The organism is Streptococcus porcorum (assembly GCF_053203725.1).
Map to the genome: position 1 here is coordinate 1 of NZ_JBRUDG010000009.1, position 57,671 is coordinate 57,671.

General features: G+C 38.8%; 55 protein-coding genes, 1 tRNA gene, 4 pseudogenes and 1 other annotated feature (1 of these 61 running past the window's edge). Of the genes and pseudogenes, 52 read left to right on the forward strand and 8 right to left on the reverse strand.

What is annotated here, in order from left to right; translation table 11 throughout:
• The first annotated feature begins 252 nt into the window (after window positions 1-252).
• The 3 genes from ACVRWY_RS03610 to lacD are packed head-to-tail and all read left to right on the forward strand — an operon-like array spanning window position 253 to window position 3,183.
• A complete protein-coding gene (locus ACVRWY_RS03610) occupies window positions 253-990 on the forward strand; it encodes a GntR family transcriptional regulator (protein WP_354368195.1) in 738 nt (245 codons plus the stop codon).
• Between the two features lie 26 nt (window positions 991-1,016).
• Entirely contained in the window at window positions 1,017-2,192 is a 1,176-nt protein-coding gene (locus ACVRWY_RS03615) for an SIS domain-containing protein (RefSeq protein WP_354368194.1), read from the forward strand.
• Between the two features lie 10 nt (window positions 2,193-2,202).
• The gene (lacD, locus tag ACVRWY_RS03620) at window positions 2,203-3,183 is read left to right on the forward strand and encodes a tagatose-bisphosphate aldolase (RefSeq protein WP_354368193.1); all 981 of its coding nucleotides are present in this window, start codon (window positions 2,203-2,205) and stop codon (window positions 3,181-3,183) included.
• A 306-nt stretch (window positions 3,184-3,489) separates the two neighbouring features.
• Here the strand turns inward: lacD and agaR are convergent, their stop codons facing one another.
• On the reverse strand, window positions 3,490-4,197 hold the full coding sequence (agaR, locus tag ACVRWY_RS03625; RefSeq protein ID WP_354368191.1) for a transcriptional regulator AgaR: 708 nt from the start codon (window positions 4,195-4,197) through the stop codon (window positions 3,490-3,492).
• Between the two features lie 161 nt (window positions 4,198-4,358).
• Between agaR and ACVRWY_RS03630 the strand changes: the two genes are divergently transcribed.
• The 14 genes and pseudogenes from ACVRWY_RS03630 (at window position 4,359) to ACVRWY_RS03695 (ending at window position 19,837) form a co-directional block, all read left to right on the forward strand.
• Window positions 4,359-6,131: a glycoside hydrolase family 35 protein gene (locus tag ACVRWY_RS03630; RefSeq protein ID WP_354368189.1), complete on the forward strand. Its 1,773-nt coding sequence runs from the start codon at window positions 4,359-4,361 to the stop codon at window positions 6,129-6,131.
• 10 nt (window positions 6,132-6,141) lie between these two features.
• Complete coding sequence (locus ACVRWY_RS03635; RefSeq protein WP_354368187.1) at window positions 6,142-6,621, forward strand: PTS sugar transporter subunit IIB; 480 nt, start codon at window positions 6,142-6,144, stop codon at window positions 6,619-6,621.
• A gap of 33 nt (window positions 6,622-6,654) precedes the next feature.
• Window positions 6,655-7,548, forward strand: a pseudogene (locus ACVRWY_RS03640) (PTS mannose/fructose/sorbose/N-acetylgalactosamine transporter subunit IIC).
• On the forward strand, window positions 7,529-8,359 hold the full coding sequence (locus tag ACVRWY_RS03645) for a PTS system mannose/fructose/sorbose family transporter subunit IID (RefSeq protein ID WP_354368185.1): 831 nt from the start codon (window positions 7,529-7,531) through the stop codon (window positions 8,357-8,359). The pseudogene ACVRWY_RS03640 and the gene ACVRWY_RS03645 overlap by 20 nt, the downstream one beginning before the upstream one ends.
• 11 nt (window positions 8,360-8,370) lie before the next feature.
• Window positions 8,371-8,772: a PTS sugar transporter subunit IIA gene (locus tag ACVRWY_RS03650; RefSeq protein WP_354368183.1), complete on the forward strand. Its 402-nt coding sequence runs from the start codon at window positions 8,371-8,373 to the stop codon at window positions 8,770-8,772.
• Between the two features lie 190 nt (window positions 8,773-8,962).
• Window positions 8,963-9,964, forward strand: coding sequence for an aldose epimerase family protein (locus ACVRWY_RS03655; RefSeq protein WP_354368181.1), 1,002 nt, complete (start codon window positions 8,963-8,965; stop codon window positions 9,962-9,964).
• A 139-nt stretch (window positions 9,965-10,103) separates the two neighbouring features.
• A tRNA-Thr gene (locus tag ACVRWY_RS03660) sits at window positions 10,104-10,174 on the forward strand.
• Between the two features lie 144 nt (window positions 10,175-10,318).
• A complete protein-coding gene (locus tag ACVRWY_RS03665) occupies window positions 10,319-10,573 on the forward strand; it encodes a DUF1912 family protein (RefSeq protein WP_354368179.1) in 255 nt (84 codons plus the stop codon).
• Between the two features lie 29 nt (window positions 10,574-10,602).
• Window positions 10,603-10,938, forward strand: coding sequence for a helix-hairpin-helix domain-containing protein (locus ACVRWY_RS03670; RefSeq protein ID WP_354368177.1), 336 nt, complete (start codon window positions 10,603-10,605; stop codon window positions 10,936-10,938).
• Between the two features lie 56 nt (window positions 10,939-10,994).
• A complete protein-coding gene (locus tag ACVRWY_RS03675; protein WP_354368175.1) occupies window positions 10,995-12,101 on the forward strand; it encodes a DUF6287 domain-containing protein in 1,107 nt (368 codons plus the stop codon).
• Between the two features lie 310 nt (window positions 12,102-12,411).
• Window positions 12,412-12,999: a GNAT family N-acetyltransferase gene (locus ACVRWY_RS03680; RefSeq protein WP_354368173.1), complete on the forward strand. Its 588-nt coding sequence runs from the start codon at window positions 12,412-12,414 to the stop codon at window positions 12,997-12,999.
• Between the two features lie 89 nt (window positions 13,000-13,088).
• Window positions 13,089-14,132, forward strand: coding sequence for an EcsC family protein (locus tag ACVRWY_RS03685; protein WP_354368171.1), 1,044 nt, complete (start codon window positions 13,089-13,091; stop codon window positions 14,130-14,132).
• A complete protein-coding gene (locus ACVRWY_RS03690; protein ID WP_354368169.1) occupies window positions 14,133-16,784 on the forward strand; it encodes a valine--tRNA ligase in 2,652 nt (883 codons plus the stop codon).
• A 179-nt stretch (window positions 16,785-16,963) separates the two neighbouring features.
• Window positions 16,964-19,837 carry a DEAD/DEAH box helicase gene (locus ACVRWY_RS03695; protein ID WP_354368167.1) on the forward strand — a complete coding sequence of 958 codons (2,874 nt, stop codon included), beginning with the start codon at window positions 16,964-16,966 and terminating at the stop codon, window positions 19,835-19,837.
• Window positions 19,838-19,860: 23 nt separating this feature from the next.
• On the opposite strand, the gene ACVRWY_RS03700 is transcribed toward ACVRWY_RS03695, so the two are convergent.
• Window positions 19,861-20,253, reverse strand: a complete 393-nt coding sequence (locus tag ACVRWY_RS03700; protein WP_354368165.1) for a (deoxy)nucleoside triphosphate pyrophosphohydrolase — start codon at window positions 20,251-20,253, stop codon at window positions 19,861-19,863.
• Between the two features lie 75 nt (window positions 20,254-20,328).
• Between ACVRWY_RS03700 and ACVRWY_RS03705 the strand changes: the two genes are divergently transcribed.
• From ACVRWY_RS03705 to ACVRWY_RS03730, 6 genes are all read left to right on the forward strand, one after another.
• Entirely contained in the window at window positions 20,329-21,378 is a 1,050-nt protein-coding gene (locus ACVRWY_RS03705; RefSeq protein WP_354368163.1) for an MmcQ/YjbR family DNA-binding protein, read from the forward strand.
• Between the two features lie 133 nt (window positions 21,379-21,511).
• The gene (locus ACVRWY_RS03710; protein WP_354368161.1) at window positions 21,512-22,639 is read left to right on the forward strand and encodes an aminotransferase; all 1,128 of its coding nucleotides are present in this window, start codon (window positions 21,512-21,514) and stop codon (window positions 22,637-22,639) included.
• Between the two features lie 171 nt (window positions 22,640-22,810).
• Complete coding sequence (asnA, locus tag ACVRWY_RS03715; protein ID WP_354368159.1) at window positions 22,811-23,803, forward strand: aspartate--ammonia ligase; 993 nt, start codon at window positions 22,811-22,813, stop codon at window positions 23,801-23,803.
• A gap of 178 nt (window positions 23,804-23,981) precedes the next feature.
• Window positions 23,982-24,521, forward strand: a complete 540-nt coding sequence (rsmD, locus tag ACVRWY_RS03720) for a 16S rRNA (guanine(966)-N(2))-methyltransferase RsmD (RefSeq protein WP_354368199.1) — start codon at window positions 23,982-23,984, stop codon at window positions 24,519-24,521.
• Window positions 24,511-25,011, forward strand: a complete 501-nt coding sequence (coaD, locus tag ACVRWY_RS03725; protein WP_354368157.1) for a pantetheine-phosphate adenylyltransferase — start codon at window positions 24,511-24,513, stop codon at window positions 25,009-25,011. The genes rsmD and coaD overlap by 11 nt, the downstream gene beginning before the upstream one ends.
• Window positions 24,989-26,026: a SepM family pheromone-processing serine protease gene (locus tag ACVRWY_RS03730; protein WP_354368155.1), complete on the forward strand. Its 1,038-nt coding sequence runs from the start codon at window positions 24,989-24,991 to the stop codon at window positions 26,024-26,026. The genes coaD and ACVRWY_RS03730 overlap by 23 nt, the downstream gene beginning before the upstream one ends.
• A gap of 34 nt (window positions 26,027-26,060) precedes the next feature.
• On the opposite strand, the gene ACVRWY_RS03735 is transcribed toward ACVRWY_RS03730, so the two are convergent.
• Complete coding sequence (locus ACVRWY_RS03735) at window positions 26,061-27,269, reverse strand: mechanosensitive ion channel (RefSeq protein WP_354368153.1); 1,209 nt, start codon at window positions 27,267-27,269, stop codon at window positions 26,061-26,063.
• A gap of 223 nt (window positions 27,270-27,492) precedes the next feature.
• Here ACVRWY_RS03735 and ACVRWY_RS03740 point away from each other — a divergent pair, with 223 nt between their 5' ends.
• The 6 genes from ACVRWY_RS03740 to ACVRWY_RS03765 all read left to right on the forward strand — a co-directional run bounded on the left by ACVRWY_RS03740 (window position 27,493) and on the right by ACVRWY_RS03765 (window position 33,881).
• Window positions 27,493-28,038: a YutD family protein gene (locus tag ACVRWY_RS03740; protein ID WP_354368151.1), complete on the forward strand. Its 546-nt coding sequence runs from the start codon at window positions 27,493-27,495 to the stop codon at window positions 28,036-28,038.
• A gap of 1 nt (window position 28,039) precedes the next feature.
• Window positions 28,040-29,122 (forward strand): dual-specificity RNA methyltransferase RlmN, encoded by a 1,083-nt coding sequence (gene rlmN / locus ACVRWY_RS03745; protein ID WP_354368149.1) that lies wholly within the window; start codon window positions 28,040-28,042, stop codon window positions 29,120-29,122.
• A complete protein-coding gene (locus ACVRWY_RS03750) occupies window positions 29,122-29,649 on the forward strand; it encodes a VanZ family protein (RefSeq protein ID WP_354368147.1) in 528 nt (175 codons plus the stop codon). The genes rlmN and ACVRWY_RS03750 overlap by 1 nt, the downstream gene beginning before the upstream one ends.
• Window positions 29,650-29,688: 39 nt before the next feature.
• A complete protein-coding gene (locus ACVRWY_RS03755) occupies window positions 29,689-31,431 on the forward strand; it encodes an ABC transporter ATP-binding protein (protein ID WP_354368145.1) in 1,743 nt (580 codons plus the stop codon).
• Entirely contained in the window at window positions 31,421-33,169 is a 1,749-nt protein-coding gene (locus tag ACVRWY_RS03760; RefSeq protein WP_354368143.1) for an ABC transporter ATP-binding protein, read from the forward strand. Before ACVRWY_RS03755 ends, ACVRWY_RS03760 begins: the two co-directional genes overlap by 11 nt.
• 64 nt (window positions 33,170-33,233) lie before the next feature.
• Complete coding sequence (locus tag ACVRWY_RS03765) at window positions 33,234-33,881, forward strand: C39 family peptidase (RefSeq protein WP_354368141.1); 648 nt, start codon at window positions 33,234-33,236, stop codon at window positions 33,879-33,881.
• A gap of 632 nt (window positions 33,882-34,513) precedes the next feature.
• Here the strand turns inward: ACVRWY_RS03765 and ACVRWY_RS03770 are convergent.
• Together ACVRWY_RS03770 and ACVRWY_RS03775 are read right to left on the reverse strand one after the other, a co-directional pair.
• Window positions 34,514-34,774, reverse strand: a complete 261-nt coding sequence (locus ACVRWY_RS03770; protein WP_354368139.1) for a hypothetical protein — start codon at window positions 34,772-34,774, stop codon at window positions 34,514-34,516.
• 94 nt (window positions 34,775-34,868) lie between these two features.
• Window positions 34,869-35,726 (reverse strand): Rgg/GadR/MutR family transcriptional regulator, encoded by an 858-nt coding sequence (locus ACVRWY_RS03775; RefSeq protein ID WP_354368137.1) that lies wholly within the window; start codon window positions 35,724-35,726, stop codon window positions 34,869-34,871.
• A gap of 96 nt (window positions 35,727-35,822) precedes the next feature.
• Here ACVRWY_RS03775 and ACVRWY_RS03780 point away from each other — a divergent pair, with 96 nt between their 5' ends.
• Both ACVRWY_RS03780 and ACVRWY_RS03785 read left to right on the forward strand, forming a co-directional pair.
• Complete coding sequence (locus ACVRWY_RS03780; protein ID WP_354368135.1) at window positions 35,823-36,719, forward strand: ATP-binding cassette domain-containing protein; 897 nt, start codon at window positions 35,823-35,825, stop codon at window positions 36,717-36,719.
• The gene (locus ACVRWY_RS03785) at window positions 36,703-37,395 is read left to right on the forward strand and encodes an ABC transporter permease (protein ID WP_354368133.1); all 693 of its coding nucleotides are present in this window, start codon (window positions 36,703-36,705) and stop codon (window positions 37,393-37,395) included. The genes ACVRWY_RS03780 and ACVRWY_RS03785 overlap by 17 nt, the downstream gene beginning before the upstream one ends.
• 148 nt (window positions 37,396-37,543) lie before the next feature.
• Here the strand turns inward: ACVRWY_RS03785 and ACVRWY_RS03790 are convergent, their stop codons facing one another.
• On the reverse strand, window positions 37,544-38,020 hold the full coding sequence (locus ACVRWY_RS03790) for a MarR family winged helix-turn-helix transcriptional regulator (protein WP_354368131.1): 477 nt from the start codon (window positions 38,018-38,020) through the stop codon (window positions 37,544-37,546).
• A gap of 220 nt (window positions 38,021-38,240) precedes the next feature.
• Here ACVRWY_RS03790 and ACVRWY_RS03795 point away from each other — a divergent pair, with 220 nt between their 5' ends.
• From ACVRWY_RS03795 to trpX, 12 genes are all read left to right on the forward strand, one after another.
• Window positions 38,241-39,584: a dihydrolipoyl dehydrogenase family protein gene (locus tag ACVRWY_RS03795; protein WP_354368129.1), complete on the forward strand. Its 1,344-nt coding sequence runs from the start codon at window positions 38,241-38,243 to the stop codon at window positions 39,582-39,584.
• 11 nt (window positions 39,585-39,595) lie between these two features.
• Entirely contained in the window at window positions 39,596-40,246 is a 651-nt protein-coding gene (locus tag ACVRWY_RS03800; protein ID WP_354368127.1) for a DUF998 domain-containing protein, read from the forward strand.
• Between the two features lie 117 nt (window positions 40,247-40,363).
• On the forward strand, window positions 40,364-40,807 hold the full coding sequence (locus ACVRWY_RS03805) for a LytTR family DNA-binding domain-containing protein (protein ID WP_354368125.1): 444 nt from the start codon (window positions 40,364-40,366) through the stop codon (window positions 40,805-40,807).
• Window positions 40,804-41,244, forward strand: coding sequence for a DUF3021 domain-containing protein (locus tag ACVRWY_RS03810; protein ID WP_354368123.1), 441 nt, complete (start codon window positions 40,804-40,806; stop codon window positions 41,242-41,244). Before ACVRWY_RS03805 ends, ACVRWY_RS03810 begins: the two co-directional genes overlap by 4 nt.
• A 67-nt stretch (window positions 41,245-41,311) precedes the next feature.
• Window positions 41,312-41,551 (forward strand) — a binding site (T-box leader).
• Between the two features lie 93 nt (window positions 41,552-41,644).
• Complete coding sequence (gene trpE, locus ACVRWY_RS03815; protein ID WP_354368121.1) at window positions 41,645-43,003, forward strand: anthranilate synthase component I; 1,359 nt, start codon at window positions 41,645-41,647, stop codon at window positions 43,001-43,003.
• On the forward strand, window positions 43,000-43,572 hold the full coding sequence (locus ACVRWY_RS03820) for an aminodeoxychorismate/anthranilate synthase component II (RefSeq protein ID WP_354368119.1): 573 nt from the start codon (window positions 43,000-43,002) through the stop codon (window positions 43,570-43,572). The genes trpE and ACVRWY_RS03820 overlap by 4 nt, the downstream gene beginning before the upstream one ends.
• Window positions 43,569-44,576, forward strand: a complete 1,008-nt coding sequence (gene trpD / locus ACVRWY_RS03825) for an anthranilate phosphoribosyltransferase (RefSeq protein ID WP_354368117.1) — start codon at window positions 43,569-43,571, stop codon at window positions 44,574-44,576. The genes ACVRWY_RS03820 and trpD overlap by 4 nt, the downstream gene beginning before the upstream one ends.
• Window positions 44,569-45,339: an indole-3-glycerol phosphate synthase TrpC gene (trpC, locus tag ACVRWY_RS03830; RefSeq protein ID WP_435533033.1), complete on the forward strand. Its 771-nt coding sequence runs from the start codon at window positions 44,569-44,571 to the stop codon at window positions 45,337-45,339. The genes trpD and trpC overlap by 8 nt, the downstream gene beginning before the upstream one ends.
• Window positions 45,326-45,913: a phosphoribosylanthranilate isomerase gene (locus tag ACVRWY_RS03835; protein WP_354368115.1), complete on the forward strand. Its 588-nt coding sequence runs from the start codon at window positions 45,326-45,328 to the stop codon at window positions 45,911-45,913. The genes trpC and ACVRWY_RS03835 overlap by 14 nt, the downstream gene beginning before the upstream one ends.
• Entirely contained in the window at window positions 45,903-47,105 is a 1,203-nt protein-coding gene (gene trpB / locus ACVRWY_RS03840) for a tryptophan synthase subunit beta (RefSeq protein WP_354368113.1), read from the forward strand. The genes ACVRWY_RS03835 and trpB overlap by 11 nt, the downstream gene beginning before the upstream one ends.
• A complete protein-coding gene (trpA, locus tag ACVRWY_RS03845; RefSeq protein ID WP_354368112.1) occupies window positions 47,106-47,900 on the forward strand; it encodes a tryptophan synthase subunit alpha in 795 nt (264 codons plus the stop codon).
• 24 nt (window positions 47,901-47,924) lie between these two features.
• Window positions 47,925-48,893, forward strand: coding sequence for a tryptophan ABC transporter substrate-binding protein (trpX, locus tag ACVRWY_RS03850; protein ID WP_354368111.1), 969 nt, complete (start codon window positions 47,925-47,927; stop codon window positions 48,891-48,893).
• Window positions 48,894-48,956: 63 nt separating this feature from the next.
• On the opposite strand, the gene ACVRWY_RS03855 is transcribed toward trpX, so the two are convergent.
• Window positions 48,957-49,367, reverse strand: a complete 411-nt coding sequence (locus ACVRWY_RS03855) for an A24 family peptidase (RefSeq protein WP_354368109.1) — start codon at window positions 49,365-49,367, stop codon at window positions 48,957-48,959.
• 90 nt (window positions 49,368-49,457) lie between these two features.
• On the opposite strand from ACVRWY_RS03855, the gene ACVRWY_RS03860 reads away from it, so the two are divergent.
• From ACVRWY_RS03860 to ACVRWY_RS03885, 6 genes are all read left to right on the forward strand, one after another.
• Window positions 49,458-49,994 (forward strand): Dps family protein, encoded by a 537-nt coding sequence (locus tag ACVRWY_RS03860; RefSeq protein WP_354368107.1) that lies wholly within the window; start codon window positions 49,458-49,460, stop codon window positions 49,992-49,994.
• Window positions 49,995-50,135: 141 nt separating this feature from the next.
• Window positions 50,136-50,360: a YqgQ family protein gene (locus ACVRWY_RS03865; RefSeq protein ID WP_354368105.1), complete on the forward strand. Its 225-nt coding sequence runs from the start codon at window positions 50,136-50,138 to the stop codon at window positions 50,358-50,360.
• A complete protein-coding gene (locus ACVRWY_RS03870) occupies window positions 50,335-51,303 on the forward strand; it encodes an ROK family glucokinase (protein ID WP_354368103.1) in 969 nt (322 codons plus the stop codon). The genes ACVRWY_RS03865 and ACVRWY_RS03870 overlap by 26 nt, the downstream gene beginning before the upstream one ends.
• A 10-nt stretch (window positions 51,304-51,313) precedes the next feature.
• A complete protein-coding gene (locus ACVRWY_RS03875) occupies window positions 51,314-51,694 on the forward strand; it encodes a rhodanese-like domain-containing protein (RefSeq protein WP_354368101.1) in 381 nt (126 codons plus the stop codon).
• Window positions 51,695-51,885: 191 nt separating this feature from the next.
• Window positions 51,886-53,727, forward strand: a complete 1,842-nt coding sequence (gene typA, locus ACVRWY_RS03880; RefSeq protein ID WP_354368099.1) for a translational GTPase TypA — start codon at window positions 51,886-51,888, stop codon at window positions 53,725-53,727.
• A gap of 18 nt (window positions 53,728-53,745) precedes the next feature.
• Entirely contained in the window at window positions 53,746-54,003 is a 258-nt protein-coding gene (locus ACVRWY_RS03885; protein WP_354368097.1) for a DUF3165 family protein, read from the forward strand.
• A 135-nt stretch (window positions 54,004-54,138) separates the two neighbouring features.
• Here ACVRWY_RS03885 and ACVRWY_RS03890 read toward each other — a convergent pair.
• Window positions 54,139-54,300: pseudogene (locus tag ACVRWY_RS03890) on the reverse strand (transposase); the annotation flags it as partial.
• A 276-nt stretch (window positions 54,301-54,576) separates the two neighbouring features.
• Between ACVRWY_RS03890 and ACVRWY_RS03895 the strand changes: the two are divergent.
• From ACVRWY_RS03895 to tnpA, 3 genes and pseudogenes are all read left to right on the forward strand, one after another.
• Complete coding sequence (locus ACVRWY_RS03895) at window positions 54,577-55,857, forward strand: O-acetylhomoserine aminocarboxypropyltransferase/cysteine synthase family protein (RefSeq protein ID WP_354368095.1); 1,281 nt, start codon at window positions 54,577-54,579, stop codon at window positions 55,855-55,857.
• Window positions 55,858-56,000: 143 nt separating this feature from the next.
• Window positions 56,001-57,471 (forward strand): annotated as a pseudogene (locus ACVRWY_RS03900) (IS1182 family transposase).
• Window positions 57,472-57,582: 111 nt separating this feature from the next.
• Window positions 57,583-57,671: pseudogene (tnpA, locus tag ACVRWY_RS03905) on the forward strand (IS200/IS605 family transposase); it runs 383 nt beyond the window's last position.

The window sequence follows — 57,671 nt, forward strand, 5'->3', positions numbered from 1 at the left end:
CCATATGAACCCTTTCTAATGTGAGTTTCGTCGCTTTTCATTATAGGTCATATGGGACCTTTTTCTATATTCAAAAAGGCTCCATAATTTCCACGGTGTTCTTACCCACTACAGAAATTATAGAGCCGATTTTTGAAGTTTATCCTTTGGGATAAGCTTTTTTAGTTGGAGTGGAAACGGTTATTTTCTTGACTAAAATTCAATATTATAATATACTATATGTGGTTATAACCAGTTGAAAGAAGTGATAGGATGGAAAAAGTAAAAAAAATACCGCTTTATCTCCAATTGGTCAAAGCGTTAGAGACAAAAATTAGAGAGACCATGTCCCCTAATCAGAAATTGCAAAGTGAACGGGAATTGATCCAAGCATATGATGTGAGTCGAATGACAGTTCGCTTAGCTTTGCAAGACTTAGAGAAGCGAGGTGTGATTTATAAAAAACAAGGAAAGGGAACATTTGTATCAGAGATTGTAGAACCTGCATGTGATTTATCCACAGCCTATAGTTTTACGGAGCAAATGAAACGAATCGGTAAAGACCCTCAAACGAAGATTTTATCTTTTCGAAAAATACCGCTAGATACGTATTTAGCTAAGGATATGGGCATGGAAGTTGGAGAAGAAGCTTGGGAGTTGGAAAGACTACGCTTGGCAGATGGTCTTGAGATGATGCTAGAGCGCTCTTACCTTCCTTACAAGGAATTTTCAACTTTAACGAAAAGCATGTTGGAGAAAAAGCCCTTATATGATATTTTTGCAGAAGATTTTAAGCAAACGATTAGAGTGGCTGAGGAGGAGTTTTATGCCAGTGTAGCGATGGAGATGGAATCTGATTTGCTTAAGATTTCGTTAGGATCAGCTGTTCTTCATCTTCAACGAAAGACCTATACGGATAAAAATCAACTAATAGAATACACTTTTAGTATTGCGCGTGCAGATCAGTTTCGTTATCGTATTAGTCATTTAAGGCAAGGGGATAAGACTTAGCTTTTTATCCTATTAGGAGGTAGCTTATGTTACAGATGTCAAAAGAAGAGCTAGTTAGCTTAGGAGCTGAGGTGACCACCCGTGAAATTAGTCAGCAGCCAGAATTGTGGTTGGAGACTTTAACTATTTTTCAACAGAAAAAACAAATGATTGAGCAGTTTTTAGAAAAAGTTATCTGTCAATCAGATGGTAAGAAAGTTCGTGTACTGTTTACAGGAGCGGGAACATCTCAGTATGTTGGAGATAGTATTTTTGCTTATCTTAGAAAATTTGGAGACCGAAAACATTTTGACTTTGAGAGTATTGGAACAACGGAGCTTGTTTCTGCGCCAGATTATCATTTATTTTCGGATGAAGTTTTGCTCCTGGTTTCTTTTGCTCGAAGTGGAAATAGCCCAGAAAGCTTAGCAGCAGTGGACTTAGCTCGAACAATTGTTCCTAATTTGTATCAGCTAACGATTACTTGTGCTCAAGATGGAGAGTTGGCTAAGCAATCGGTGGATGATGAAAAAAATCTGTTACTTTTAATGCCAGAAAAATCAAATGATGCTGGCTTTGCAATGACAGGGTCGTTTACCTGTATGATGTTAATGGCTTTGTTGATTTTTGATCAAAGTTATCATTTATCTGAAAAAGAATCTCTCGTGTCGGTTTTGTCTGCTATGGGACGAGGTGTTTTGGATAAGGTTAGACAGATAAATGATTTATTAGATGGAACATTTGACCGACTGGTTTATCTTGGATCAGGAAGTTTTTCTCTTTTAACCAGAGAAGCACAATTAAAAATTTTAGAGTTGACAGCTGGTCAGGTCGCAACTATTTTTGACTCTTCAATGGGCTTTCGTCATGGTCCCAAGTCCTTTATTACGGATAAAACCTTGGTGTTTGGTTTTTTAAATAATAACACTTATACTAGAGATTATGATTTAGATATTTTAGAAGAAATTGCTGCAGATCATATCGCGAAATCGGTGATAGCGATTGGTCAACAAGGGAGGGAAAATTTTTCTGGGCAAATGATTAACTTAGGAAGTGAGCCTCTATTAAGAGATGCCTATCTAGCCTTTCCTAGTATTATGGTTGCACAGATTATTGCTCTGTTAAGTGCTATTAAGGTAAAAAATAAACCAGATACGCCGTCTGTAAGCGGTACGGTTAATCGTGTGGTTAAAGGTGTTCGAATTCATCCCTATGGAAGATAAGGAGTAGCTTATGTGGACATTAAGTGAAGAAAAACGTCAACGTTTAGAGGCAGTATCACGACAAGATGGTATTATTTCAGCCCTGGCTATTGATCAAAGAGGCGCTTTGAAAAAAATGTTTGAACAATTTGGGTATCAACCGAGTAAGGAAGTCATATCAGAGTTTAAAGGATTGGTGTCAGAAGAATTAACACCGTATGCGTCCTCTATTTTGTTAGATCCTGAGTATGGGTTAGAGGCAGCAAACATCAGAGATAAAGAAGCTGGGCTTTTGCTAGCTTATGAAAAAACAGGGTATGATACTAGCCGCCCAGGCCGTTTACCAGATTTGTTACCAGAGTGGTCCGTTCTTCATCTGAAGGAACAAGGTGCAGATGCTATCAAATTTTTGCTCTACTATGATATTGATGATGATCCTTATGTGAATAATGTGAAACATATCTTTGTTGAGCGATTAGGGAGCGAATGTGCGGCAGAAAATATGCCATTTTTCTTGGAATTATTATCTTACGATGCAAAGGGATCAGATAAGCAATCTAAGGAATTTGCAGCTGATAAGCCAAGAAAAGTCATTCAAATGATGAAAGAATTTTCAAAAGCTGATTACAAAGTGGATGTGTTAAAAGTGGAAGTTCCTGTTGATATGCGCTATGTGGAAGGTTTCGGAGAAGAAGTGGTCTATACAAAATCAGAAGCTATGGCTTATTTTAAAGAACAGTCAGATGCGACCCATTTGCCATTTATCTTTTTAAGTGCAGGAGTGTCAGCTCAACTTTTCCAAGACACTCTAAGGCTTGCTCACGCATCAAGTTCTCAGTTTAATGGTGTCTTGTGTGGTCGGGCTACTTGGAAGGATGCTGTGGAACCATTTGTTCAAAATGGTGTGCTTGCGACAAGAGAGTGGTTAAGACAACAAGGAAAATCTAACATAAATGCTCTTAATGAGGTGCTAGTCGAAACCGCACATCCTTGGTGGAATAAGTTAAGTTGATAGTGAGATAGCTAAGGGAGTGGGAAGAACTCGATTGGTTAATCCCCTTATTTCCAAACGTAAGTTCGTGCTAAAATCCTCTACTAGACTACTTTGACTTATTTTATTTCCTGGCTCAAACAGTCCTTACTCTGACGGTTTGACCTCTCTGTTCGCAACAGTAGTTAGGGTAGATTGGAAGTGTAAAACATGAACTGAGGAGATTGGCTTTACAAATCCTATCTAACAGTCCACTAGGTTAACTACTGTGTCAAGATGTTATTAGGAATTCTAAATAAAGAGGTTGGACTGATGGTCCAACCTCTTTTAGCTGTTTGCTTTAATTTCAAATTTATAATATTTCCAGTGTTTGTAGGTTTCTGTGTATTCAAGGATGCTTTGAGTAACAGATGATTGTGTTTTTTTGATTTGAAGGATACTCGCTTCTGTTGGGGATAAATTGAGTGCTTCTTGAACAGGTTTTGGGCTAGGTATGACAACTTGGTTAGTTTCAATAAAGGGCTCTTCGGACATATGGATATTAAAATCTAGTTTGAAGCGTTGATAAATGGACTTGAAATGTTGAAGATCAGCCTCTGGGTTTAGAATATAATATCTTGGAATATAGGATTGGTGGTAAAGGTAAGGGGAGCCATCTGCATAGCGTAGGCGGATAATTTTATAATAATACTCTGTTTTTGGTAGCCCAAGCTTTTCTAAGTATTCAGCGTCATTTCCTTTTTGAATGGATAAGACAGTGACTGTATCGGTTTCAATAGGAAAGAGCTCCATGTCTGAAAACTCTACTAACTTTCCTTTTCTAGCACGAGAGATGAAGGTTCCTTTACCTTGTTTTCTTACAAGGTAACCATCTGAGACCAGTTCTTTGATGGCACGGATAACAGTGATTGAGCTGACGCCATAGATGTCAACTAGCTCTGCTTCAGTATAAAACTTATCTCCGTTTTCAAATTTTTCAGAAATAATCTGTTGGCGAAGATCATTTTTGATTTTTTGATATTTGGGTTCTGCCATAATGACCTCCTTTCAATTAAACAGGCTGCTTATTTCACCATTTATTATACTAAATTTTTTGAGAAACTGCACCTAAAAACTTGATATAACCATTAAAATATGTTAATATATCAACATAAAAAGAAAACGTTTTCAGAGTAACTTTATTTAAGGAGGTCACTATGCCTCGATTTGAAGTTAGAGATCAATTTTTATTAGATGGGAAGGCCTTTAAAATATTATCAGGTAGTATTCATTATTTTAGGATACCCCCTGCTGATTGGTATGCTTCCTTATATAATCTAAAAGCTTTAGGCTTTAATACTGTTGAAACTTATATCCCTTGGAATTTTCATGAAGAGAGAGAAGGGGTATTTGATGCCAGTGGTGAAAAAGATTTTGAGGCTTTCTTGGATTTAGCTCAAGAGTTAGGTTTATATGCGATTATACGCCCTTCGCCTTATATTTGTGCAGAATGGGAGTTTGGCGGTTTACCAGCTTGGCTTTTGACTAAAAGCATACGGATTCGTTCGTCAGATGAAAAATTTTTAACCTATCTAGCAAGGTATTATGATTTTTTACTGCCAAAGCTCGTGAAACACCAGTTAGATAATGGTGGTAATATTTTGATGTTTCAAATAGAAAATGAGTATGGCTCCTATGGGGAAGATAAAGCTTATCTAAAAAAGGTTAGGGATTTGCTGCTTGAAGGTGGGATAAGTCAGCCGCTGTTTACATCAGATGGTCCTTGGCGAGCTACCTTAAGGGCAGGAAGTTTAATTGAAGATGATATTTTGGTGACTGGGAATTTTGGCTCCAGTGCCCAAAAAAATTTTGCCCAAATGCAAGCATTTTTCGATGAAAATGGGAAAACATGGCCTCTGATGTGTATGGAGTTTTGGGATGGCTGGTTTAATCGCTGGGGGCAAGAAATTGTTAGACGAAATCCTAAAGAGCTGGTTGAAGCTGTCATGGAAGCGATAGAACTTGGATCGATTAACCTCTATATGTTTCATGGTGGTACTAATTTTGGTTTTAAAAATGGTTGTTCTGCTCGAGGACAGACGGATTTACCGCAAATTACTTCTTATGATTATGATGCGCTATTGGATGAATCAGGCAATCCTACGGCCAAATATTTTGCCTTACAGGAGGCCTTGAAAGCACGTTATCCAAATTTATGGTTTGATAAACCACTTACAAAATCTTTTATGGAGAAAAAAGGGATTGCCTTAGAGGACAAGATGTCCTTGTTGGACAATTTAGATCAGTTGGCAAGCTATCAGATCAATTGTCTTTACCCTCAAAACATGGAAGATTTAGGTCAAAATGAAGGGTATATCCTTTATGAGACAACTATCAAAAAAGATAAGGAGGAGGAGCGACTAAGAATTATTGATGCGAGAGACCGAATTCACCTCTACTTAGATGGTCAACTAATGGCAACACAGTACCAAGAAGAAATTGGTAGAGATATAGAGGTTCCTCTTTTGTCGGATACCCTAAGCATCCAAATTTTAGTTGAAAATATGGGGCGAGTGAATTATGGTCATAAGTTGCTGGCACCTAGTCAAAGAAAAGGACTAGGACGGGGAATGATGGCGGACTTGCATTTTGTGACCAATTGGACACACTATGGTTTAGATTTTTCAAAATGGAAAGATTTAGATTTTTCAAAAGAGTGGAAAAAAGGTGTAGCAGGACTCTATCGCTATCAGGTTAATCTAGATGAGCCTTCAGCCACTTATCTAGATGTATCACAATTTGGAAAAGGCTGCGTGATGGTAAATCATCATCTGATTGGTCGTTTTTGGGATATTGGTCCTACCTTATCCTTGTATATTCCAAAAGAATTCTTTAGGAAAGGGGCTAATACAGTTCTGATTTTTGAGACAGAAGGGCGATATGCAGAGGCGATTGATTTTGTAAAAACTCCAATTTATAAAGAGATGTGAGGGGATCATTATGACAATCATTGGTGCACGTATTGATGGGCGTCTGATTCATGGTCAGGTGGCAAATTTGTGGACAACCAAACTCCAAATTAGTCGAATCATGGTGATTGATGATGAGGTCGCTCAAAATGACATTGAAAAAAGCGGGTTGAAATTAGCGACGCCAGCGGGTGTGAAATTGAGTGTGCTTCCTGTGGAAAAAGCAGCGCAAAATATTTTAGCAGGAAAATATGATTCACAGCGTTTGTTAATTGTGGCTAGAAAACCAGATCGTTTCCTTCGCTTGATTGAGTATGGTGTGCCATTAAGTGAAATCAATGTAGGAAATATGTCACAGACAGAAGAAACTAGATCAATCACACGTTCAATTAATGTTGTTGATCGTGATATAGAAGTTTTTGAAGCTCTTAACAAACAAGGAATTCATTTAATTGCTCAAATGGTACCAAGTGATGCCGTTGAGGAATTTATGCCTTTACTTAGAAAATAATCCAAAATCTTATAGTGTGAGGAGGAGAAAATCATGATTCAATGGTGGCAAATTTTATTGCTGACGCTCTACTCTGCTTATCAAATCTTGGATGAGTTGACTATTGTATCGTCAGCGGGTTCTCCAGTATTTGCAGGTTTTATTACCGGCTTAATCATGGGAGATTAAAAAACAGGTCTTTATATCGGTGGTGCTTTGCAACTGGTTGTTCTTGGTGTAGGGACCTTTGGTGGTCCATCACGTATTGATGCGACATCAGGTGCTCTTCTTGCGACTGCCTTCTCTGTTGCAACTGGAATGGATAGAGAATTGGCTATTTCTGCCATTGCGGTCCCTGTTGCAGCTTTGATGGTTTATACAGATGTTCTAGGTCGCTTCTCAACAACTTATTTTGCACACCGTATTGATAAACATGTTGAAAACTTTAACTATAAAGGTATTGAACGTGACTATCTTTTGGGAGCTATTCCTTGGGCTTTATCTCGTGCCTTTCCTGTATTTTTGGCCCTTACTTTAGGTGGGGATGCTGTTAAAACCTTATCCGATTGGATTGCTAATAATGCACAATGGTTAGCAGATGGATTGATTTTAGCTGGTAAGATGCTTCCAGGTGTTGGTTTTGCTATTTTACTACGTTATCTTCCAGTTAAGAAAAACTTGGCTTACTTGGCGCTTGGATTTACCATCACAGCTATGTTGACAACCTTATTTGGTTATGTAACCACCTTAGCAGGTGGTGTTGGTGTGGTAGCAGACATCGCAAAAGCTTTGGATGGTGCTCAATTTAATGGTCTTCTAATGATTGGAATTGCTGTTATCGGTTTTGCTCTAGCAGCTATTAGTTATAAAAATGCAATCAATGTACCAACTGTGGCAACTGTAACAAATCAGTCAGAAAGTGGGGAAATTGAAGATGACGAACTATAAATTAACAAAAGCAGATTTTAATCAAATCAATCGCCGTAGTCTCTTCACCTTCCAGTGGGGCTGGAACTACGAACGGATGCAAGCTTCAGGATATCTGTATATGATTTTGCCACAGTTAAGAAAAATGTACGGAGATGGCACTCCTGAGCTGCAAGAAATGATGCGCCTACATACTCAGTTCTTTAATACTTCGCCATTTTTCCATACTATTGTGACAGGGATTGACTTGGCTCTTGAAGAAAGTGAAGGCACAAAATCAAAAGAGGCTGTCACAGGTATTAAGACTGGTTTGATGGGACCATTTGCTGCGATTGGGGATTCTATTTTTGGATCAACTATTCCTGCCATCATGGGTGGTTTGGCTGCTGGTCTTGCAACAACAGACGGTAATCCGATTGGGATATTCCTTTGGATTTTAGTGGCTGTAGCTTATGATATTTTCCGTTGGAAACAATTAGAGTTTGCCTATAAAGAAGGAGTGAGCTTGGTGACAACCATGCAACACCGTTTGACAGCTTTAACAGATGCGGCATCTGTTCTTGGGGTCTTTATGGTCGGCGCTTTGATTGCTACCATGATTAACTTTAAATTTACTTATGCACAAGATTTTGGTGGTGTTGTGTTTAATCTTCAAGAAACACTGGATAAAATCTTCCCACGTCTGGTACCAGCTCTTTTTGCAGGCTTTATTTACTGGTTACTTGGTAAAAAAGGAATGACTTCTACTAAAGCGATCTTTATTGTGATTGCAATAGCCGTAGGAGTATCCTTCCTATCTTGGTGGCTAAAAGTTCCTATTTTAGGAGTATAGGAGAGTGACATATGACAAAGCAATTGGTTTTGATCAGTCATGGTCGGTTTTGTGAAGCCTTAAAAGAGAGTACGGAAATGATTATGGGACCACAAAATCAAGTTCACACACTAGCTCTTTTGCCAGAAGAAGGTCCTGATGATTTTAGAAAAAAATTTGAAATATTGACAAAAGATTTTGATCAATTTATCGTCATGGCAGATTTGCTAGGTGGAACTCCAGCAAATGTTGTCTCAAAACTCTTACTTGAAGGGGGCAATTTTGATTTCTATGTCGGGATGAATATGCCGATGGTTATTGGTTTTTTAAACGGAATACTACTAGATCAAGAGGTCGATCTTATTCAATATGGAACCAGCAACATCAAACGTGTCAACGATTTATTATTAGTCGCTGATGAGGATGATGAGTGAGAAGTAGCTGGAGCAATCTAGCTACTTCCATTTAAGTGGTAAAGTAGGGAGTGATGAGGTCTAAAGAGTATTATTTAGTGGATGTTAAGATAGTTACTTTTTTTGAAAAATCAGGTTGCTTATAGTGATAAAGGGGTGAGATAAAGTGATTTTCAACATTTTTCCACTCCTTTTATTGAGGTGAGGAGCGATGGATAAGATAATTAAAGTAAAACCATTTGGTTCACAAAGAGCCAAGTTATTGATCTTAAAAAATAGTAGAGGGATGACGGTCAGTCTTAGTAATTTTGGTGCTCGTTTGGTTGGAATAACCCTTCCTTTAGAAGATGGGGAGCGACAAGTTATTAAAAGTTATTCTTCTGATGAAGCTTATAAGGAACATGATAGTTATGTTGGGGCTAGTATTGGTCCTGTTGCAGGGCGTATTAGAGATGGTTTTGTTGAGTTGTCGGGAAAAAACTATTATTTAGACCAAAATGATGGACAAAACACGCTTCATGGGGGAAGAAATAGTTATGAGGTAATTTATTGGGATTATTTTATTAATACTGTGGATAATAGTGTAAGTTTTAGTCACAATTTCGAGGAAAACTATAAGGGATTTCCAGGAAAGCTTTGGGTGATGATTACTTATCATTTGGATGAGGACGATACTTTAAGGATTACCTACGAAGCAAAATCCACAGAGGATACTTATTTTAATCCGACCAATCACGTTTATTTTAATCTAACAGGCCATTTTAATCATTCTGTCGAACATCATCTGGTTAAAATTGCTTCTGATTATGTAGCCGAATTAGGAGAGGATCATTTGCCAACAGGAGAATTGTTACCAGTTCTCTATAGTCCATTTGATTTTAGAGATTATCAGGAATTTGCTTCTGGTTTTCATTCACGTCATCCACAAGTTAAAATGGTAGGGGGGTATGATCATGCTTGGTTATTGGCAGATTATGATGTGCCAGTCCAGGTTAAGAGTCCTGATGAGAAAATTTGCTTAACCATGACAACAGATCAACCTGCAGTGGTGATTTATACCTATAACCATGGCAAAAACAAGGAGAAGCATTCTGCTTTTAGTTTAGAGGCTCAAGCTGTCCCTAACACAGTAAAAGAAAAACAGTTTGGTCATATTTTACTTGAAGCTAACAGGCTTTATTCTAGTCAGACCACTTATCATTTTGACTTTTAAGGATTATAAAAGACTGTGACCGAAATCTTGATCATGTGACTGACAGGAAAAGATCAGGATGGGGCACAGTCTATTGTTTTGAAGTGAGAGTAAAAATGTTCTTGCATTTTATAAAAAACTATAGTAATATAAAAAGGTAGCCGCTATAGTTAAATGGTATAATAGAGCAATGGTAATGCTCAGTTCCGAGTTCAATTCTCGGTGGTGGCATCAAGAAACAGAGAGAAACCTATCGTTTAGGTTTTTTTATTTTAAATAGATTAGCTTTGAAGAAATACTGGCAATATCCTTGAAGTCTAGGCTTTTTTGAGCTATAATAAGTAAGATTGTAACTTGTGAGAAGAGGAGAAAAGTGTGTCTTACGAACAAGAGTTTTTAAAAGAGTTTGAAGAATGGGTAAGCCAACAGGTCATGATCAATAAAATGGCCATGGAACAAAGTCAGGCTGTGTGGGAAGAAAGTCAAGATGAGCGTGCCAAAGAGGCTGTTATTCGTTATGAAAGTCGTCTGGATGCTTATCAGTTTCTAACCACTAAGTTTGCCAATTATCATGATGGCAAAAGTTTTCATGATTTACCAGATGATTTATTTGGAACCCGTCCCTATTAAAAACCAGAAAGAGAGAATTTAGGATTATAATGGCTAAGAAAACAGTAAACCGTAAAAAAGCATTACGAAAAGAAGCAGCAGATCTTAGAAGAAAAGCAGGTCAGAAGATTGAGCGCGTGGTGAAGGCAGTTGAAGAAGCACCTCAAAAAGTAGCTTCTACGATTACTACAAGTTTTGAAGCTTTCTCTAACATCAAAGAACTAGCAGGTCTGCCAGAAGCACGTTTGAAAACGTTTTATGAAGAAGGAATTACTTCTTTAGAAGCATTTGCAACTTGGACTGAAAAAGAGTTGCTAGCTTTAAAAGGGATTGGTCCAGCAACTATTAAACAGTTAAAAGAAAAAGGGATTGACTTTAAAGCCTAAGAAACACCGTCCCTAAAATCACTTAACAATAATACTGGATAATTAATGGACAAGACATGAATCAACAAGACTTTATCAAACAATTTAAAAAAGTTCATGGGCGCAAACCCTCTCCAGCTGAATTGCATCAAGCTATTCAAGAGGGACGTGTGGAAGTAACCTCTCGTAACCTATTGTCTAAACGCCTTTTTTTAGGACTTGGGATAGCTGTTTTGGGAGTAGGTGGCTTTTGTTTGAAGCAGGCTTTGCAAGATGCTGAGCAAGTAAAGGTTGTCAAGGTAACCCCTTCAAAACAGAAAGAAGCAACAAGTACCTCAAAAACTACCTCCACAAGCTCCACTTCACGTTCAAGCTCTGCTTCAACAACCGCTAAAGCCACGTCCACAAGTTCCACTTCAAGTTCAAGCTCTACTTCAACAACTGCTAAAACCACAGAAACGACATCCAATAAAATGGATATAGAAGCGCTTTATAAGAGAGATTTAAGGAGTGTTCAGGGGGAGTGGACTAATGGTCAAGATACTCTGAAGTTGACGGATAAGCTGGTGGGTGATGTGGAGGTTATGCAACATGAAGATGGTTATGTTGAATACATCGTAACAGAAACTGGTGTGAGAACCAGTCGCATGGCTTACTTCTTTTTTCCTGCTGGCACTCCAACCATTGATTTAGCTGGTGCACAGATTTCAAATCAGGATGATACAACTAAGGATCGTGTTCTTGTGATGTCTGAAATGTATGGTTCATTTTATTACAGGGCTGATGAAAAAAGTGACAAGCAAGATGCATCAGTAGAAGGCGTAGAGGCTCAGATTAAAGAGCGGGTAAATCAGTACCGTAAGGATATCAATCGCTCATTGGCAACGCGTACAGATGCGATTGCTGATAATTTTGTAAAGGGATCTGAAAGTCATCGTATTACAGTTGATTGGGTGGTCAATGATTCAGCAAATGAGGGGATTGCGCGTTATGACTCCACAACCGATAGTATCTCCAATATTCAAGTATCAGGAAATACAGTCACTTGCGATATTTCCTATACCACTATCACTTCTTATACTGATGGTCGTTCACCAGCAACAGGTCACTCCAATCGACATTACGTTTTTGAAAAAACAGCAACAGGTTTGCTGATAAAGGACTTTGGTGGTCTGATAGAGTAAGGGCCAACAGATTGGTTTAAAGCAGGTGAGAGAGTTTGAGAAATCCAGTAAATTTCTTGCACTTGCCTGTCTTATTTGCTACAATAATAGCATTCAGAGGTGTTTTGGACTCCATTTGTCACAGGAAGCGGTGGTACTGAGAAATCCGCACAAATGTCAAAACTGGTTGCTGATGTTTTGAATCGAATAGATAAAGTGCAGATAATCTATCTGAACAAGGGTGGTACCGCGGAAATCAACTTCGTCCCTGTCTAGCAAGTCTAGACGGGGATTTTTGATGCTTTATGAGTATTATAGTAAGGAGATAAGGATGAAAGTCATTGGAGAACTAAAAGATAATATGTTACCAGCTGTGGAGACGGAACGTCTCATCTTGCGTCAGCGGACGATAGATGATGTGCCAGATATGTTTGCTTACGTTAGCTTAGAAAATGTGGCTTATCCAGCTGGTCTGCCACTCATTGCAACCTTGGAAGACGAGTATGATTATTTTGAAAATCACTACTACCAAAATCTTGAGAAAGAAAATCTGCCATCAGGCTATGGTATAACAGTCAAGGGGAACGACCGCATTATTGGCTCTTGCGATTTCAATCACCGTCATGAAGATGATGTCTTTGAAATTGGCTACATGCTCCATCCAGATTATTGGGGGAAAGGCATCATGGCAGAAGCTGTAGAGGCATTAATTGAGGTTGGATTTACACTTCTTAACCTTCATAAAGTCGAAATTGTTTGCTATGACTACAATAGACAAAGCAGACGTATCGCTGAAAAACTCGGTTTTACTCTGGAAGCTAGCATTCGTGATCGAAGAGATATTCAAGGCAATCGCTGTCATGATTTACGATACGGTCTGCTAAAAAGTGAGTGGGAGAAGATGAAAGAGTCAAGATAAAACTAGAAAAATGAGAACTTTTATCCAGAAGAACCAGGTCGGATTAAGGTTGAGTTGGTGGGGTGAATTTAAAATAGAGAGGACTCAAAATGGAAGTACAACAACCAATTAGAGATACAAAAGAGTTAGAGGCAATTGATACCTTATCTAATCGTTATAAGAAGTTAGTTGAGCCTAATCATTTGATGAAGTTTGGAAATGAATTAGGTAAATTAGTTCCTCAGGAAATAAAAAACTTTGTAGGTGGAATTGGACAAAATATTTCAGAACAAGAATTATATATCAAGGTTTTGGAACTGTTAGGTCAAGGTTTCCATGAAATTGAAAAACAAGCTGCAAAGTATTCCATTAGCAAAAAGGAAGTTGTTAAAAAATACAAGGGTGTCGAGTCTTTTGAAGAAATCGTCCTATTAAGAAGCTACCAGATTGCTAAAGTTGTTAGTGATTATAAAGTTCAAGATTTATTAGCTGCAGGGGTACAAGGAGCTGCTACAGGAGCACTTGGTTTTGCGGGTATTCCATTTAATCTAGCTTTAAGTACGTTTTTATACTTCCGTGCTGTACAGTCTATAGCACTACATTACGGATATGATGTTATCAATGATCCTGATGAGTTGGTAATTGCAAGTAAGGTTTATACTGATGCGATGAGTCCCTCAGTTAAAGGTGGGACTGACGAGCTTTCAACTGCTATTGCTAAAATTATGATAATGAGTAAGGCTACTATCATTCAACAGACTACTAGAAAAACTTGGTCTGATATGGCTGCTCGTGGTGGAATACCATTATTTTTGACTCAACTGAGAGCATTGGCTCACAAATCAGCACAGAAAGCAGTAGAAAAAGCAGGTCAAAAAGGACTAGAAAATACTTTGTTTAGAGAATCATTTGAGCTGATTGGAAAAAAACTGACTCAAAAAACTATAGAACGCAGTATTCCTGTTATTTCAGCAGGGATAGGGGCATTGATTGATACTGCTCAAATGCGTTCTGTTCTAGAGTTTGCAGATGTTTTTTATCAAAAACGCTTCCTAGCTGAAAAAGAGTACCGTATAGAATTACTAAAAAATAAAGATACCACAATAATTATCGATGCAGAATTCACAGAAAGTGAATCTAAAGGAGAAAAATAAATGTCAAAAGAATTATCACCAAAATACAATCCAGCCTCTGTTGAGGCTGGTCGTTATCAAACTTGGTTGGACCAAGATGTTTTTAAGCCGTCAGGCGATGCGGAGGCGAAGCCCTATTCTATCGTCATTCCACCGCCAAATGTCACAGGTAAGTTGCACTTGGGACACGCTTGGGATACAACTTTGCAAGATATTATCATCCGTCAAAAACGTATGCAGGGCTTTGATACCCTCTGGCTTCCAGGTATGGACCACGCAGGGATTGCCACTCAGGCTAAGGTGGAGGAGCGCTTGCGTGAGCAAGGCGTGACCCGTTATGATCTTGGTCGTGAAAAATTCCTCGATAAAGTCTGGGAATGGAAAGATGAGTATGCTGCGACCATTAAGGAACAATGGGGCAAGATGGGGCTATCTGTGGATTATTCACGTGAGCGTTTCACACTTGATGAAGGACTATCAAAAGCCGTTCGCAAGGTCTTTGTAGAACTCTACAAAAAAGGCTGGATCTACCGTGGCGAGTTTATCATCAACTGGGACCCAGCGGCCAGAACTGCCCTTTCTGATATCGAGGTTATCCACAAGGACGTAGAAGGAGCTTTCTACCACATGAATTACATGTTGGAAGATGGTTCTCGTGCCCTTCAAGTTGCGACAACTCGTCCTGAAACTATGTTCGGTGACGTTGCGGTGGCGGTTAACCCAGAAGACCCACGTTACAAGGACTTGATTGGCAAAAACGTTATCCTACCAATCGTTAACAAGCCAATCCCAATCGTTGCGGATGAGCACGCAGATCCTGAATTTGGTACAGGGGTTGTGAAAATCACACCTGCCCATGATCCAAATGACTTCCTTGTCGGTCAACGCCACAGTCTGCCACAAGTCAACGTTATGAACGACGACGGTACTATGAACGAGTTGGCAGGTGAATTTGAAGGCATGGACCGCTTTGAAGCCCGTAAAGCAACCGTTGCGAAGTTGCAAGAACTGGGTGCCCTTGTGGAAATCGAAAACCGTGTGCATTCAGTCGGTCACTCTGAGCGTACAGGTGTGGTAGTCGAGCCACGTTTGTCAACCCAATGGTTTGTTAAAATGGACCAACTGGCTAAGAATGCTATTGCCAATCAAGACACCGCTGACAAGGTAGAATTTTACCCACCACGTTTCAACGATACCTTCCTCCAATGGATGGAAAATGTACACGACTGGGTTATCTCGCGTCAGCTTTGGTGGGGTCATCAGATTCCAGCATGGTATAACGAATCTGGCGAAATGTACGTTGGAGAAGAGGCTCCAGCAGGTGACGGTTGGGTACAGGATGAGGATGTCCTAGATACTTGGTTCAGCTCTGCCCTTTGGCCATTCTCAACCATGGGCTGGCCTGACGAAAATGCGGCGGACTTTAAGCGTTACTTCCCAACCTCAACCTTGGTAACGGGCTATGACATCATCTTCTTCTGGGTGTCTCGTATGATTTTCCAATCGCTTGAGTTCACAGGCCGTCAGCCATTCAAGAATGTGCTGATCCACGGTTTGATCCGTGACGAAGAAGGTCGCAAGATGTCTAAGTCACTCGGAAACGGGATCGACCCAATGGATGTCATCGAGAAATACGGTGCGGACGCTTTGCGTTGGTTCCTGTCAAACGGCTCTGCTCCTGGTCAAGATGTTCGCTTCTCTTATGAGAAGATGGACGCGTCTTGGAACTTCATCAACAAGATTTGGAACATTTCCCGCTATATCCTCATGAACAATGAAGGGTTGACCTTGGATGCAGCGCGTGAGAATGTCGCTAAAGTCGCAGCAGGTGAGGCTGGTAATGTGACGGATCGCTGGATTCTCCACAACCTAAACGAAACCATTGCCAAGGTCACTGAAAACTTTGACAAGTTCGAGTTTGGTGTGGCTGGTCACATTCTCTACAACTTCATCTGGGAAGAGTTCGCCAACTGGTATGTCGAGCTGACCAAGGAGGTGCTTTACAGCGATAACGAGGCTGAGAAAGTCATGACCCGCTCTGTCCTTCTCTACACGCTGGACCAAATCCTTCGCCTTCTCCACCCAATCATGCCGTTTGTGACGGAAGAAATCTTCGCTCAGTATGCTGAAGGATCAATCGTAACAGCTGACTACCCTGTGGTCAATGAAGCGTTTGAGAATGCTGGCGCTCATAAGGGTGTAGAGAGCTTGAAAGACTTGATTCGTGCCGTTCGTAATGCGCGTGCAGAGGTCAACGTAGCACCATCAAAACCAATCACTATCTTGGTGAAAACAAGTGACGCTGAATTGGAAAACTTCTTCACGTCAAATGTCAACTACATCAAACGCTTCACCAATCCAGAAACCTTGGAAATCTCAGCTGATTTGACAGCACCAGAATTGGCTATGTCAGCCGTGATTACAGGAGCTGAAATCTTCTTGCCACTAGCAGACCTCCTCAACGTCGAAGAAGAGTTGGCTCGTCTAGACAAAGAACTGGCCAAATGGCAAAAAGAATTGGACATGGTTGGCAAAAAACTCGGCAACGAACGCTTCGTCGCCAACGCCAAACCAGAAGTCGTTGAAAAAGAAAAAGAAAAACAAGCCGACTACCAAGCTAAGTATGATGCGACAGTAGGACGGATTGAAGAGATGAAGAAATTGGTTAAGTAGGTAGAATAGGATAAAATACCCAGCCCAAAAAGGCTGGGTTTTTGTTTAAGTGTTAGCTGAGATAATGTTAGGAAGAATAGAAAATAATGAAACTTTGTTTCTAGTGAAGTATTTTTCTATCTTTACATATTTTTGAATTTTTATAATAATAGTATTATCTAACAACAAAGGAAATAGTCATGGCTAATAACCAATTATTTAAAGATAACCTTCTTCATTCTTTGCAATATGGTTTTATTGATAGAGAGGTTTTTCAAGAAGGAGTCTATTCGCCTAAAATTTTAATTAATGATACAGAAACTCATCGTTATGTTTTAAATGATATTCAAGAAGAATTAAGCAAGGCTAAATCCTTTGCTTTCAGTGTGGCTTTTATTACTCAGTCTGGACTAGCCCTGATTAAAAGTCAATTATCAGATTTGGCGGATGAGGGAATACAAGGGAGAATTTTAATTTCTCCGTATCTGGATTTCAACGACCCCATAGCGATGAAGGAATTGCTTAAACTGAAAAATGTCCAAATACGGATAACACCAGTCAATTTGCAAATGCATGCTAAGTTTTATCTGTTTGAGCAAAAAGATAAGCAAGTTATCATTTCTGGTAGTTCCAATTTAACGCATACGGCTTTAAAAGTGAACTATGAGTGGAATGTGAAGTTGACATCTACACATAATGGTGATTTTATTCAGAATGCAAAAGAAGAGTTTGAGCGTATTTGGGAAAAATCAATCGTTTTAGATATAGAAGCAATCAATGCTTATTCGGCTCGTAGAAAGACGGTGATACAACCAGCAACGATCCAGGATGAGTCAATAGCCCCTTACCAAGAATCTATACGCCCCAACAAGATGCAAGAGCAAGCTCTAGAAGGTCTCGCAACCGTTAGGAAAAATGGTGCACAAAAAGCTCTGGTCATTAGTGCAACTGGAACAGGAAAAACCTATCTTTCTGCTTTTGATGTTAAACAATATAATCCAGAGAAAATGTTGTTTATTGTCCACCGAGAACAAATTCTTCAGAAATCATTAAAAGATTTTCAAAAAGTGTTAGGTTTTGAGGATGATGAGGGTTGCATTTATAAAAGTGGGATGGATATTTCACAAAAGAGGTATATTTTTGCGACCATTCAAACCATTTCGAGAGAAGACAATCTCCAATCACTTGCTCCAACTTTCTTTAACTATATTTTGATTGATGAGGTTCATAAAGCGGGTGCAGATACCTATAAAAAAGTGATGAATTATTTTCAGCCAGATTTTTATTTAGGGATGACAGCGACACCTGAGCGAACAGACGGACAAAATATTTATGAGCTTTTTGACTATAATATTGCCTATGAGATTCGCTTACAAGAGGCACTTGATAATGATATGCTCTGTCCATTTATATACTACGGCGTTTCAGACATTAAGATTGATGGCCGATTGATTGGTGAGAAAGCCACTTTTTCGAATTTAGTATCAGACCAGCGTGTTAATCATATCTTAGAAAAAGTCGCTTACTACGGAGTTAGCGGAGAAGTGGTTAAGGGGTTGATTTTCTGTTCTTCTGTTAAAGAGGCAAATGAATTAGAAAGTCAATTTAATAATAGGGGACTTCGCACACGTGCGCTATCAGGAGAACATAGTCAAGAAGAGCGACAGCGAGTTGTTCAAGAATTAGAAAATGGGAACTTAGACTATATTTTAACGGTTGATATTTTTAATGAGGGAATTGATATTCCAAGTGTCAACCAGGTTGTTATGCTTCGTAACACCCAATCAAGTATCATTTTTATTCAACAATTAGGACGAGGCTTAAGGAAGCACGATTCAAAAGAGTTTGTTACGATTATTGATTTTATTGGAAACTATCAAAACAACTATCTAATTCCAGTTGCACTTTTTGGTGACCAATCAATGAACAAGGACAATTATCGTCGCGACGTTAGAGAGCCAAATATATTAAAAGGATTGACGACAATCAACTTTGAGAAGGTTGCCAAAGAACAAATTTTTTCATCTATCACAAATACGACACTTTCATCAATTAAAATTTTACGAGATGCTTTTAAAGACTTAGAGAACAAGTTGGGTAGAATTCCATATCTATCAGATTTTGTGAAATTGAATAGCATTGATCCGCTTGTCTTTTTTGAAAATTCCAATTTTCAAAATTATGGAGATGTCATCAATAAATTTTCAGAAGAAACAATCCTTCTATCAGAAGTTGAAAAGCGATTTTTGAATTTTATTACGTTTGAAATCTTAAATGGAAAACGAAAACATGAACTATATTTGCTGAAGTTACTTGTCGAAAATGATGGCATAGTTTCATCAGATAAATGGTTTGAAACAATTATTGAGCACGATTTGGATTTCAGAACAGAAGCTCTGGAATCTGTAACAAGGGTGTTGAATTTATCGTTTTTAAAAGCACAAGAGCAGAAGAAATATGGTAGTGATCCATTAGTTAATTTTGATGGAAATATGTATAGATTGAATAAAGAAATCCATCAATCGCTGTTGAATAACAAAAAATTTGCTCAATTATTTATGGATGTTATTAAAACTGGAATTTTAAAATCGAAAGATTACCCTGAAATTTTCACACTGGGTCAAAAGTATACTCGACGTGATGTGCTTAAATTAATGAATGTCTTAAAAGACGAGCCGCCATTAAATATTGGTGGATATAAAATCGACAAGGAAACCAATTCTTGTCCGATCTTCATCACTTATCATAAAAGTGAAGACATTAGTGATACCATAAAATACGAGGATGAGCTGCTGAATGAGTCAACTTTGAAGTGGTTTTCAAAGAATAGACGCACTTTGGAATCCAAAGATGTATCAACAATCATCAATTCTAATGAAAATGGATTAAGGCTAGAACTTTTTGTCATAAAAGATGATTCAGAAGGTGGAGAATTTTATTATCTTGGTCCACTAAGATACGTTGAAAATAGTGCAAGTGAAATGATAAAATCTGGGGACTCAGTCGTTCAAATGTTATTTAAGTTGGATTCACCAGTAGAGACAAACTTGTATAAATACTTGACAGACAAATAAAAAATAGAGATTCGTTAGAATCTCTATTTTTTTTGCAAACAGTTAACAGCTGGAATATCTACTGGTGCCCATTCTAAGTCATCTAATTGTTCAATTGGAAGCCATTTAGAATCTTGGTGTTCTAATAAGGTTAAATTTCCAGCGACTAATTGTGAAAGGTAGGTTTTCATTGTCACAATACCAAAGTCATATTCGTAAGATGCTTCATTTAGGAAAGAAATGATTTCGATTTCAGAATCAAATTCTTCTTTGATTTCGCGAACTAGGGCTTCTTCGGGTGTTTCATCAGCTTCGAGTTTTCCTCCTGGAAATTCCCAGTATCCTTCTAAACTCTTTCCTTCAGGACGTTTAGCACAAAAGATTTTTCCATCTTTTACGATTGCTGCAGCCACCACGTTAATAATTTTTTTTGACAAGATTGGACCTCCACAATAAATTTTTAAATAGATTTTGATATACTTTGTAGTATATATTACTGTAAAGGAAGAAAAATGTCTAGACAAATTGCACACCTCCCCTCTCTCCTCCCTTTCGGTTTCATTTTTTCCAACAATCGTTACATCTACCGTGAGCTGTTCATGGAGGGGCAGTTTGAGGCGGTGGTGGAGGTTGATGAGGCAGGTCAGCTGTCGTCCTATGTCTGGGATTGTGAGATGGAGGAGGTCTATACCGCCCATCTGGTGACTGCGCCAGCTGGGGCGTTTGTGGGTCAGGTGAGAGAAAGTTATCAGTCCATTTTGGCTCGGGTAGAGGAGGCTTGTTGTATCGCTCTGCCATTTTCCAATGACCAAAGCAACCGCATAGCCCAGCTCATCAAGGAGGAGTGGGGTGACCTACCTGATTATCCCTTTGCCAAGTCGCCCGAGACAGGTGCTTTTCGCCATCCTGCTAATAACAAGTGGTACGCTCTGGTGACTCAGGTCAAGCGGGGACAGCTGGATGGGAGCGCTGACCAAGAGCTTGTGGAGATTGTTAATATAAAGGTCTATGGTCGGGAAATAGCAGAGCTACTGAGTCAGCCTGGCATCTATCCTGCTTACCACATGTCAAAGAAGACCTGGGTATCGATCTTGCTGGATGATACTCTGGAGGATCAGGTGATTTTTAGCCTCCTTGAGAAGAGTCGCTATCTGGTAGAGCCAAAATCCTACAAGACAGAGCAAGGGCCTGATTATTGGATTGTACCTGCCAATCCTAAATATTATGACATTGATGCGGAGTTTAGGGATCGGTCTGAGATTTTGTGGACGCAAAAAGCTGCACTAAAAAAGGGAGATTGGGTCTATATCTATATGACAGCCCCTCATCGCTGTTTGCGGTATGCTTGTCAGGTGCTAGAGACCAATATTGCTAATGAAGGCTACCGTGATCAAGAAGATATTAAAGAATTAATGCGTCTAAGATTGATAGACACGTTTTCTGATGAAGTTTATCCTTCTTCTCTATTAGCTTCCCACGGGGTTAAAGCTGTGCGAGGGCCAAGGCGAATGACCAAAAGCTTGATTGACTTAGTGGAGGAAGCTTCAAGGTCAAACGCTTGATGTCCTCATTTTTCAAAAAACATGATACAATAGAGATAAGGAAAGTAAGATAGAAAACAAGAGAGTTAAAGGTGGGTTATCTTTTAGAGCAGACCATCTAACTCCCTTATTTTTTGGAATGAGTGAGGAGTATATGAAAATTCAAGCCTTTGGAGTAGAGGAATGGCTTAATCAGTGGGAAAAGCAAGCTGTGTATGATATCGCTGGTAGTTCGATTTCATCAATGACCTTAGATGAGGTACTTCATTTGGGAGAGACCTCTAAGGATGACTTGCTTCAAGAAGTCTTGGAAAAAAAGCTCAACTATGGTTGGATAGAAGGTTCTCCAGAGTTTAAGAAAGAAGTCAGTCATTTATATGAGTCGGTGACCTGTGATCAGATTTTAGCTACCAATGGGGCGACAGGAGCAAACTTACTGGTTCTCTATAGTTTGATTGAGGAAGGTGATCATGTTGTTTCGCTTTATCCGACTTACCAACAACTTTATGATATTCCAAAATCTTTTGGGGCAGAGGTATCTTATTGGGAAATCAAGGAAGAAGAGGGGTGGTTGCCGTCACTAGAGGAGCTACGTCAACTGGTTAGACCAAACACAAAAATGATTTGTATCAATAATGCCAATAATCCAACGGGAGCTGTTATGGAGAGAGCTTTTTTAGAAGAGCTGGTTGCCATAGCAAGTGAAGTTGGAGCTTATATCTTATCAGATGAGGTCTATCACCCACTTGAGAAAGGGTTAGATGTTCCTGCAATAGTTGACCTTTATGATAAGGGGATTTCAACCAATAGTCTATCTAAAACCTATTCTGCACCAGGTATTCGTGTAGGCTGGGTGGCAGCCAATGAGCAGTTGATTGATCAATTTAGGACTTATCGTGATTACACGATGATTTGCACAGGTGTGTTTGATGACTTTTTAGCAACTCATATCTTGAAACATAAAAAGGCTATCTTGGCACGTAATCATCAGATTGTCTCAACCAATTTGCAAATTGTTAAAGAATGGTTGAAAGAAGAGCCGCGTGTCTCTCTTATCGCCCCTAAGCAAGTATCAACCGCTTTTATCAAACTACAGATTCCAGAGGCAACAGAATCGTTTTGTGAACGTCTTTTGAAAGAAAGAGGAGTTCTTTTGGTGCCAGGTGAGCGCTTTGATAAACCTGGTTATGCACGATTGGGCTATTGTTGTGAGACAACGACTTTAACAGCAGGTCTATCTGCTTTGTCAGATTTTTTGAGGCAGTACGATATACCGCACTAAATAGGAGATAAGGAGAACAGGCAAGAGTTCTCCTTTTTATCTTAAAAAGATAGAATATGTTATGATAGCTGACATGAATTGTCTAAAATTGTCTAAAATTTTCAAAAAAAGTCTTGATTTTTTTGAAAATAGGAGTAGAATAGTCCTATCATTATTTTTGGAGGACATGAAATGAAAAAAAGCTTTATTCACCAGCAACAGGAGATTTCATTTGTAAAAAATACTTTTACACAGTATTTGATTGATAAGCTTGAAATCGTTGAAGTACAGGGTCCGATTTTGTCAAAAGTCGGTGATGGTATGCAAGATAATTTGTCTGGTGTAGAGAATCCAGTTTCTGTCCATGTCAAATTGATTCCAGATGCAACCTATGAAGTCGTGCATTCTCTGGCAAAATGGAAACGTCATACGCTGGCACGTTTTGGTTTTAATGAAGGAGAAGGACTTTTTGTTCATATGAAAGCCCTTCGTCCAGATGAAGACTCACTTGATCCGACTCACTCTGTTTATGTGGATCAGTGGGATTGGGAAAAAGTAATTCCAGACGGACGACGTAATCTTGCTTACCTAAAAGAAACGGTTGAAAAGATCTATAAGGCTATCCGCTTAACAGAGCTTGCAGTGGAAGCACGTTTTGATATTGAATCTGTCTTACCTAAGCAAATCACTTTTGTACACACAGAGGAGCTTGTAGAGCGTTATCCTGATTTGACACCAAAAGAACGTGAAAATGCCATCTGTAAAGAGTTTGGAGCTGTCTTTTTAATTGGGATTGGTGGTGAGCTTGCCGATGGGAAACCACATGACGGCCGTGCTCCAGACTATGATGACTGGACAACAGAATCAGAAAATGGCTATAAAGGGCTTAACGGGGACATTTTAGTGTGGAATGAAGCGCTAGGGTCAGCCTTTGAATTGTCATCTATGGGGATTCGTGTTGACGAAGATGCGTTGAAACGCCAAGTTGTGATTACAGGTGATGAAGACCGCTTAGAATATGATTGGCATAAGACACTGCTTCGAGGATTTTTCCCGCTTACTATCGGTGGCGGGATTGGACAATCTCGTATGGCCATGTTCTTATTACGCAAAAAACACATCGGAGAGGTTCAATCGAGTGTTTGGCCAGAAGAAGTCCGTGACAATTTTGAAAATATTTTATAATGAGTATTGAAAAAAACTCCAAAGGCTAGTCTAGACTTTGGAGTTTCTTTTTTACCTTTTGATCTAATCATCGTGTCTATTCTAACAAACTTTGAGGTGTCAAACAATGGGAAAAGAAAGGAAAAGTTCGTCCATTTCTTTGTCCCATGACAGATTAAAATTTGCTATAATGTTATCTATGAGAGTTGTAGCAGGAGAATTTGGGGGACGTCCCCTTAAGACGTTAGATGGAAAAATCACAAGACCGACCACTGATAAGGTCAAAGGTGCTATGTTTAATATGATTGGTCCTTTCTTTGAAAGAGGCAGAGCTTTGGATCTTTATTCTGGTAGTGGTAGTTTAGCCATTGAAGCTGTGTCACGTGGTATGGATGAAGCTGTTTTGGTTGAAAAAGATCGTCGTGCCCAAGCCATTATTCAAGAAAATATTAAAATGACTAAAAATGAGAAGGCTTTTACACTTTTAAAAATGGAGGCCAATCGTGCTATTTCGCAGTTAAACGGTACTTTTGATCTGGTCTTTTTAGATCCTCCTTATGCTAAGGAGGAAATTGTTGCTAATATCACAGCACTTGAAGAGGCGGGGCTTTTAGCTGAAGAGGTGATGTTGGTTTGTGAGACAGATAAGGCTGTTGAGCTACCAGAGGAGATTAGTCAGTTTGGCATTTGGAAGCAAAAAATTTATGGAATTAGTAAGGTAACAGTTTATGTCAGATAGAATTGGTTTAGTGACAGGCTCTTTTGACCCTGTCACTAATGGACATTTAGATATTATTAAGCGGGCTTCCAAACTGGTAGATCATCTTTATGTTGGTATTTTTTATAACCCTCATAAAGCAGGTTTTTTTGATGTCAAAACAAGAAAGAGAATGTTAGAACATGCTTTACGGTCTTTTCCAACTGTTGAGGTGGTTTTAGCAGAAGATAGGTTGGCTGTTGATTTAGCTAGGTCTTTAAAAGCGACTGTCCTGATCAGAGGTGTTAGAAATGCAGAAGATTTGGCTTATGAGGCTAACATGGCTTTTTTTAATAAGGGGTTGTCACCACAGTTAGAGACAATTTTTTTATTAACCGATCCAAGTTTACAATATATTAGTTCTAGTCGTATTAAGGAATTACTTTATTTTGGAGCTGATATCGGTGCTTATGTGCCTGAAAGTGTGGTATTAGAAGTGGAGAGAAAACGTGAAACAAATCAAAAAATATAGATGGTGGTTAGTAGGTCTCATATCTTTTGTTGGAATGGTGCTGGCTTTGGTTTATCCGTCACCTTATTATATTGAGATGCCTGGTGGCGCCTATGATATTCGCGAGGTTTTGCGGGTTGATAATAAAGAGGATGAGCAAAAAGGGTCTTACAATTTTGTTGCGGTGACCGTCAGTCAAGCGACAGCGGCCCAGCTTCTTTACGCTTGGTTAACGCCGTTTACAGATATTTCATCTGCTGAGGAAACAACTGGCGGAGCTAGCAGTGAAGACTATGAACGTATCAATCAATTTTATATGGAGACATCGCAGAATATGGCGATTTATCAGGCGATGAAGCTAGCTGGAAAAGAGACTTCATTAGAGTTTAAAGGGGTCTATGTTCTAGAGTTAAATCCAAAATCAACTTTTAAGGATATTTTACATCTTGCAGATACTGTCACAGGTGTTAATGGAAAAACATTTAAGAGTTCGACAGAATTGATTGATTATGTAGCTGGTTTGAAAATTGGTGACAAGGTCAGTGTGCAGTACACTTCTTTAGGAGAAGAAAAGACAGCTACTGGAAAAATTATTAAGTTAGATAATGGTAAAAATGGCATTGGTATTGGCTTAGTTGACCATACAGAAGTAAAAAGTGATATTCCAATCGAGTTTGAAACAGATGGTGTGGGAGGACCGAGTGCGGGTCTCATGTTTACTCTTGATATCTATACCCAGATTACTAATAAAGACTTGCGACAAGGGCGCGTGATTGCTGGTACAGGAACCATTGAAGAAGATGGAACTGTTGGTGATGTTGGAGGAGTAGATAAAAAAGTTGTCTCTGCGGCAAACAGTGGAGCAGAAATCTTCTTTGTTCCGAATAATCCAGTTGATGAAGCGGTTAAAAAGGAAGATCCTGATGCTTTAACCAATTATGAAGAGGCTAAAAAAGCAGCTAAAGAGATTGGGACAGATATGAAGATTGTTCCTGTTAAGACTGCTCAAGATGCGATTGACTATCTTGAAAAGTAAAAAAATAAGTTGGAAAATTTTCCAACTTATTTTTTTACTCTTTATTTTTATCGATTTTCTTATCAAGTTTATCAAGTTGCTTGGCAGCGAAGTCACGTCCTCCTAAGCCAAAAGCTAAGGCAAAAGCAACAGCAAGGGCACCAAGGATAATAGTGAAGCTAGTAGTGACAATGTTTTGTGCGAATTTTAATTGATCAAGTGCCATAAAGATAGCAAGAACCAAAATACCGTAGCGAACAGTAGAAGCTAGGACCTTATTATCTGTTACTTTTGTTAAGAAACTTGCTAATATATTACCACCAATAACAGCCAAGATAATAATTAAAATGGAACTAATGAGAGATGGAAGATAAGCAATAATAGCATTACCTACTTGATTTAAAATATCCAGTTTTAAAACAGCAAGAGCTTGGACAAAGAAGAAAGTGATTAAAATAGCACGGATAGCTTGTGCTACGACAAATGAAATTTTGTATTTGCTTTCTTGATTGGAAGTGAGGTAACTAGAGTACTGGTCAAGGCCAGATGTTTTTAAAATCCCTTCAAGTAAGTTACTTACGAGTTTTGCAACAAAACTACCGATGAGTAACAACATAACGGCAACAAGGATACTTGGAATAATACCAAATACTTGGTTCAGTATACCAACAATAGGTTGGGATATACTCGTAATGCCAAGTGTTTCAAGAGCCAATGTTAAAATTGGAATAAAAATCAGAACATAAACGACAGATGCTAAGACATTAATGATCTGTTTGCTATCAAAAGCTACACTCTCTTGACCTGTTACTTTTTTATACCAGCTATCAATATTTAGGCGCTCAAGTAACCCTTTAACTAGAATTTTAATAAAGTTACAGAAATAGGTTCCAACAAAGATAATCAATCCAGCTGCAATCAAGTTTGGAATGAAGGCAAAGAATTTTGCAAACATGCTTGAGATAGGGTCAATACTGCTGCTAATATTTAAACCAGATAAAATTGACGGAAGGAAAAAGAGGATGACAAGGAAGTAGACGAGTTGACCGATATTTTTAATAATCCCCTTGCTACTTTCTTCTTCTTTAATCACACCTAATTTTTTTAAGTGTTTATTAAAGTCAATTTTTTCTAAGCCTTTAACGGTTACTTTTCGTGAAATAGAGGCTAAAACAAAAGCGATAATAATGAGAAGAATCATTCCTAAAAATGACGGAAGATAACTCATCAGAGGGTAGAGTAAATCGTTGATGTTGGTATTCATGAGAATACTCCTTTCTATTTTTCAATCTGACTATATCATTTTTATAAGGTAACAACAAATGATTTGATTGTAAATTTTAGAAAAGTCTTATTTTAAAAGAAAATTATAAAATGACTTTTTCAACTCTATGACTTACTAAAAAAAGAAAAATGGTGTATAATAAAAAGGTTATAAGGATAGTTTATTTTTCGATATGAAAAAAGCTTGAAGGGAAAGGGGACTTATGAGAAAAGAAATTTCTCCTGAGATGTATAACTATAATAAGTTTCCTGGTCCTAGCTTTGTTGCTTTTGAAAATCAGGTTAAAAGTGACAATCACCACTTTATTTTAATAGAGAATATCAAGGATGCTTTTCAAGCAGAAAGCTTTAGTCAGCGCTTTTCTGAAATTCTTTTAAAGTATGATTATATTGTGGGTGACTGGGGAAATGAACAACTTCGCTTGAAGGGATTTTATAAAGATAATAAAGAGAAGGTCAAAAGACAATCGAAAATTAGTCGTTTAGAGGATTATATCATGGAGTATTGTAATTTTGGCTGTGCTTACTTTGTTTTGGAAAATCCAGAACCAGTGGAGATTGTGTTTGAAGAAGAACGTTTATCAAAAAGTAAAAAAACAAAGGATAAGCGAGATAAAAAAAGGAAACAATTTAGCAAAAAAATTCGCGTCCAAGAAGAAAAAGCTAGGCGCGAAAAAGTAAAAAAACAAGAGCATAAGCGAGAGATTCGTGATGCGACACAACATTTTGTAATAAGGAAGAAAAACTAATATGAAACCATCTATTTATAGTTTAACTCGTGATGAATTGATTGATTGGGCAGTTGAACACGGAGAAAAGAAATTTCGTGCTACTCAAATTTGGGATTGGTTGTACCGTAAACGTGTTCAATCATTTGAAGAGATGACCAATATCTCCAAAGAGTTCATTGCTGTCTTAAATGAGAACTTTTGTGTGAATCCCTTAAAACAGCGAATCGTTCAAGAATCGGCAGATGGTACAGTAAAATATTTATTTGAATTACCAGATGGTATGTTAATTGAAACGGTGTTGATGCGCCAACATTATGGATTATCAGTTTGTGTGACCACACAGGTTGGTTGTAACATTGGCTGTACTTTCTGTGCTAGTGGCCTGATTAAGAAACAGCGCGACTTAAATAACGGTGAAATCACTGCTCAGATTATGTTGGTCCAAAAATATTTTGATGAGCGTGGTCTTGATGAGCGTGTGAGTCATGTCGTTGTCATGGGAATTGGTGAGCCTTTTGATAACTACACTAATGTCCTTAAATTCTTACGAACAATTAATGATGATCATGGTTTAGCTATTGGGGCACGTCATATCACGGTGTCAACATCTGGCTTAGCTCATAAGATTAAAGAGTTTGCTAATGAGGGTGTTCAAGTTAACTTGGCAGTATCTCTTCACGCGCCAAATAATGATTTACGCTCAAGCATTATGAAAATCAATCGTGCCTTTCCAATTGAAAAGCTGTTTGATGCTATTCATTATTATATTGAAACGACTAATCGTCGGGTTACCTTTGAGTATATCATGTTAAATGGCGTTAACGATGGAGTAGAGCAAGCTAAAGAATTGGCAGCTTTGTTAAAAGATATTAAAAAGCTATCCTATGTTAACTTGATTCCTTACAATCCTGTATCAGAACATGATCAATATAGCCGTTCTCCTAAAGAGAATGTAATGGCTTTTTACGATACCCTCAAGAAAAATGGTATCAACTGTGTCGTTCGTCAAGAGCATGGAACAGATATTGATGCCGCTTGTGGTCAATTGCGTTCTAATACCATGAAAAAAGATAAGGCAAAAAGAGCAGAGGTGAAAGCTTAATGCTGATTCTCTTTAAGGAGGATGGTGAATTAACGACTAGAGGAAGACAGATTGTCCAATTTGTGATGGGCATCTATCTTCTTTTTATTGTTTATATCTGCTTTGGTCCTCAGCATCAGATTGATGGTTTTGAAACACCAGGGATTATGCATATTGGCCGTGTTGTCGTTTTGTTGACGCCTTTTAATTCCCTGGTAAATCTAGGGGAAGTGGAAAATTTTCGGCAATTATTTTGGGTTTTAGCGCAAAATATTGTCAATATGTTTTTGCTGTATCCTTTGTTATTTGGGATGTTATGCTTAAAGACAAGTTTACGACAGTTAAAGAAGATGATCCAGTTAGCATTTTTTATGAGTTTGAGCATAGAGCTGACTCAAGTTTTATTGGATTTGTTAATAAATGCTAACAGGGTGTTTGAAGTGGATGATCTTTGGACCAATACTTTAGGAGGAGTATTTGCTTATTACAGCTTTTTAGCTTTACAAAAGCAAATCAAAAGAAAATATTATCCATCTGATGAAGGTTAAATCATCAGATGGTCTTTTTTGAATAGAAAGAGAAGGATAATGTCTATTATTCGTCAATTATGGTGGTTCTTTCAGTTAGAAAAACGCCGTTATCTCATAGGGATTTTTTCTCTTATTTTAGTTAGTCTTTTAAATTTATTACCTCCTTTGATGATGGGAAGGGTGATTGATCGGATTACAGATAAGAATTTATCAAGTGAAACTTTATTATGGAGCTTGATCATTTTACTTTTATCGGCATTCGCCATGTATTATTTACGTTATATTTGGAGAATGTATATTTTGGCGACTTCTTATCGTTTAGGACAATTGATGCGCTCACGTTTATTTGAGCAATTTACCAAGATGTCTCCATCTTTTTTTCAGCGTTATCGAACAGGGGATTTGATGGCGCATGCTACCAATGATATTAATGCCTTGACGCGTTTAGCAGGTGGAGGTGTGATGTCTTTTATAGATGCGACGGTAACGGCCTTGGTAACCTTGTTAACCATGTTATTTATGATTTCTTGGCAAATGACCTTGGTCGCCTTGATTCCTCTTCCTTTTATGGCCTTAACAACAAGCTTTTTAGGAAGAAAGACACATGAAAATTTTAAAGTTTCTCAAGCTGCCTTTTCTGATTTAAACAATAAGGTCCAAGAAGCTGTATCAGGCATTAAGGTGACAAAATCATTTGGTTACCAGAAAGAAGAAATCCAATCTTTCCAAGAAATTAATGAACAAGCTTATCAAAAAAATATGCGAACAATGGTTTATGACGCTTTATTTGACCCCATTGTTTTATTATTTGTAGGGACATCTTATACGTTGACCCTTTTATTAGGGGCTTATTTTATTCGTTTGGGTCAAGTAAGTTTAGGGAATCTGGTTACCTTTATGACTTACTTGGATATGTTGGTTTGGCCCTTGATGGCAATTGGTTTTCTCTTTAATATCACACAAAGAGGAGCAGTTTCTTATGAGCGGATTATGCAACTACTTGATGAAGAATCGGATGTGGTAGAAAGTTCGACGCCTCTTCTAACGATTCAAAATGGTGACTTAAGCTACCATGTGACACATTTTGCATACGATGAGGAAAACGTCTTATCAGATGTTCACTTTACGGTAAAAAAAGGTCAGACACTTGGACTAGTTGGGCAAACTGGTTCTGGGAAAACGACCTTATTGAAGCTACTCTTACGAGAGTATGATGTGACAGATGGGTCCATTACCCTTAATCACCATGATATAAAAGATTATCGTTTATCTGATTTAAGAAGTTTGATGGGATATGTTCCACAAGATCAGGTCTTATTTGCCATGAGTATTCTCGATAATGTACGTTTTGGTGATCCTAGTCTATCTTTAGAGTCTGTTGAGCAAGTGACAAAATTAGCCCAAGTTTATGAAGATATTAAGGCTATGCCAGATGGCTTTGATACTCTTATTGGAGAAAAAGGGGTGTCGTTATCAGGTGGACAAAAGCAACGTTTGGCGATGAGTCGTGCCCTTGTGTTAAATCCAGATATTTTAATTTTAGATGATTCCTTATCAGCTGTTGATGCTAAGACAGAGCATGCTATTATTGAAAATCTTAAGAGTAGTCGTTTTGGAAAAACAACCCTGATAACAGCACATCGCTTGTCAGCTGTTGTTCATGCCGATTTGATTTTGGTTTTACAAGATGGGCGTATTATTGAACGTGGAAATCATGAGGAACTCTTAGCTCAAAAAGGTTGGTATTATAAGACTTACCAAGCGCAACAATTGGAAATGAGGGATTCAAATGAAGAATAATCAAAATCAGTGGCGTGTTTTTCTCCGTCTTCTGACTTATTTACGTCCCTATAAGTTATTAACGTTTTTAGCACTGGCTTTATTATTGCTGACGACTGTGATAAAGAGTATTGTTCCACTGGTTGCTAGTCAATTTATTGACCATCATATTAAGGATTGGACTCAGGGTGCTCTTGTTTTACTATTAGCTTATTATGGGCTATATGTTTTACAAACGATTTTACAATATTTAGGGAATCTTTTTTTTGCTAGGGTTTCTTATCATGTGGTCAAAGATATTCGAAAAGATGCTTTCACTAATATGGAACGTCTTGGGATGGCTTATTTTGATCAAACTCCCTCTGGAGCCATTGTCTCTCGTATCACTAATGATACTGAAAGTATTTCAGATATGTTTTCAGGACTCTTAGCAAGTTTTATTTCGGCACTATTTATTTTTTCAACAACCCTATATACGATGTTAGTCTTAAATATGAGATTAACTGCTCTAGTGACTTTATTTTTACCTTTTATTTTTATTTTGGTGAATTTATACCGCAAAAAATCAGTAGTGGTTGTGGAAAAGATGCGAAGTTTACTTGGAGATATTAACAGTAAGCTAGCAGAAAGTATTGAGGGCATTCGTGTGATTCAGGCTTTTGCTCAAGAAGCTAGACTACAAGAGGAATTTGAGGCCATTAATGAAGAACATTTGGTTTATTCTAGTCGATCAATGGCTTTGGATAGTCTTTTTTTAAGACCCGCTATGTCACTTTTAAAATTACTGGCGTATGCATTACTAATGACTTATTTTGGGTTAAACTGGAAGAGTGCAGGCATTTCAGCTGGTATCATGTATGCCTTTATCCAGTATGTCAATCGTCTTTTTGATCCATTAATTGAGGTGACACAAAACTTTTCGACTCTCCAAACCTCTATGGTATCTGCTGGGCGCGTCTTTGATCTGATTGATGAGAAAGTTTATGAGCCTTATCAAGGGCAAGCTAATTCAAAAATCTCTCGTGGGGATATTGAATTTAGAGATGTCTCTTTTAGTTATGATGGAAAACAACCTGTTTTAAATCACATTTCTTTTAGTGTCAAAAAAGGTGAGACGATTGCTTTTGTTGGCTCAACAGGTTCAGGAAAGTCGTCTATTATTAATCTTTTAATGCGTTTTTACGAGTTTTCTGAAGGGCAGATTTTGATTGATGGCATAGATATTAAGGATTTTAGTGCCAAAGAGCTACGTCAAAAGATGGGCTTAGTCCTACAAGAACCTTTTTTATATCATGGAACAGTTTTATCAAATATTAAGATGTATCAGGATTTAACAGAAGAAGAGGTGGAGGCTGCTGCAAAATTTGTAGATGCTGATCAGTTTATTCAAAAACTTCCTAAAGCCTATCATCAGGAAGTGTCAGAACGTGGTTCTGCCTTCTCGACTGGGCAGCGTCAGCTTCTAGCTTTTGCACGAACCATCGCTAGCCAGCCGAAGATTTTAATATTAGATGAAGCAACGGCTAATATCGACTCTGAGACGGAACAGTTAGTGCAAAATTCTTTGGCTAAGATGCGAAAAGGACGGACTACGATTGCTATTGCCCATCGTTTATCAACAATTCAAGATGCAGATTGTATTTATGTCTTGGATAAGGGAAGCATTGTTGAGTCAGGGACACATGAGGCACTCTTAGCTCAAAAAGGGTTGTATCACAAGATGTATCAACTGCAAGCAGGACAGATCAATCGTTTTTAAAAAAATGAGCAAATCACTCTTCCCTTTAGCCTAGAGTATGTTGTTTTATGAAAGGAGAAAATCTGTGAAAAAATGGATGATCGTGATGAGTTTAGTTTTCATTTCTTGGACAAGTAGTGATGTTAAAGCCTCTCAGTTAGATGATTGGTTATCAGATAAGCAAATAGAGATTTATTACAATCAAGCGGACGCTAAGTGGGGGAAACGAAGTTATGGTCGCTCTACTCTTAGAAAATCAGGTTGCGTTCCTACAGTTTTAGCCATGATTTTTTCTAATGTAACAGATAAAGAGGTCTTGCCGACAGATGTTGCTAACTATCTTTATCATGAAACCGATACCTTTAACAAGACATTTTTAGGTACCAGTACGGAAGGGATTTTTGCTGCGGTTAGGAAGTGGGGACTAGAGGCTGTTAATTTAAAAGATAAGACCAGCGTTATAGAGAGTCTTCAAAAAGGCTTTCCTGTTATGGTGGCAGTTGAAAAAAATAAATTTACGCCTTATGGTGGATCACATGAATTACTTCTAGATGCTTATCAAAATGGTCAAGTTTATGTCTATGATCCCTATACCAAAGCTAATATTGGCTGGTATTCATTAGATGATTTATGGCGTGAGCAAAGTCAAGACCCCATTGATCGCATGGGAGTAACAACAACATTTTTACAAATCAGTTTTCCCACTTTTAGTCCTTTAGAGAATAAGATCTAGGTTAAAATCAGTAGGGAGTGGGAAAGAACTCGACGGGTCTAAAAATAGTTCGTCAACAAGTCTTTATTTCCAGTTGTTGAGCTGAAACAGTCTATCCCCAGACTGTTTCACTCCCACCCCCGCACAGCTCAAACTGTCTGGGAGACAGTTTGAGGTTGGAGATGAAGCGAACTTTGTTCGCAACAGTCGTCATGGACAGATTTGGAGTGTGAAACACGAATTGCTGAGATTTGCTTCGCAAATCTTATCTCCAACCTTTAACAGTCCACTGGACTGTTAAACCCAATCAACCACTACGCTGAGATGTTGACACGAACTCTAAGAAGTGGCGCTGGGCTTTTTGCCCAGTCTCTTTTGACGTTTAGGTGTGGGGATCAGCTGAATAGCTAAAAGCCCTTAAAAGATTGTAGGTCATAAAGATAGAAGGAATATGAAAGCAAATAATTGATAGTTCCTTTTTGCTCTCTCCAAAACAATTCTCCCAACTCAGTCGAAATCAAGTAGAAGTGAGCAGGATAACATTAGTTCGCTCACGATCGTTTAGAAAATTGCAAAACCCCAAGTATTTTACCGTAAATACTTGGGGTTTTTGTCGAGAAATGGCATCATAAGAAGTGCTCATGATTGAAGTGCTATTTTGTAACGGTTTTTGTGAATGGTGTTTTATGCGTCGCGATAAAGTTTTCAAGCCAATCACCCTCATTACTATCTTCCGCTTCCTCTTCTGTTGGAGAGTATGAATCTACCTTATCATCATCTGAAAAATCCACTTTTCCAAACAGGACAACCTTATCCTTAGTTTCAGAACTTGCTGACTGAGCTTTATTTGCTGTAATCCCAAAAGCTACACACCCTAATATTACAAGAGTTCCTAAAATAAGTAATTTCTTCATCAGTATTTCCTCCAAGATAAATAAATTTTGTTTGTTGTAGTTGTAAGACTTACACGTATTATCTTACAGGAAATATTGGTTGACTTAAAAATCATTACATATCTGTAACTAGAGCTATTGTATCTTCAATTTGCTTAGAAAGATTATAACAATCTAGAAAATCTACAACTTTTTGGCACTCTTTCATCTCTTCTAACCCTTGTACATTCCCTTGTAAATACAAAAAATGTCCCTTTATAAATCTTAATTGAAGCCGCTCAAACATATCTGTTTCAAAAATGTCCATTTGTTCTAAATACTTTATAAATTTAGCCGCCACCCTCTCCTCTTTTCTATCTAAAATTTGACCAGTAATATTCAAGAGTATTCTGTAGACACGCTTTCTATTCTCATCAAGGCTATTATAAAATTGTGTCCGATGGAGTAACTCACTACCTAAAATTTCTATCGTTTTAGAGCTCAATACCCTAGAACAATTTCCAAAAATCCATAATTCAAAAAAACACCATTCATCAATTGACATTAGATAATCTGAAATTATTTGTCTCTCTTCCTTAGGTATTGATTCCTCCAAGTTACATCTATTACGCATAACATATAATACAGCAATGAATACCCTATCTGACTTTTTATTATTCTCCAAATAGCGCATCTCATATTCTTTTATCATTTTTTGGAAATAACTAACATTTCTACTCTCAATTGCTTGACGAAATTCTCTCGATAAACGAACATCTTCATCTTGAAAATATGAATGATAAAATGTTGAAAACTCCCCTTGTAAAACATCCATATTTTTTAAGCAATGAAAAAATGTATCTACAGAAAGATTGCTCTTTCCATTTTCAAAGCGTGATAACTGAGCAGGTGTAACGAAATCGCCAGCTACTTCTTTTAGAGACATATTTTTTGATTCTCGAATCATTTTAAAAATTTTTCCATAACTTCCCATATGAACCTCACGCGTTACATTTATGTAATGATTTTTCTTTGTTTTTGAATCTAGTATATCATAGATGTATCTTTTTTTATAGAAAGGCAGGTAGTTATGTCATCTCTCTTATATACCCAACAATTATCAAAGCAATATGGGAAACAAAAGGCCGTTCATCAGGTTTCTTTAACGATTAATAAAGGAGAAATCTGTGGTTTAGTCGGTGAAAACGGTGCTGGGAAGACAACGCTTCTCAGAATGTTATCGGGTCTCATTTCCCAAACTTCAGGTACCATTACTAGCTCAAAAGATTGTCGTATTGGAGCTTTAATTGAATCCCCTGCTCTACAACCTAATTTATCTGCGATCGATAATCTTCGTTACATGGCTCTGCAATTAAATCTCAAGCAAGCGGATGAAAAAATCTTAGAGACATTAGCAATTGTCGGTTTAGAGGATGTGGATCCTAAGAAAAAATCCAAAGATTTTTCACTGGGAATGCGTCAACGTTTATCCATTGCATTAGCTATCCTAGATGACCCTGATTTTTTAATCCTAGACGAACCGATTAATGGTCTTGACCCTGTTGGAATCAAAGAGATGAGAAGTATTATTTTAAATCTTCGAAATCAATATGGGATGACCATCCTTATCTCCAGTCATATCCTATCAGAGCTTGAGATGGTGGTTGATCGATACATTATTATGCATAAGGGACTTATCGTCAAAGAATTCTCAAAACAAGAGCTTGAACAAACCCTAGAAGAACATCTCTATCTACAAACGAACAACCATCCTAAGACCTTGACTATCCTTGAAGAGCATGGCATCGCTTACAAAATAGATAAGGATTATATCAGTCTGTCATCAGATACGAATGTTATGAGCCTCATTCATCTCTTGATAAACCATGAGATTGAGGTCAAAGAAATTTTTAAACAACAAATGTCATTTGAAGATTATTACCTGACATTGATTCAAGAAGGAGAAGAGCATGATACATTACTTTAAAGCTGATTTATTTAAGATTCAAAAAGAACAGAGATTAACGATTTCATTGGGAATATTAGCTTTACTGTCCTTTTTATCCGCTTTTTTGTTGCATGGCAACGAAGACTTCACTAGCTCTCTTATTCAATTGCTTTCTCAATTTATCACACTATTTTTTATCGTTCCAGCCAACCTATTCTTTGGAGAAGATTTTACTTACCGTACCATCAATAATATTATTATCAAGCAACAAACAAGAAAAAGGGTGTTTTTCTATAAAGTCTTAGCAACCCTTGTACTAGATCTCTCTTATATCCTTCTAGCCTATTTATTGAGTAGCAGTGTTGGCTTACTTCTAGGTGAGCGTATTGATGTTGCAGTAATGCTACAAAGTTTCATTGTTCAAACACCTTTATTTATCTGTATCTCTCTGTTATCCATCCTGATATTTGTCAAGTCCAATAAGGTCAATCAAGCCTATCTTGCCTTTAGTTTAATTAGCCTTCTTTTTGACAATATCTCCAACCTCATTACTAGTAACCTACTCCATATGAAATTACCAATAGATTATTTTCTATTCCTTTCCCTCCAACAAGGGGAAAATATTTCAAGGATATCCATGTGTGTTAGCTTTATGGCTAGTCTTTGCTACTTATATCTAAGTTACTGTATTTTTAGTCGGAAAGAACTTAAATAAATGATAGACACTATTTTCATAAAAATAATACTGGCTCTTCTAAGAGGGTTATTGGATTAGGTGAGTTGATGCTGCCTAAGGCAATATAAAAACACAGATAGCTAGGCTGAGTTTGGTAACATCGGCTGATAGCATCTGTGCTTTTTATTTATTTCAAATAATCTTGTAAGCTGGCAATCAATTCCTGATTGTGTTTGACGTAGGCTTGTTTTTTTTCTTGCGTTAGTCCATTTAATTGTTGGAAATTGGAGAGGAGTTTTTCTTCTAAAATAGCTTGCAAGCCCTGCCCTTTTTCTGTTAATTGTACGATGAGCTGACGTTTATCCTGCTTAGGGACTAGGCGTTGGATGTAGCCTTTTTCCTCAAGTCGCTTGAGGAGTGGCGTCAAAGTGTTGCTAGCTAAATCTAATTTTTCACCTAGCTCTTTAAGTGTCAGCGGAGCTTTTTCCCAGAGAACAAGGAGTACGAGATACTGGGTGTAGGTCAAGTCAAATTCTGTGAGATTTTTCATATAAAATTGATTGAAAAGTTTGTTGACTTGGTAGAAGGAATGGCAGAGCTGTTTTGAGTAATGGTAATCGGACATGGTTTTCATCTTTCTAATCGTTTGCGATAAAAGTATCATATCAAAATTATTTTTTCTTGACAAATCAAACGAATAAGAATAGACTAGACACATACCAAAAACAATCGTGCGCGATTAAAATTTAAAGAAGAAATAGATGAAAAAACAGTGATTGTCTTAACAAATATCATAGTATGGTGAATAGGCCTATCAGGTAGGTCAAAATCGCCAATCTGATCGTGTTATAAGCCAATCTGTTAGCAATTGAGGGAGAAAAATAATGTATCAATACGATGTCACTTTTATTGGTTCAGGACATGCCAACTGGCATGCTGCAGTTGATTTAGCAAAAGCAGGTAAAAAAGTTGCCATTGTCGAAAAAGATATTATAGCTGGAACCTGCACAAACTATGGCTGTAACGCTAAGTTCTTGCTAGAAAGTCCGTTTGAATTTATGGATGGCTTGGCTCGGTATGAAAAGGCAGGGATTGCCAAAACAGGTGAGATCTCATGGGAGAAACTCATGGCTTACAAAAAAGAGGAAATCCCAACCTACTCTCCTATGCTAGAAGGCATGTTTGCTCATCTCTCGATTGACGTTTTAAAAGGTCATGGACAGTTAAAAGATACTCATACCGTCTTGATTGATGAAAAGGAAATCACCACAGACTATATCGTTATTGGAACAGGTCAACGCCCAGCTCGCCTTAATATCCCTGGTAATGAATGGTTCCAAGACAGCCGTGCCTTTCTTGACATGGATCACATGCCAGAGAGAATTGTCTTTATCGGTGCGGGAATTATCGCGTTAGAATTTGCGACAATGGCTTCGCTACTGGGCTCAGAAGTTCACATCATTGAGTTTGCAGATCGTGCTTTAGCAGCCTATCCTGAAAAAATGGTAGCCAGTGTGGTTGAAAAAATGACAGCCGATGGTGTTAACTTCCATTTTAACCAAGCTGTTTCTTCTGTTGAAAAAACTGCAGATGGTCTTCTTATCAAAACAGTTCAGGGATTGGAAATTGAGACAGATACGATTATTGATGCGACAGGTCGTGTCTCAAATGTGGAAGGTCTTGGCTTGGAAACTGTTGGAGTCGATTTTGACCGTACAGGTATCAAGGTAAATGAGTTTATGCAGACATCTCTATCCAATATCTACGCATCTGGTGATGTGGTTTCAAAAACCATTCCGCGCTTGACACCGACTGCTAGCTTTGAATCTAGCTACATTGCAGAGCATATTTTGGGAAATCCAGCTCCAATTAACTATCCAGTTGTTCCAAATGTTGTGTTCACGCTGCCACGTCTGGCTCAAGTTGGTGTTACGATTGCAGAGGCTGAGGCAAATCCTGAACAGTACAAGATTGTTGACATCCCCTTTGGAAAACAATTGAAATTTCAAACTAAGCTAGAAACAGAATCTCACTTTACGCTGATTGTAGGAAGTGACAAGACCTTGAAGGGGGCAGCTTTGTTGGGACATGAAGCAGGAGAGATGATTAACTTGCTGACCTTGATTATTAACCAAAAGCTAACAGCAAAAGATCTAAATCGTATGATTTTTGCTTTCCCTGCAACGACCAATGGTTTACTTGGAGCTCTTAAGCAGGCTCTGGCATAGAAGGGAGCAAGATGCGAACAACCAATTTACAGAAACTTGGAGCTGTTGGTTTCCTAATCAATGCCAGTATTTACCTTGGGACAGAATTGCTGGCTGCTATTGGTACTGGCTACCCACTTGGTTACGTCTATAGTCGGCAGTTTATTTCGGCTCTTGGGGTGTATAATGGCCAACAGGTAGCTGGTGTACCAGAAAACTTTTCGAATTGGGCGATTGTCATGAATAGTGGTTTTATTCTGACTGCAATTGGCTTTGTCCTCTCCTATGCTCTGCTGATTTTTCCTAAAGTAAGACGAAAATATCCGATTTTAGCCATCATTTTCTTGTTAATCGTCACTCTCTTTGGTTTCGGCAGTCTTTTAGTTGGTCTTTTTCAAGGGGGTGTGCCTGGTCAAGATGGTCTGCATGGGCTTGGAGCTCGGTTGTCTTTTATAATGGGCAATAGTAGCTTGCTTTTGACAGGGCTTTTCCTGCCTGAGCAAAAAACGGCTTATCGTACTATTAGCATCCTTCTCGGCTTATGTGGTTTTGTTTCGGCAGGATTTTTGCAGACGGCAATCGCAGAAAATCAAGTAGCCGTTATGGCTATCTATGAACGCCTGACAGTTTACCCTATTACCGTTTGGCAGATATTAACTGGTCTAACATTTATGAAGAAATAGAAAGTCAGGACTCGGTTCTGGCTTTTTGCCGTTTAGGTGTGGAAATCAACCGAATAGCTAAGAGCCCTTGAACCCTTTTACAGATTGGTGTTTAATAGGGATAGAAGGAGGAAGACTATGAAAGTAAAACTAGATATTTCACCAGACATCTTGGAAGACTTGGTGACTATTGAAGCTAAAACGATGTCTGAGAAGATTGCCCAGTTAGTGACCTATGCCCAAAACCTAGACAAGCAGGTTTCTAGATTGATGGTCAAAAAAGGAGATCAGGTGCATCTTTTAGATTATGATGAGATTGTCAGACTTTACTTGGAAGATAAAGTTTTACAGGTGGAAGTGCTAGATGATTCTTTTACCTCTCACTTACGCCTGTATCAAGTTAAGGAATTGTTACCAGTAAACTTTTTACAGATTTCTCAATCAGAAATTATTCAGATTAAGCAACTGGATCACCTCAAATTGACTGCCAACGGTCTGGTTAAACTGGTCATGAAAAATGGCTCGGTTACCTACTCATCACGTCGCTATCTCAAGGTTATCAAAGAAAGGTTAGGACTATGAAAAAATACATCTTATCAGCCAGTTTAGGTGTTACTCTTGGAACTATCATTTCCATCATCACCTCTAGCATATTTGGGCAAGGCACCTATCTTCCGCTCAATCCCTTTTCAACCATGGGGGCCTATTATCTGGCTCATTTTACTCAAACAACTGTTATGCTGATTTGTGTGTTGATTTGGGCAAGTATTGGCATCTTATTTCAGTTAGCAGATAAGATTTATCAGCAGGATTGGAGTCTTCTACGAATGACGGCAACGCATTTTGGCATCACAGCTTTAGGGTTTACACCGCTGGGGATTTTAGCAGGTTGGTTTCCAATCAATTTAGGATCACTGACTTTTTTCTGGGGACTTTTCATTCTAGTCTATATTTTGCTATTTTTAATCAACTATAAACAAATGTCTCGGTCTATCAAAGACATCAATGGCAAGTTATAAACGTAAAAGTTTATCAGAATGTTTAGAAAATTTTGTGTTTTTTGTTGACAGAAAAATTTTTTAAGGTATAATAAGAGTCAATCAGAAGAAGTACACTAAGATAAGTTTTCAGAAAGTTGGCGGTTGTTGTGAGCCAATAACAGTCTTTGTGGAAATGGGCTGAGGTAACTAGAGAATTTTAAACAATGTAAATTCGGTTGGCACACCTTACCGTGCAACTCCTTGTTAGAGGAGGTAGAGATTAGGGAGACCTTATACCCAAATTCCCTAAAATGAGGTGGCACCGCGCTATATTGACGCCCTCGTACAGAGTTTTTTCTGTGCGGGGGCTTTTTGCATCGTCAGATTGACCAGAGGATAGGTAGTCGTTTGTTTTAGTCCTATTAGAAAAGAGGTTCTTATGGAAAAAGTTTTATCAGCAGATATTTTAACTCCGATTCTTGCTTATATGCGCATTAAAGGAGAACATAAGATGATTTTAGAGTCTATTCCAAGAGAGAAGGAAAATGCACGTTTTTCTATTCTAGCTTATAATCCTGTTTTTGAAGTGACCTTTGACAATGGTCAGCTAAGAGAGAACGGTCAAGTCATTGACCAAGATCCGCTGGATTATCTGAGTCAATTGAGCATTGTACCTGCAAAAACAAGTGAGCTTCCGTTTGCAGGAGGTGCCATTGGTTATCTTGGCTATGACATGATTGGAATCTATGAAACTATTGGTCAGATTCCTACAGATACAATTGGAACGCCTGATATGCACTTCTTTGTCTATGAGTCATTTCTGATTTTTGATCATAAAAAAGAGTGTATCCATGTGGTTGAGACAAATGACTATAGCAAGCGTCCTGATACGGAGCTGGCAGAGGCTTTGGAGAGAGTTCTTACTGACCTACAAACCCCATCTAAAGAAGAGTTTTCACCGCTTTCTTTAGAAAAGCTGAGCTTTCACCATCATCTAGAACAGGCAGAGTTTGAAGCTATGGTCAATCGGGCCAAGGACTTGATTCGTCAAGGAGATATGTTCCAATGTGTGCTGAGTCAACGTTTTTCAGCAGAGATGCTAGGGCAGCCGTTTGATTATTACCGCAATATGCGTATTACTAATCCGTCAAACTACCTTTACTTCTATGATTTTGGCGATTATCAGATTATAGGGGCTAGTCCAGAGAGTCTGGTGTCCGTCAAAAAAGGCGTGGTGACAACTAATCCCATTGCAGGGACACGTCATCGTGGTCAAACAGAAGAAGAGGATGCTGTCTTAGCAGCGGAGCTTTTAGCCGATAAAAAAGAAACAGCTGAGCATCGAATGTTGGTGGACCTTGGACGTAATGATATCGGAAGAATTGCCCAAACAGGTAGCGTACAGGTCAGTAAATACATGGAAGTAGAGTATTTTCGCTATGTCATGCACTTAACCAGTGTTGTGAAAGGTGTTCTAAAGGATCCTAGTAATCCTATGGAAGCCTTGAAAGCCACCTTGCCAGCAGGAACAGTATCTGGTGCACCGAAGATTCGTGCCATGCAACGCATTTATGAGCTAGAAAAAGAAAAGCGTGGTATTTATGCTGGTGCTATCGGCTACTTATCGGCAACTGGAGATATGGATTTTGCGATTGCTATTCGGACCATGGTGATTAAAGATCAGAAAGCTTATGTTCAGGCAGGGGCTGGCGTGGTTTATGATAGTGTGGCCAAAAATGAATTTTACGAAACCATCAATAAGGCTAAGGCCATGACAAGAATTGGAGAGCGTTTATGATTTTGTTGATTGATAATTATGATTCTTTTACTTACAATTTAGCGCAGTATATTGGGACCTTTACCGATGTCCTTGTTGTCCGTAATGATGCTGATGATCTTTATGAAAAAGCTGAGCAGGCAGATGGACTCGTTTTTTCCCCAGGTCCTGGTTGGCCAAAAGATGCTGGACTGATGGAGCAGATGATTCAGGATTTTGCTGGGAAAAAACCAATCTTGGGCATTTGTTTGGGGCACCAAGCCATTGCTGAGACCTTTGGAGGTCGGTTGGGACTGGCTAAAAATGTCATGCATGGGAAGCAAAGTCCGATTAAGATCACAGGGCAGTCCCCTATCTTTGAAGGTATTGAAAAAGAAATTCTCATCATGCGTTACCATTCGATTGTCGTTGATGACTTGCCAGCAGAGTTTGAGGTGTTAGCAAGGACAGTGGATGACCATGAAATTATGGCTATTCAACACAAGGAACTTCCGATTTATGGCTTGCAATACCATCCAGAAAGCATCGGTAGTCCAGAAGGGTTGAAGATGGTGGAAAATTTTGTCAAACAAGTGGAGGATAAAGGATGAAGGCGATTTTTAATCAATTATCACGACAAGAAAACCTCAGTCAAGAGGAAATGGAAGCTGTTTTTCATCGCATCTTAAATGGTGAGCTGTCTGAAAGTCAAATCGCAGCCTTTCTCTTAGGTTTAAAGATGAAAGGAGAGACTGTTGATGAAATTTTAGGTCTCGTCAAGGTGGTTAAGGAGTATGCCGCTCAAATCCCTAGCCAAGCGACAGGAGTGATGGATAATTGTGGGACAGGGGGTGATCAGTCTTTTAGTTTCAATATCTCAACGACGGCTAGTTTTATTCTGGCTGCTGGTGGGATAACGGTAGCAAAACATGGCAATCGCTCAATTTCCTCAAAATCAGGATCCGCAGATGTCTTAGAGGAACTAGGGATTGCTGTGGATCTCCCAGAAGAAAGCTTAGGTCAGGTCTTAGATCAAACAGGAATTTCCTTTCTCTTTGCTCAAAAAATGCACCCTGCTATGCGTTATATTTCACCAGCGCGTCAGGCTTTGGGCATTCCAACTATTATGAATCTTATTGGACCTCTTAGTCATCCTATGGAGTTGGATAGTCAGTTGATGGGGCTTTATCGTGCGGACAAGCAAGCTGAATTGATTCAAGTACTAAAGGCTTTGGGCAGACGTCGTGCCTTGATTATTACAGGTCCTGATAACATGGATGAAGCAGCGCTTTATGGGACAAACACCTATACGCTTTTAGATAATGGCCAGATTACTAGCGGCCAGTTTACTTATAAAGATTTGGGAATGGCTGAGGTTCCACTGTCAGCTATTAAAGGAGGCTCTGCTAAAGAAAATGCGGCGATTTTAGTGAGTGTTTTAGAAAATCAAGTCAGTCCTTATCTTGAAACGACTGTTTTAAATGCAGGGTTAGGCTTCTACGCCAATGGTAAGGTGGCATCTATCAAAGAGGGTGTAGCTCTAGCGCGTGAGTTAATCGCTTCAGGAAAGGCACTTGCCAAGTTAAAAGCATTACAGGAGGCACAAATTGACTAAAAAGCAATTTTTACCAGAGATTTTAAAACAAAAGGAAAAAGAAGTGTCAAAGATGGCGCTAGAGGACTTGCTTCCGTTACGTCAGACCTATCGTCTCTATGATTTTTTAAAGGCCCATAAGGATAAGGTACAGGTTATTGCTGAGGTGAAGAAAGCCAGCCCTAGTATGGGGGACATCAATCTAGATGTCGATATTGTGGAACAGGCTAAAGCCTATGAAACAGGTGGTGCTGCGATGATTTCTGTCTTGACGGATGAGATTTTCTTTAAAGGGCACTTGGATTATCTTCGTCAAATTTCGCAAGTAGTAGCTATTCCAACCTTAAACAAAGATTTTATCATTGATGAAAAACAGATTATCCGTGCTAGAAATGCTGGTGCGACAGTGATTCTGTTGATTGTAGCGGCCTTGTCAAAAGCACGCTTGAAAGAACTTTATGATTTTGCGACAGGACTAGGGTTAGAGGTTTTGGTAGAGACACATAATAGTGAGGAATTAGCCATAGCCCATGAGATAGGTGCTGAAATTATCGGTGTTAACAATCGTAATTTAATAACATTTGAGATTGATCTCAATACCAGTCTGCATTTATCGACTCAGTTTAAAGACCACTGTGTGTATGTGTCTGAATCTGGGATTTTTACGGCAGAGGATGTGGCTTTGCTTGCCCCTTATTTTAACGCCATCCTAGTCGGAACAGCGCTTATGCAAGCAGATAACTTAGAAGAAAAGATGAAAGAGTTAGTCTATGACAAAGGTTAAAATTTGTGGCTTATCAACTAAGGAAGCGGTTGAAGCAGCTTGTCAGGCAGGTGCAGATTATATTGGCTTTGTTTTTGCAAAGAGTAAGCGACAAGTTAGCTTAGAGCAGGCAAGGAATTTACGCCAATATGTCTCGGGCAAAACTAAAGTTGTAGGTGTCTTTGTCAGTCCAAGCTTAGCGCAATTACAAGAAGCGATTACAGAAGTTCCGCTTGATTTAGTCCAAATTCACGGAGATGTTAATGAGGAGTGGTTTGCAGAACTGTCAGTTCCTAGTATCCGTGCTATTCAAGTAACCAAAGAAAGCGTTACTTATACCACAAAGGCGGACTACATCTTGTTTGATGCTCCCGTAGCAGGAAGCGGTCAGACATTTGACTGGGAAGGACTAAAAAAACAGCACGTGACCCAGCCTTATTTTATAGCAGGTGGTCTCACCGTTGAGAATGTGGGGTCTGTCAAAAAACACTTTTCAGCCTATGCTCTAGATGTCTCTAGTGGTGTAGAAACAGATGGCAAGAAAGATATCAACAAGATAAAATCATTTATAGAAAGGGTAACTTATGACTTATAATCAACCAGACCAGAATGGCTTTTTTGGAAATTTTGGTGGACGGTTTGTTCCAGAAACTTTGATGACAGCTGTTTTAGAGCTCGATCAAGCCTATCGCGAGAGTAAACAAGATCCAGCCTTTCAAAAAGAATTTCAAGACCTCCTTAAACAATATGTCGGCAGAGAAAATCCGCTCTATTTTGCAAAACGTCTCACAGAGTATTGTGGTGGGGCAAAGATTTACCTTAAACGTGAGGATCTCAACCACACGGGTGCTCATAAAATCAATAATGCCCTAGGGCAAGTGCTTTTAGCTAAGCGGATGGGGAAAAATAAAATTATCGCAGAAACAGGTGCAGGACAGCATGGTGTTGCAACTGCAACAGCAGCAGCTCTTTTTGACATGGAATGTACGATTTACATGGGAGAAGAAGACGTTAAGCGCCAAGCCTTGAATGTCTTTCGGATGGAGTTGCTAGGGGCTAAGGTTCATGCGGTAACAGATGGCTCACGCGTTCTAAAAGATGCGGTTAATGCTGCGCTTCGTGCTTGGGTTGCAGAAGTCGAGGATACGCACTATGTCATGGGATCTGTTTTAGGTCCTGCGCCTTTTCCAGAAATTGTTCGTGACTTTCAAGCAGTCATTGGTCACGAAGCCAAACGTCAATTTCAGGAGCTTTCAGGTGGCAAGCTTCCTGATGCTGTTCTTGCCTGCATTGGTGGTGGGTCAAATGCCATGGGACTTTTTTATCCTTTTGTTGATGATAGCTCTGTTGCTATGTATGGTGTAGAGGCAGCTGGTCGTGGTTTAGATACGGATCAGCACGCTGCCACCTTTGCTAAAGGCCGTCCTGGTGTCTTACATGGAACCTTGATGGATGTCTTGCAAGATGAAAATGGGCAGATTTTAGAAGCTTTCTCGATTTCTGCTGGTTTAGACTATCCAGGCATTGGCCCTGAGCACTGCCATTTTAACGACATCAAGCGAGCAACCTATGTTAGCGTGACAGATGATGAGGCTCTGGAAGGATTTAAACTCTTGTCGCGTCTAGAAGGTATCATTCCAGCCTTAGAGTCTAGTCATGCCATTGCTTATCTTCCAACGTTAGCAAAAGAATTGGGCCCTGACAAATCCATTGTGGTTTGCCTATCAGGGCGTGGTGATAAAGATGTGATGCAAGTTAAGGAAATGCTAGAGGGGAGGAAGGCATAGATGACAAAAACGCTAACCAAACATTTAGAACAGATTATATCGCAGGATAAGGGATTATTTGTGCCTTATATTATGGCGGGAGATCACGATAAGGGCTTAGAAGGCTTATTTGAGACGATTGCGTTTTTAGAAAAGCAGGGCGTTTCAGCTATTGAGGTCGGAGTACCTTTTTCAGATCCTGTAGCTGATGGTCCAGTGATTGAAGCAGCGGGACAACGAAGCTTAGAAAAAGGGACGAGTCTCACAGCATTGGTTAAAAAATTGCAAGAAAAGCAAGTCAACACTCCCTTGGTGCTGATGACTTACTTTAATCCTGTTTACCAGTACGGTGTCGAGAAACTAATCACTGATTTGAAAGATACGTCTGTGGAAGGCTTGATTATTCCAGACCTGCCTTATGAACACGAGGCTTTTGTCAAACCTTATCTGAAAGACAGTGATATGGCTTTGATTTCTTTAGTGAGTTTGACCACAGGGATTGAGCGTCAAAAGATCTTAGTTCAAGAAGCAGAAGGCTTTGTCTATGCCGTGGCTATCAATGGGGTCACTGGAAAATCAAATGATTATCGTGACGACCTCGATCAACACTTAAAAGCTTTAACAGAGGTTTCCCCTATCCCTGTTTTAACAGGATTTGGTGTCTCCAGTCTTGAGGATGTGACACGCTTCAACCGTGTGTCTAATGGTGTTATTGTAGGCTCTAAAATTGTCAAAGCCTTCCATGACAAAGACCAATCCATCGGAAACTTCATCAAAGAGGCGGTTGAGATTTCACCAAGTCTATGTCATAATTAGGTAAAAAGATTTAAAGGAGAAGAGATGAAAAATAAACGTTTAATAGGGGTATTAATAGGCCTTGCCCTTGTCATTATAGCTGTTTTGGGGTATCAATCAGTGACCAAAAAAGAGACAAAAACCACTTCAGCTACGACAGTTAAAGTAGGGGTTCTACAATTTGTAACCCATGAAGCTTTGGATGAAATCTATCGTGGTATCAAGGCAGGGCTAGAAGAAGAGGGGTATTCAGGAGATAAACTAAAAATTGATTTTTTAAATGCTGAAGGTGATCAAAGTAAGGTCCAAACCATGAGTCAGAAGCTGGTTGCCAATCAAAATGACGTTTTAATTGGCATAGCAACCCCAGCAGCTCAAGGTTTAGCCTCTGCCACTAAAGAAATCCCTATTATTATGGGGGCTGTGACAGATCCTGTTGGAGCAAAATTGGTTAAAAGTCTTGATCAACCAGGTGGAAATATCACAGGTGTTTCTGATAAAACTCCTATTAAAGCACAGGTTGAATTAATCAAAGAATTGACGCCAAACGTTAAAACGGTGGGAGTTATTTACTCTAGTAGCGAAGATAACTCAAAATCTCAAGTTGAAGAATTTAAAACCTTGGCTGAAAAAGCAGGACTTGAAGTTGTGGTGAAATCTGTTCCATCTACAAATGAAATCAAGACCACCTCAGAAGTCTTGTTATCACAAGTGGATGCTGTTTGGGTGCCACTTGATAACACGATTGCCTCAGCCTTTTCAACTTTAGTTCAAGTTGCTAAAGAAGCTAAAAAACCTATTTACCCAAGTGTGGATACGATGGTAGAAGAAGGCGGACTAGCCTCAGTGGTGATTGATCAGTATCAGCTAGGTGTTGAAACAGGGAAAATGGCGGCTAAAGTCCTTAAAGGTGAGGACGTTTCGACGCTACCTGTTAATGTTTTTGATGAAGGAACCCCTGTTTATAATGAAGAAGTAGCTAAAGAGCTCGGCATTACGTTGCCAGAAAAATAAAAGGCAATTTTTTCTTGAGTCGAAAACTAAGAGATCCTCAAAAGGAGTTGGATAACTAATATGTTATCCAACTCCTTTTTGATAGATGAGGACAATTAAATAAGATAAGAAAAGATAAGGAATAAAAGGAAGTCTTTTTGTTGGATTTTTGTGGTAGAGAAAAGTGAGGATACCAGCTAGACTAGAAAGTTGGATAACCCAAAGTAAGTCTTGTAGCTTTAGGACAAAGGCTAGACTGGCTAGAAAAAAGAAATCACCTGACCCCATTTTAAGATCTTTTATCTCGGCTATTATTCCAAGTAAAGCTAGGCTCATCACAAGAGGATTAATGGGATTGAGATAAAAGAGGAATAAAGTGGGAATAAGCCAGTTTAAAAGTGGAAAAGAAAGCCATTTTTTATCATGTAAGGATAGGTTTATCCCCATAAAAATCAGAATGATATGGCTAATACTGTTAAAATCAATTATCTTCATACTTATCTTATTCGATAAATATAATCAAATTATTTGCTTTTTAATAATAACCATTCTAAAATAGAGATATAAAGTTGAGGAGGAAAAATCATGTCAGATACAATTGTAGAAAAAATTTATGCTTCGATCGTGCATCAGGTTCAGAAAAAAGAATCCACTATAACTTCAAATGAAAAGACAAAAGCTGTTTTAAATCAAGCAGTAGCAGACTTATCAAAAGCTGCCTCTATCGTTCATCAGGTTCACTGGTATATGCGTGGAGCAGGATTTTTCCATCTTCATCCCAAAATGGATGAATTGATGGATGGGCTAAATGCTCACCTAGATGAGTTAAGTGAACGTTTGATTACGATTGGTGGTGCGCCTTATTCAACACTGAAAGAATTTGATGAACATTCAAAACTTGATGAAATTCCAGGATCATTTGATAAATCTATAGACGAGCATTTGGCACGTCTTGTAGAGGTTTATCAGTATCTTTCAAGTCTATACCAAGTTGGTTTAGATGTTTCAGATGAAGAAGGTGATGATCCTACCAATGGTCTTTTCTCTGATGCACAAGCTGACGCAGAAAAAACCATCTGGATGCTTCAAGCAGAGCGTGGTCAAGCACCAGGGATTCGTTAACAAGAGATGAAGCTGGCGATGCCCAGCTTTTTTCTTTTGTCTAGTAAAAAGCAGACATATTTTTAAAAATTTCGCCAACAAAGCAAACGATTGCATAATTCTGTTGAAAGGACAACAAAATTTTGTTAAAATGAATGTAATATGAAAACACTATATGATGTTCAGCAGTTGCTGAAGCGTTTTGGCATTTTTGTTTATCTAGGAAAACGACTATATGATATCGAGATGATGAAGTTAGAACTTTCTCGTCTCTATGATAATGGCTTGTTAGATAAGCAAGATTACTTAACTGCAGAGCTAATACTGCGTCGTGAGCACCGCTTAGAAAAGGAAAAAGAATATGGCAAAGAAACTTCTAGGAATTGATTTAGGTGGAACAACTGTAAAATTTGGTATCTTGACTTTAGAGGGTGAAGTTCAGGAAAAGTGGGCGATTGACACTAATATTTTAGAGGATGGGCAACACATTGTTCCAGAAATTATTGAAGCAATCAAACACCGTTTAGACTTATACGGCTTAACTGCCGAGGACTTTGCAGGTATTGGTATGGGATCGCCAGGATCAGTAGATATTGTTAATAAAACCGTAACTGGTGCTTATAATCTTAATTGGGCAGAGACACAGGCTGTTGGGCAAGCTATTGAGAGTGCTTTAGGCATTCCTTTTGCCATTGATAATGATGCTAACGTGGCGGCTCTTGGTGAGCGTTGGGTTGGTGCAGGTGAAAACAATCCCGATGTGGTTTTTGTCACTCTTGGAACAGGAGTTGGTGGAGGGATTATTGCTGATGGCAATCTGATTCACGGTGTCGGTGGTGCTGGTGGAGAAATCGGGCATATCATTGTTGAGCCTGAGACTGGCTTTGCTTGTACTTGCGGCAATCTAGGGTGCTTGGAAACAGTAGCTTCTGCCACAGGTGTGGTACGTGTTGCGCGTCATCTGGCAGAAAGCTATGAGGGAGATTCTAGTATTAAAGCTGCTATTGATAATGGTGATAGTGTGACGAGTAAGGATATTTTTGTGGCAGCAGCGAACGGAGATAAATTTGCTAACTCTGTTGTTGAAAAAGTTTCTTTCTATCTTGGACTAGCTACAGCTAATATTTCAAATATCTTGAATCCTGATTCTGTGGTTATCGGGGGCGGCGTTTCAGCTGCTGGAGAGTTTCTTCGTAGCCGTGTCGAAACTTATTTTAACAAGTACGCATTTCCACAAGTTCGTAAAACAACAAAAATTAAGATGGCGCAACTTGGAAACGACGCCGGCATTATTGGTGCAGCAAGCTTAGCACGTCAGTTTGCAAAATAGGTAGTACCGTATGGATATTATTAGTTATTTAATCATTGCTTTTGCTATAGGATTTCTGATTTGGACAATTTGGAATTATTTCCGAGTGAGAAAGGCTGCGCAGTTTGTTGAAAATACGGAATTCAAGAACCTTTTAAGACAAGGTCAGTTAATTGATTTAAGAAGCCCAGCCGAGTTTGGTCGAAAACATATTTTGGGTGCTAGAAATTTTGCTTTAGCTCAATTTAAAGAAAGTTTATCGGCACTGAGAAAAGATAAACCAGTTCTTTTATATGATAGTCGTCGTGGGCAAGCTGTTGCTCGTGCTGTTCTAATCTTAAAAAAAGCAGGCTATCAAGATATTTATGTTTTAAGAGATGGCTTTGAGTACTGGGATGGTAAAGTGAAATAAAAAGTTACTGGACAGGTTTCCAGTAACTTTTTTGTTGGAAAAGACTGCTAGAAAATGAAAGGACAAGATTTATTATTTGATAAAATAGCATTCTAAAAACGTTTACAGCCTCATATGGCATGATTTTTTTAATAAATTATGCTATAATCCTCTAGTTGAAATAAATTATTACTATTATTACAGAGGAAAATATGACAAAATTTAGAGAAGATATTCGTAACGTTGCCATTATTGCCCACGTTGACCACGGAAAAACAACCTTAGTTGATGAGTTGTTGAAGCAATCACAAACGCTTGATGAGCGTACTAATCTTGATGAGCGCGCAATGGATTCTAATGATCTTGAAAAAGAGCGCGGAATTACCATTCTTGCTAAAAATACAGCCGTTGCTTACAATGGAACGCGTATTAACATTATGGACACTCCAGGACACGCGGACTTCGGTGGTGAAGTTGAGCGTATCATGAAAATGGTTGATGGTGTTGTTTTGGTAGTTGATGCCTACGAAGGTACAATGCCACAGACTCGTTTTGTATTGAAAAAAGCACTCGAGCAAAACTTGACACCGATTGTTGTGGTTAACAAGATTGATAAACCATCTGCCCGTCCAGAAGAGGTTGTGGATGAGGTTCTTGAGCTTTTCATTGAACTTGGTGCAGATGATGATCAGCTAGAGTTCCCAGTAGTTTATGCTTCAGCGATTAACGGAACATCATCACTTTCGGATGACCCAGCAGATCAAGAAGCTACTATGGCACCGATCTTTGACACGATTATTGAGCATATTCCAGCTCCAGTAGATAACTCAGATGAGCCACTACAATTCCAAGTTTCTCTTCTTGACTACAATGATTTCGTAGGTCGTATTGGTATCGGTCGCGTCTTTCGTGGGACGGTTAAGGTTGGTGACCAAGTTACCTTGTCTAAGTTAGACGGTACAACGAAAAACTTCCGCGTTACCAAACTCTTTGGATTCTTCGGTCTTGAGCGTAAGGAAATCCAAGAAGCAAAAGCTGGTGATTTGATTGCTGTTTCTGGTATGGAAGATATCTTCGTTGGTGAGACAGTGACTCCAACAGATGCGGTTGAGCCACTTCCAGTCCTTCGTATCGATGAGCCAACTCTTCAAATGACTTTCTTGGTTAACAACTCACCATTTGCTGGTCGTGAAGGGAAATGGGTAACCTCTCGTAAGGTTGAAGAGCGTCTTTTAGCAGAGTTACAAACAGACGTATCACTTCGTGTTGACCCAACTGATTCACCAGATAAGTGGACCGTTTCAGGTCGTGGGGAACTGCACTTGTCTATCTTAATTGAAACGATGCGTCGTGAAGGATATGAACTTCAAGTATCACGTCCAGAAGTGATCATCAAGGAAATTGATGGTGTGAAAATGGAGCCATTTGAGCGCGTTCAAATTGATACACCAGAAGAATATCAAGGTGCGGTGATTCAATCTCTTTCTGAGCGTAAAGGGGACATGCTTGATATGCAAGCAACAGGAAATGGTCAAACACGTTTGGTTTTCTTGGTTCCAGCGCGTGGTTTGATTGGCTACTCAACAGAGTTCTTATCAATGACTCGTGGTTATGGGATTATGAACCATACTTTTGATCAATACCTTCCAGTTGTAGCAGGGGAAATCGGTGGACGTCATCGTGGTGCATTGGTTTCTATTGATGCTGGTAAAGCAACAACATACTCTATTATGCGTATTGAAGAGCGTGGAACAATCTTTGTTAACCCAGGGACAGAAGTCTATGAAGGGATGATCATTGGTGAAAACTCACGTGATAATGATTTGACAGTTAACATCACCACTGCTAAGCAAATGACTAACGTTCGTTCAGCAACAAAAGATCAAACATCTGTCATTAAAACACCTCGTATTTTGACTCTAGAAGAGTCTCTTGAGTTCTTAAACGATGATGAATACATGGAAGTTACACCAGAATCTATTCGCTTACGCAAACAAATTCTAAATAAAGCAGCTCGTGATAAGGCAGCTAAAAAGAAAAAATCAGCAGAATAAGCTGATGAGGGGGCAAAAATGTCTTATTTAATTCTTGCCTTGTTGATTGTGGTTTATTATGTCTTTGCTGCTCCAAAGACTGTTAAATCAACCATGAATGTTATCGCCTTTGTTGGACTATGTGCGTCTTTATTGGTTTTGGGAGGTTTGAGTCTTGTCAAGCTAGTCCAGTCTCCACCAGAGATCTTTATTGGCTTTGCCATGACTATTTTAGCTTATTTTGTCATTTTAGATATTTCAAAATTACCGAAACGAGATAAATCTAACAGAAGGTAAACGTGTCACTACCAACAAGTTTCTTGATTCTATTTTAGAGAGTATTGGTCTTCTTGGGATGACAAAATGAAAAGCTAGGCAATAGATGCCTAGCTTTTTTGGGCTCTTTGTTAACTGTAGTGGGTAGATGAAAAGCTAACACCTAGAGAGGACGAACTTCGTTCTCTCTTTCTTTATGTTCAAAGCAATCAAAATCCGTTGTTTAAAGTTTTCAAAGTTCCTGAAACCAAAGGCATTTCTTTTAATGACTTTGATGAGATTATTGGTAGCTTCCAGTTTGGCGTTGGAATAATGTAGCAGATCTTTATTATAATGGTGCCGATGGCATTGCCATTATTTCGGCCATCGCACAGTCAGATAATGTGCAATATGCTGTCAAAGAACTTCTATCGTTTTCGAAATGAATGTTTAGGGGAGTAGGATAAACATATTCTCAATCTATTATAGATATTATTTATCACTCTGATAGATAAAAACTATTGGCGTAAGTAAAAATAATAGAGTACAATAAAGACAATTTAAAAGATAACATTAATTAGAATGTTGTCAAAACTTTACGACAAGGAGTCAATCATGGCAAGAGAATTGAGTTTTGAAACCCTTCAACTACACGCTGGACAAACTGTTGACCCGACGACAAAGTCACGTGCGGTACCAATTTATCAAACAACCTCATACGTTTTTGACAATGCCCAAGAAGGAGAAGACCTTTTTGGTTTGAAGAAAACAGGGAACATCTACACTCGTATTGGAAATCCGACAGTTGCAGTCTTTGAAGATCGCATTGCAGCTCTTGAAAAAGGTGTGGGTGCTTTGGCAACGGCTTCAGGGATGGCTGCTATTACCTATACTGTACTTGGTTTAGCACACGCTGGCGATCATGTGGTTGCTGCTACAACTCTTTATGGTGGTACCTTTAATCTTCTGAAAGAAACCTTACCACGTTATGGTATTACAACAACATTTGTAGACGTTGATAAACTTGATGAAATTGAGTCAGCAATTCAAGATAATACTAAGCTAGTTTTTATTGAAACTCTTGGTAATCCTTTGATTAACATACCAGACATTGAAAAAATTGCTGATATTGCACATGCTCATAAGATTCCTCTGGTAGCTGACAATACTTTTGGGACACCCTACCTCATCAATGTTTTTTCACACGGTGTAGATATTTCGGTTCATTCTGCAACGAAATTTATCGGTGGTCATGGGACAACGATTGCAGGTGTTATTGTAGATTCTGGTCAGTTTGATTGGGCAGCCTCTGGTAAATTCCCACAATTTGTTGATGAAGACCCTTCTTATCATAATATCAGTTATACTCGAGATATTGGGCCAGCTGCTTTTATCACAGCACTTCGTGTACAGCTTCTTCGTGATACTGGTGCAGCCTTGTCACCATTTAATGCCTTTTTACTTTTGCAAGGTCTGGAGACCTTATCATTGCGCATTGAGCGGCATGTTGAAAACACTAAAAAAATCGTTGATTTCTTAGAAAAACACCCTAAAGTTGAAAAGGTCAATTATCCAAGTCTGCCTTCAAGTCCATACTATGAATTAGCTCAAAAGTATCTACCAAAAGGTGCTGGTTCCATCTTTACTTTCCATGTCAAAGGAGGGCAAGATGAGGCACGTAATGTTATTGATAACCTTGAAATATTTTCAGATTTGGCCAATGTTGCTGATGCTAAATCATTAGTCGTTCATCCTGCAACGACTACACACCAACAATTGTCAGAAGAAGACTTGTTGGCTTGTGGTGTCACACCAAACCAAATTCGTATTTCTGTTGGTCTCGAAAATGCAGACGACTTGATTGAAGATTTATGCTTGGCTTTGGAGAAAATCTAAGATAAGCGAAGTGACTCAACCTAGAAAAAGGTTGAGTCAGAATGAAGACAAAGTCGTTAGAATTGTATTTCTAACGGCTTTTTCATGCTTAAAGTAATATAATAGAGATAGGAATCCAGTTAATAAGTAGAGGGAGAATCGCTATGTTACACAAAGAAAATCCAGACTACAATCGCGGTCAATTTGGTTTCTACAGTTTAGATGACCTTGTTCCTCAAGATCATCTCCTTCGTCAAATAGAGGAAGCTATTGACTTCTCCTTTATCTATGACTTAGTCGCAGATAGCTATAGCGATGAAACAGGGCGTCCTAGTCTTGACCCTGTTCTGCTCATTAAAATTCCAATCCTGCAGTGTCTCTTCGGCATTCGTTCCATGCGCCAAACCAACCATTAAGGAAATTGAAGTGAACATTGCCTACCGTTGGTTTCTCGGTCTTCGACTGGATGATAAGGTGCCTCATTTCACTGCCTACGGAAAGAATTATGTCCGTCGTTTCCAAGATAGACAGGTCATTGAAGGCATTTTCACCCATATCTTAGGGCTCTGTGTCAACGCAGGATTCATAGATCCAACAGCAATTTTCATTGACGGTACCCATATCAAGGCTGCGGCAAATAACCGTAAATTCATCAACCGTGAAGTTGAAAAGCAAGCCAAGTTTATGAGTGAGCAGTTAGAGATTGAAATCAATAGAGATAGAGAAAAGCATGCAAAAAAGCGGCTAGGGCCCGCAAAAGAGCCGGAGCCCGTCGCTAAGAAAATTTCTACAACCGACCCTGAAAGTGGTTGGTTTCATAAGGGGGACCATAAGGAAGTATTCGCTTATACAGCTCAGGTTGCTTGTGATAAGCATGGTTGGGCTGTGGCTTATAGCGTGGAGGATGGCAATGTCCATGACAGCCAGGCCTTTCCTGCACTCTTCGCTAAACTCCAGCCCTTTCAACCTAGCTTTCTCATTGCCGATTCTGGCTATAAGACCCCAAGTATCGCTCGCTTCCTCCTAGAACAAGAGATTACGTCAGTTTTCCCTTATACACGACCAAAGGGGAAGAAGGGGAAACTACGCTCGAAGGATTTTGTTTATGATGAATACTGTGACTGTTATATCTGTCCTGAGAATCAGGTCTTAACCTACCGCACTACAACCAGGGAAGGTTATCGAGAATATAAGAGTGATCCAGCTATCTGTGCTACTTGTCCACTCTTATCCATTTGTACAGAGAGCAAGAACAAGCAGAAAGTGGTAACTCGACACCTTTGGAAAGAGGCTTTAGAAACCTGTGAAGAGATTCGACATCGAAAGGACATGAAGGAACTCTACCAGAAACGGAAAGAAACCATTGAACGCCTCTTTGGGACAGCTAAAGAGTACCACAATCTTCGTTATACAAGAGAGAAAGGCAAGTCCAAAATGGAAGATAAGGTTGGACTGACTTTGGCGTGCTTAAATCTCAAAAAATTGGTAAAAATAAGGGCAGGCAAGCTTTTTTATTTTGGACAATTACCCTCTATTTTAGTAAATAGAGGTGATTTAAATTCTATAAACAGAAAAAGACAAATATCAATCGAGATGTTTGTCTTCATTATGGTTTCGAGCCAATTTTTCTCGTAGAGAAAAACAAGAAAACCACCAGCTATGCTGGTGGCTGACAAGGCTTTGAGCTTCCATTTCTTTTTCCTGTTATAATCTAATTGTTCAGGTTAGATAAAGGAGTAAAAAGAAATGGCTAAAACCAGTTACAGTTTATCACATACCAAATGGATGTGCTCTATCACATAGTTTTCACACCTAAGTACCGGAGAAAATCCATT

Coding starts and splice junctions, on each gene's coding strand:
- ACVRWY_RS03705 (WP_354368163.1), top strand. CDS start 20,329: ATGTCTAGACAAATTGCACACCTCCCCTCTCTCCTCCCTTTCGGTTTC.
- trpX (WP_354368111.1), top strand. CDS start 47,925: ATGAAAAATAAACGTTTAATAGGGGTATTAATAGGCCTTGCCCTTGTC.
- ACVRWY_RS03610 (WP_354368195.1), top strand. CDS start 253: ATGGAAAAAGTAAAAAAAATACCGCTTTATCTCCAATTGGTCAAAGCG.
- ACVRWY_RS03785 (WP_354368133.1), top strand. CDS start 36,703: ATGATACATTACTTTAAAGCTGATTTATTTAAGATTCAAAAAGAACAG.
- ACVRWY_RS03635 (WP_354368187.1), top strand. CDS start 6,142: ATGACAATCATTGGTGCACGTATTGATGGGCGTCTGATTCATGGTCAG.
- coaD (WP_354368157.1), top strand. CDS start 24,511: ATGTCAGATAGAATTGGTTTAGTGACAGGCTCTTTTGACCCTGTCACT.
- ACVRWY_RS03810 (WP_354368123.1), top strand. CDS start 40,804: ATGAAAAAATACATCTTATCAGCCAGTTTAGGTGTTACTCTTGGAACT.
- ACVRWY_RS03805 (WP_354368125.1), top strand. CDS start 40,364: ATGAAAGTAAAACTAGATATTTCACCAGACATCTTGGAAGACTTGGTG.
- ACVRWY_RS03655 (WP_354368181.1), top strand. CDS start 8,963: ATGGATAAGATAATTAAAGTAAAACCATTTGGTTCACAAAGAGCCAAG.
- trpB (WP_354368113.1), top strand. CDS start 45,903: ATGACTTATAATCAACCAGACCAGAATGGCTTTTTTGGAAATTTTGGT.
- rlmN (WP_354368149.1), top strand. CDS start 28,040: ATGAAACCATCTATTTATAGTTTAACTCGTGATGAATTGATTGATTGG.
- ACVRWY_RS03795 (WP_354368129.1), top strand. CDS start 38,241: ATGTATCAATACGATGTCACTTTTATTGGTTCAGGACATGCCAACTGG.
- ACVRWY_RS03875 (WP_354368101.1), top strand. CDS start 51,314: ATGGATATTATTAGTTATTTAATCATTGCTTTTGCTATAGGATTTCTG.
- ACVRWY_RS03855 (WP_354368109.1), bottom strand. CDS start 49,367: ATGAAGATAATTGATTTTAACAGTATTAGCCATATCATTCTGATTTTT.
- ACVRWY_RS03780 (WP_354368135.1), top strand. CDS start 35,823: ATGTCATCTCTCTTATATACCCAACAATTATCAAAGCAATATGGGAAA.
- lacD (WP_354368193.1), top strand. CDS start 2,203: ATGTGGACATTAAGTGAAGAAAAACGTCAACGTTTAGAGGCAGTATCA.
- ACVRWY_RS03770 (WP_354368139.1), bottom strand. CDS start 34,774: ATGAAGAAATTACTTATTTTAGGAACTCTTGTAATATTAGGGTGTGTA.
- ACVRWY_RS03860 (WP_354368107.1), top strand. CDS start 49,458: ATGTCAGATACAATTGTAGAAAAAATTTATGCTTCGATCGTGCATCAG.
- ACVRWY_RS03755 (WP_354368145.1), top strand. CDS start 29,689: ATGTCTATTATTCGTCAATTATGGTGGTTCTTTCAGTTAGAAAAACGC.
- ACVRWY_RS03630 (WP_354368189.1), top strand. CDS start 4,359: ATGCCTCGATTTGAAGTTAGAGATCAATTTTTATTAGATGGGAAGGCC.
- ACVRWY_RS03895 (WP_354368095.1), top strand. CDS start 54,577: ATGGCAAGAGAATTGAGTTTTGAAACCCTTCAACTACACGCTGGACAA.
- ACVRWY_RS03695 (WP_354368167.1), top strand. CDS start 16,964: ATGGCTAATAACCAATTATTTAAAGATAACCTTCTTCATTCTTTGCAA.
- trpA (WP_354368112.1), top strand. CDS start 47,106: ATGACAAAAACGCTAACCAAACATTTAGAACAGATTATATCGCAGGAT.
- trpE (WP_354368121.1), top strand. CDS start 41,645: ATGGAAAAAGTTTTATCAGCAGATATTTTAACTCCGATTCTTGCTTAT.
- ACVRWY_RS03740 (WP_354368151.1), top strand. CDS start 27,493: ATGAGAAAAGAAATTTCTCCTGAGATGTATAACTATAATAAGTTTCCT.
- asnA (WP_354368159.1), top strand. CDS start 22,811: ATGAAAAAAAGCTTTATTCACCAGCAACAGGAGATTTCATTTGTAAAA.
- ACVRWY_RS03670 (WP_354368177.1), top strand. CDS start 10,603: ATGGCTAAGAAAACAGTAAACCGTAAAAAAGCATTACGAAAAGAAGCA.
- ACVRWY_RS03885 (WP_354368097.1), top strand. CDS start 53,746: ATGTCTTATTTAATTCTTGCCTTGTTGATTGTGGTTTATTATGTCTTT.
- ACVRWY_RS03790 (WP_354368131.1), bottom strand. CDS start 38,020: ATGATACTTTTATCGCAAACGATTAGAAAGATGAAAACCATGTCCGAT.
- trpD (WP_354368117.1), top strand. CDS start 43,569: ATGAAGGCGATTTTTAATCAATTATCACGACAAGAAAACCTCAGTCAA.
- ACVRWY_RS03675 (WP_354368175.1), top strand. CDS start 10,995: ATGAATCAACAAGACTTTATCAAACAATTTAAAAAAGTTCATGGGCGC.
- ACVRWY_RS03650 (WP_354368183.1), top strand. CDS start 8,371: ATGACAAAGCAATTGGTTTTGATCAGTCATGGTCGGTTTTGTGAAGCC.
- ACVRWY_RS03865 (WP_354368105.1), top strand. CDS start 50,136: ATGAAAACACTATATGATGTTCAGCAGTTGCTGAAGCGTTTTGGCATT.
- ACVRWY_RS03870 (WP_354368103.1), top strand. CDS start 50,335: ATGGCAAAGAAACTTCTAGGAATTGATTTAGGTGGAACAACTGTAAAA.
- ACVRWY_RS03835 (WP_354368115.1), top strand. CDS start 45,326: ATGACAAAGGTTAAAATTTGTGGCTTATCAACTAAGGAAGCGGTTGAA.
- ACVRWY_RS03690 (WP_354368169.1), top strand. CDS start 14,133: ATGTCAAAAGAATTATCACCAAAATACAATCCAGCCTCTGTTGAGGCT.
- ACVRWY_RS03685 (WP_354368171.1), top strand. CDS start 13,089: ATGGAAGTACAACAACCAATTAGAGATACAAAAGAGTTAGAGGCAATT.
- typA (WP_354368099.1), top strand. CDS start 51,886: ATGACAAAATTTAGAGAAGATATTCGTAACGTTGCCATTATTGCCCAC.
- ACVRWY_RS03800 (WP_354368127.1), top strand. CDS start 39,596: ATGCGAACAACCAATTTACAGAAACTTGGAGCTGTTGGTTTCCTAATC.
- ACVRWY_RS03710 (WP_354368161.1), top strand. CDS start 21,512: ATGAAAATTCAAGCCTTTGGAGTAGAGGAATGGCTTAATCAGTGGGAA.
- ACVRWY_RS03750 (WP_354368147.1), top strand. CDS start 29,122: ATGCTGATTCTCTTTAAGGAGGATGGTGAATTAACGACTAGAGGAAGA.
- ACVRWY_RS03615 (WP_354368194.1), top strand. CDS start 1,017: ATGTTACAGATGTCAAAAGAAGAGCTAGTTAGCTTAGGAGCTGAGGTG.
- ACVRWY_RS03820 (WP_354368119.1), top strand. CDS start 43,000: ATGATTTTGTTGATTGATAATTATGATTCTTTTACTTACAATTTAGCG.
- ACVRWY_RS03775 (WP_354368137.1), bottom strand. CDS start 35,726: ATGGGAAGTTATGGAAAAATTTTTAAAATGATTCGAGAATCAAAAAAT.
- ACVRWY_RS03735 (WP_354368153.1), bottom strand. CDS start 27,269: ATGAATACCAACATCAACGATTTACTCTACCCTCTGATGAGTTATCTT.
- ACVRWY_RS03680 (WP_354368173.1), top strand. CDS start 12,412: ATGAAAGTCATTGGAGAACTAAAAGATAATATGTTACCAGCTGTGGAG.
- ACVRWY_RS03760 (WP_354368143.1), top strand. CDS start 31,421: ATGAAGAATAATCAAAATCAGTGGCGTGTTTTTCTCCGTCTTCTGACT.
- agaR (WP_354368191.1), bottom strand. CDS start 4,197: ATGGCAGAACCCAAATATCAAAAAATCAAAAATGATCTTCGCCAACAG.
- rsmD (WP_354368199.1), top strand. CDS start 23,982: ATGAGAGTTGTAGCAGGAGAATTTGGGGGACGTCCCCTTAAGACGTTA.